Here is a 40,704-nt window from a genome sequence, read left to right as displayed (position 1 = left end):
GCTGCGGCACTGGCAGCCGGCCGCCCGCCACTGCTTGAACACGCACTCAGTGCCAACATCGGCACCACGACGGCAACCACCGCCACCTTCCGCCACGGGATCTTCCTCACTTGCGGTCTCCTTCATTTGGGGTTTCTGCCAAGCGTCCGCGCCCGGCCCGTATATTCCGCTACATAGATCATCGTGATCCCCGTCACTAAAGTCAAGGGTTTGTCCTGACATTAGGATGTTTTTACGTAATCAAAGGACTTTTCGATTCTTGTTGGCGGATGCCAAACTGCTGTTCCGACCGCCCGCCGGCAGGTATGTAGGGGGTCCGGCCGCACTGCAAGGACGACGGCGGGGCACTCTTGAATCGGCAGCGCGCCCTCCGCCTGCATCAAGAACCTGGCGCCGGCCTATGCATGTAAGCCGCAAATTCATCGACAGCCACGCAACACCGAATTAAAATTCATTGCGTATGCAGCAGACGTCACAAGTGCCGAAACAGCCATCACGCCCGCACCGTCAGCAGGGCGCGGCGGCTGGCCGGCACGTCACTACGGAAACGACCCGAAGAGGCGATGCACATGATGCCGTCCACTTACCAGCAGCTGGCCTTCAGCCGGCCTGGCGACGGCATCCTGCTGGTCACCTTGAACCGGCCGGAGAAGCTTAACGCCACCGACGAGCAGATGCACGGCGAACTCGCACGGGTATGGCGGGACGTCGCCAACGACCCCCAAACGCGCGTGGCCGTCATTACCGGCGCCGGCACGGCCTTCAGTGCCGGCGGCGACCTCGACATGGTGGAGCGGCTGGCCGGCAATTCCGACCGCGTGAGGCACATGCTCGCCGAAATGAGCCAGTTGGTCTACGGCATCGTCAATTGCGACAAACCCGTGGTCGCGGCCATCAACGGGGTGGCCGTTGGCGCCGGGCTCGCCGTTGCCCTGCTTGCAGACATCTCCATTTGTGCCGACGACGCCCGTCTCGGCGACGGCCACGTCAAGCTGGGCGTGGCCGCCGGCGACCATGCAGCGATCATCTGGCCGCTTCTGGCGGGCATGGCCAAGGCCCGTTACTACCTGTTGACCGGCGAGATGCTCACCGGGGCGGAGGCCGAGCGGATTGGCCTGGTCAGCCGGGCTGTCCCCCGGGAGCAGGTGTTGGATGAGGCGCTGCGCGTGGCCACAGGCCTTGCACACGGCTCGCAAACGGCGATCCAGTTGACCAAGCGGGCCATGAACGGCTGGCTCCGCGCCGCCGGACCGATTTTCGACCAGTCGGCAGCCTACGAGATGCTCGGGTTCCTGGGACCGGATGTGCTCGAGGGGGTCGCCGCACTCCGCGGAATACGGGCGCCGAATTTTCCATCCGCCACCGCCCCGGAGCCATGACTTTGGCGGCAAGGAAGAAATCCTGCCGGAGTCCCCCATCGTTCCCGGGCAACGGGACCGCCAGCGAAGCCTCCTTGCCGCGGCGCCGTGCCGGGCGATTTCGCGTAAGGGGCATCCGTCCGCTACTCTTGAGAGGTTGCTTTTGCGGATCAGTTGATGGCCGGTCAAGGGCAATGGATCGGGGTGTGGCGCAGCTTGGTAGCGCGCGTCGTTCGGGACGACGAGGCCGCAGGTTCAAATCCTGTCACCCCGACCAAGAACTGAAGGCAGTGTCCGCACGGACGCTGCCTTCAGTGTTTCCGGGACCAGTGTTTCCGGGACCAGTGTTTCCGGCCCCGCCGGCTGCCTCGCGCCCGCGTCGAAACACTCCACCCAGCGCTGCCCCTGCGCGCTTGCGCCTTACATGCGGCAAACATGACGGCTACCCCCACACGCCGCCCAAAGAGCACCGAAACAATTCATGGCAAACCTCCAGCAAACTCTCCAATGCACGCCGAACGCCGGGTGTAGCCTAGGTCACGCAGCACCGGAACCGCCAAAGGAGATGGTTTTCCCATGAGCACAACACAAGAAAGCAAACAGCAGGGAGGGGCTCCCGAACAAGGAACCAAACTCAAGCGGCACCTGGGGCCGATCGGACTACTGTTTACCGCCATCGGCTCCATCATCGGCTCGGGCTGGCTGTTCGGAGCCTACAACGCCTCACAAATTGCCGGGCCCGCGGCAATCTTTTCCTGGCTGATCGCCGGACTCATGGTCCTGATGATCGGCCTTTGCTATGCCGAACTCGGCCCGATGTTCCCGATCTCCGGCGGCGTGGTCAGGTACCCCCACCTGGTGTGGGGATCCTTCGCCAGCTATTCACTGGGCTTCATCACCTGGATCAGCTCCGCCGCCGTCCCGGCCATCGAGGTCATGGGTGCACTGACCTACGCCACCAAATACGCGCCCTTCACCATCGCCCAGCGGGTTGCCAACACCACCGTGCACACGTTGACGCCGGTGGGCATCCTGATTGCCGTGATCCTGATGGCCATCTTTGTTGTCATCAACTACTACGGTGTTCGCCTGTTCGCCCAGATCAACAATGTCCTGGTGTGGTGGAAGCTCGTCATCATCCTGCTGGTCATCGCCACGTTCCTGGTCATGGCCTTCGGCACCACGCAGATGGGCACGCTGAACAACTTCACATCATTGGGCTTTGCGCCCTCCGGCGCACCCGCAATCTTTACCTGCATCGCCACCGCAGGCATCACGTTCTCCTTCCTCGGCTTCCGGCAGGGCATTGAACTGGCCGGTGAGACGTCGAACCCGAAACGCAACATTCCCTTCGCCATCATCGGCTCCGTGGGCATCACGGCCGTCATTTACGCCCTGCTGCAGGTGGCCTTCACCATGGGCATCCCCGAGCACGTGCTGCAAAGCTCAGGCAGCTGGTCGCACTTGACGTTCACCAACGACTTTGGCCCGCTCGCGGCCCTGGCCACGATGGGCGGGCTGACCTGGCTGGCCTACCTGCTGTATGCCGACGCCATCATCTCCCCGACCGACACCGGCCTGATCTACACCACCATTGCCGCCCGCGTCTCCTACGCGCAGGGCCGAAACGGCAATGCCCCGCGCTGGCTGGCCCGCACCAACAGCCACGGCGTGCCTCACTGGAGCCTCTTCCTGACCTTTTTGGTGGGGCTGGTGATGTTCCTGCCGTTCCCGAGCTGGCAACAGCTGGTCGGCTTCATCACCTCCGCCACGGTGCTGTCCTTTGGCTCCGGCCCGCTGGTGGTGGCCACGCTGCGGCGTCAAATGGCCGGCCGGGCCCGCCCCTTCAAGCTCCCGGGCGGCTACACCATCCCGCTGATCGCGTTCTATTGTGCAAACCTGATCGTGTACTGGGGCGGGTGGACCACCAACATGAAGATCTTCATCACCATCCTGCTCGGCTACATCCTGCTGGTCATCTTCGAATTCACCGGCGACCGCAAAACCAAGCCGAAGCTGGACTTCAGGGCCGGCGCCATCTGGCTGATCCCGTGGCTCGTCCTGGTCGGGGTGCAAAGCTGGTTGATGGATCCCGCCGAGCACCCGGTCCTGTTCTGGTGGGCCTTCCTCAGCAACGCAGTCATCACCGTGGTGGTTTTCATCCTCGCCCTGAACTCGCACCTGCCGCTGGCCAAGGTGCAGCAGTACATCGACGACGCCGAGGAGGAGTCGCGCGACGAGGAGGAACTGGCCGTCTAGGCTGCCCGGATACAATGGGGGGCATGACTGAGACACTGGCACCGATGGGCGGCCACGATACTGGCGCCCGGAATGGCAGCCGGGCCGGCACGCCGGCCCGGCCCGGTGCCCCCGCCACGTTCCAGGTGCCCTGACATCGACCTCAACAGTTCAGGGGCACCGGCGTGACCTCATGGCTCGAGGCCGTGCCCGCGTTCGGCATGGCCCTGCTGATCCTTGGCGTGCCCGGCGCCGCCGTCGTCACGGCGCTGCGCATCCGCGGCCTCCCCGCACTGTGCCTGGCACCTGCCGTGTCCGTCTCGGTGGCGGCCGTCAGCGCGGTGGTGGCACCACTCATCCACCTGCCGTGGGGCTGGCCCGTGCTGCTGCTGGGCACGGCCATCGCCACGGCGGCCGCCTGGCTGGCCCGCCGTTTCATTCCGGCCCTGCAGCCGGCGGCCGGGGCGGTCCCGGCCGGCCCCGCCGCCCCGCACCGGCGGAGGGCGTCCCGCGCAACCCTGCAGGCCGCCGTCGCCGGTGTCCTGGTGGCGCTGGCCGTCACCACGGTGTTCCTGGTGGTCGTCTCGCCCAGCCCCGGGCAGTTCACCCAGGGCTACGACTCCGTGTTCCATCTCAACGCCACGGAATATGCCGTGGAGACCCGGAATGCGTCGTCGTTCGCCATCTCCGGGTTCATCCTGCCTGCCGGAGCCTCGGTGTTTTACCCCGGCGCCTGGCACGGGCTGGCGAGCCTGCTGGTGATCTCGACCGGGATCAGCGTCCCGGCGGCCACGAACATCCTCTGGCTGGCGGTGGCCGGGCTCGTCTGGCCGCTGTCTTGCGTGTTCCTGGCCCGGACCGTGTTTGGCGAACGGCGCGTCATGCTGCTGGCGGCAGGCGCCCTCGCCGCCGCGTTTCCCGCGTTCCCCTACCTGCTGCTCCAATACGGCTCCGCCTACCCGAACATGCTCTCCAACGCGCTGGTTCCCGCCGGCGCGGCCCTGGTGCTGCTGATCCTCAGCCCATCCGCTCGCCCGCCGCTGGAACCGGCCCTGGCGCTGGCGGCAATTGTGCTGTTCCTGCCGGGGCTGGCCATGGCCCAACCCAACGGCGTGTTCAGCATCCTGCTGGTGCTCACCCCCCTGCTGGTCCAGCGGGTGTGGCTGTGGCTGCGCAAGGGGTTCGCGGACAGCCGCGGCCAGGGTTGGACACGCGCCGCCGTGCTGGCGGCGTCGGTGGCCGCCGTGGCGGGCGGCCTGCTGTCCCTGCCCCAAGTCAGGGGTCTGTTCAACTACACCAGCCCGGCGTTCCTGCCGTTCCCGCTGGCCTTCCTGCGCAACATCACCCAGGCACCGGCCCCCATCTGGTTCCCGGCCGCAGCCCTGCTCCTGCTGGTGCTGGCCGGTGCGTGGACGGCGGCCAAGGTCCACGGCAGGCGCTGGGTGCCGGCCTCGCTGCTGCTGGTCGCCTTCACCTACCCGCTGTCCTCCGGCACCAACCTGCCCGCGGCCAACGTGGTCATGGCCCCGTGGTGGGACAACCCGGAACGGATCGCGGCCCTGATGCCGTTGGTCGCCGTCCCCCTCGCCGCCCTGGGGGTGGACCGCCTGGCCGGCTGGCTCCCCACCAGGCACCCGCGCGTCCGCCTGGTCTCCCGGCGCGGGGGGACGACGACGGCGGCAGCGGCCCTCGCCGTCGTCCTCGCCTTCTCAAACCCCGGCTTTTGGCAGATGGCCGGCGCCGTGGGGCAGATGTACAACGTCCCGGCGAAGCCGGACAGCCTGGCCCAGGTGGATGCCCAGGAGCTGGCGCTGATCCACCGGCTCGACTCCCTCACCACGCCGAAGGACGTCATCGCCAACAACCCGTACAACGGCTCGGCCCTGGCCATGGCCCTGGCCGGCCGGCACATGCTCTTTCCCTACAGCTCCCAGGGCAGCCTCACGGCAGACCAATACACGCTGCGCTTCTGGCTCAACCGCGTGGGCAGCGACCAGGCGGTGTGCGCCGCCGCCAAGCGCCTGGGCGTGACGTACCTGCTGGACTTTGGCACCGATTACATCCCGGCCTTCAACAACCCCCGCTCTCTGTACCCCGGCGTCACCCTGGCGTCCGGGACCCAGGGTTTCACGCTCGTGGCACGGGACGGACATGCCGCCTTGTACAAGCTGACGCTGTGCGCCGGCGTGCCCGTGTAGGCCCCGTTCCAAACCGCTGCGGCGCACCGGAGGGTCGCTGCCCTGACAAGCCTGGTTGACAACATTTGTAGATGGTTATCACAAACTAGTCATAGCGTTTAGAGTTGTTAATAAGATTCGCACTGATGCCGCAGTTTGTCGGCACGGCGGTTTGCAAGAGGAGACCATAGTGGGCAGCAGTTTTGGCGTTCGACTACGGCAGGAACGCCTGGCAAGGAACCTCACCCAGTCCGAGCTGGGCGGTGCGCTGTACTCGGCCAGTTACATCTCCCTGCTCGAAAACGGGCGCCGGGAACCAACCGTTGAAATCATCAAGCAGCTCTCCCTCCAGCTGCAGCTGGCACCGCACTCCATCGAGGAATGGATGCAGCCCATCTCCGCGGAGGAAAGCGGCTACCTGATTGCCTCCCTATACGCACGCCAGTGCTGGGACACCCGCGACTATGTGGGTGCCGCCCAAAGCGCCGGTGCCGCCGCCGAGAAGGCACTTGCCAGCCACGACGCCGTCACGTGGTGGAACATGGCCTACCTGCAGGCGAACTCGCTGCTGCGCTGCGGGGGCCAGGCCGAGGCCCTCGAGGTCCTCCAGGCGCTGCTGGGCCACGCCCTTACCTCCGACAGCGATGCGCTGACGCTGCGCACCCGCCAGAGCATGTCCTCCGCGCTGCTGAGCCTGGGCCGCCTGCCCGAGGCCATCGAAGAGGCCACGCTCGCCGTCGAAATCGGCTCCGGCGACACCGACGAGGAATATACCGCCTACCTGATTGCCATGCAGACCCTCGTGGGCGCGCTGGCCGAGGCCGGCGACCTCGAAGCTGCCTGGCAGCACTGCCTGACGCTGGCCGAGGCTGTCACGGATGCCACGCCGTCGCAGCTGGCGGGGGAAATCCACTGGGTCATCGGCAACGTCGCGTTCATCCGCCAGGACGTCAACACCGGGCTGTTCCACCACGCCCAGGCCGGCCGGCTGCTCTCGCCCACGCAGGACCTGGCCCGGTGGGCCCAGTTCAACAAGGCCACCGCCTGGGTCCGGCTGGCCGCCGGGATTGTGGAGCCGGCCACGCTCGAGGCGATCGAACGCAGCGAACTGGCGCATTCCGTGGTGGGCGCCACGCGCACCGAGACGCTGGAGGTGGTGCTGTTGCGGGCCCGCTGGCTCTATCTCAACGGCGACATGACGGGGGCTCTGGCGCTGCTGGAAAGCATCGGCTCCGAACGCGAAACCCTGGCCACGCACATCGCCGGGGACACCGCGATGCTGCTGGGCAAGGTGCTCAAGGCGCAGGACCGCACCGAAGAGGCCTTGGCCGCCTTCAACGAGGCCAAGGCCCGGTTCACTGAGGCCGGCGCCACGGACAAGATCTCCCAGGTCACGGAAAGCATTGTGGAGATCGAGTCGCTACGCCGGTCCGGCAGCCGGAGCGGCAGCTAGCTGAACGTCCTGCCGGTCAGGCGCTCATAGGCTTCCACATACCGGGCGCGGGTGCGTTCGACGACGTCGGCGGGCAGCGCCGGCGGCGGCGTGTCCGAGTTCCGGTCCCAGCCGGATGCGGCACTGGTGAGCCAGTCGCGCACGTACTGCTTGTCGAAGCTGGGCTGCGCCCGCCCCGGGGACCACAGTTCGGCGTCCCAGAAGCGCGAGGAATCCGGGGTGAGGACCTCGTCGCCCAGGGTGACGGTGCCGGTGGCCGGGTCGGTGCCGAACTCCACCTTGGTGTCCGCCAGGACGATCCCGCGGCTGCGCGCCACCGCTTCGGCCTTGGCATAGATTTCCAGCGTCAGGCTGCGCAGCGTGCCGGCTGATTCCGCGCCGACCGTGTCCACCATGGCTTCAAAGGTGATGTTTTCATCATGCGTGCCCACCTCGGCCTTCGCCGACGGCGTGAAGATGGCCTGCTCCAGGCGGGAGCCGTCCTCCAGCCCAGCCGGCAGCGGCAGCCCGCACACGGTCTGCTGCCGGCGGTACTCCAGCAGCCCCGATCCCGTCAGGTAGCCGCGAGCGATGCACTCGATGGGGAACATGTCCAGCTTTTTGCAGACCATGGCCCGCCCGGCAACCCCCGCCGGGACGCCGTCGGCCACCGTGGTGGCCACGAGGTGGTTCGGGACGTCGAGCTGGTCAAACCACCACAGGCTCAGCTGGGTCAGGACGCGCCCCTTGTCCGGGATTTCGGTGGCCAGGATGGTGTCAAAGGCGCTGATCCTGTCGCTTGCCACCACCAGTACGACGTCGGTCCGGCCGGCGAACGGCCCTGGGCCGCCGGCCGCGGGCCGGTAGAGGTCCCTGACCTTGCCGGAGTAGATGTGTTCCCAGCCGGGCAGCTGGGTTGCAGTCGTTGGTGCCGAAGTCATCTTTTCTCGTCCTTATGCCTGGGCGGCCGGGCCGGCCACGGTGATTTCGCCTCGCGCGGCCTTGGCTGCGATGTCGGTCCGGTATTGGCCCCCGTCCAGGGAGATTTGCGCGATGCCCGCATAGGCCCGCTCACGGGCATCCTCGAGATCGGTGCCCAGGCCGACCACGGCCAAGACGCGCCCGCCGGCGCTGACGGTGTTGCCGTCGTCGTCCAGGGCCGTGCCGGCATGGAGCACGTGCACACCTTCCAGGCGCCGCGCTTTCTTCAGCCCGCGGAGGCGGTCGCCGGTGCGCGGGGAATCGGGGTAGTTGGCGCTGGCCAGGACCACGGCCACGGCGGTCTCGGGCGACCAGCGGAGTTCGTCCACTTCCCCGAGCTGGCCCTTCGCCGCGGCCAGCAGAAGGCCGCCCAACGGCGTCTTGAGACGCGCCAGGACGGCCTGCGTCTCGGGGTCGCCGAAGCGGGCGTTGAATTCAATGACCCGGGTGCCGCGGCTGGTCAGCGCCAGCCCGCAGTACAGGACGCCCGTAAACGGCGTGCCCCGGCGGGCCATTTCATCGATGGTGGGCTGGGCAACACGGTCGATGACATCCTGGACCAGGTTCTCCGGCACCCACTCCAGCGGCGAGTACGCGCCCATGCCGCCGGTGTTGGGGCCTTCGTCGCCGTCGAAGATGCGCTTGAAGTCCTGGGCAGGTGCCAGCGGCACCACGGTCCGGCCGTCGGCGAGGACAAAGAGTGACACTTCGGGCCCGTCCAGGAATTCCTCGATGACCACGGTGCCTCCGGCGTCAAAGCAGCTTTGTGCGTGCGCCAGTGCCTCGGCACGGTCGGAAGTGACCACCACGCCCTTGCCGGCGGCCAGCCCGTCGTCCTTGACCACGTAGGGCGCCCCGAAGGTGTCGAGGGCGTCTGCCGCCTCGTCGGGGGTGGCGGCGACCTTGGCCATGGCGGTGGGCACCTGGGCCTCGGCCATGACGGCCTTGGCAAAGGCCTTGGAGGCCTCCAGCTGCGCTGCCTCCCGGCTGGGGCCAAACACGGGGATGCCTGCCGCCCGTACGGCGTCGGCCACGCCCGCGGCCAGCGGGGCCTCTGGCCCCACCACCACCAGGTCGCTCTCGAGCTTCACCGCGAGGGCCGTCACGGCAGCCGGATCGTTGGCGTCGATCCTGTGCGTGGGCACAATTTCGGAGATTCCGGCGTTGCCGGGAGCCGCATGGACCTCCGTCACGCTGGGATCACTCAGCAGGGATCGGACAATGGCATGTTCGCGGCCGCCCGGGCCAATCACTAGGACCTTCACGCTACAAGGGTACTGTGCTTCGCGCCCGGGCCCGTAAAGTGCCGCAGGCATGGGACGGCCGCCCCGTCAATGGGCACCGCTGCCCCCGCGGAACCGTTGCGGCCGCACGCAACATGCCACCGCAACGGCACGATGTCATTGCCCTGCACAGGCCGGCTTGATAGCTTACGAGGACCGGGCGCCCGGGCGTTGAATGCCATCCGCCCGACCGAAACTTTCAGGGGGGGCAAGTTCATGCACGCAACCACACGCGCTTTCCTTGGGCGCGGAGGTGCGGCCTGCGCCGCCGTTGCCGTGGTGATCGGCAGCACCTTTGCTGCCGGCGCCGCCTACGCCGAGCCGCAAAGCGGGCCGACGGCGGCCACCCAGTCCAGCACGGACTCCCCCACGACGGCGGCCTCCCCCACGAGTGCCGCCACCGCCAGTGCCTCCCCCACGACCGGCACGCCCGCGGCGGCCGCCACCGAAAGCCCGGCCGCGCAGCAGGAGGGCCTCGCGGAGGCCATCAAGCGCGACCTGGGCAAGACGGTTGCCGAGTTTGACGCCAACGGCGAGCTGGCCGGCAAGGCGGCCGGCGTCGAGGCCGAGCTCAGGAAGAGCGACCCCGCGTCAGTGGTTTCCGTGGTCGGGAACGCCCTGAAAGTGGTGACGTCATCCCCCGCGGCGGCCCGGCAGGCAGCCGGCACCACCAAGGTCACCATCGTGCCGGAAAAGGCGCCGGATGCCGCTGCGGCGAAGGCCGCCGCCCCCGGAATCGACGGATTGTTCGCTGAATATGTCAAGGCCTTCGGCGTCCGGAAGCTGCAGTCCATCATGGTCAACGCCGCCGGCGACTACGTCATCCGCACCGGCGATCCGGCCACGGCCGACGCCGCACCTGCCACGGTGCCGCCCACCGCGGCCCCGATGGCCGCGGCCACGGCACCGACGGATTCCGTGGCTGCCTTTGCCGCCCACTACGGAAACGTGGTGGTCAAGGCGGCCGCCGGACCGGCCACCGCCTACGCAGGCGACGTGGTGAACGGACAGGGTTACGCCACCCAGGTCTCCGGCAATGAGTATGACACCTGCTCCGTCGGCTGGAACGGCTTTGACAGGAACGGCAACCCCGCAATCATCTCCGCAGGGCACTGCACCGAGGACGGGGCGCTGAAGCACCCGCAGCTGACCGATCCCCGGCTGGACCCGGCCGGCAGGTCCGGCAGCCCGACCATCGGCCTGATCGGCGCCCTGGGCACGTTTGGCTTTTCCCAGTTCGGCGGTCCCGGCAACAGCGCCGTCACTGGTTTTGACCCGACCACCGGCCAGAACGACCTGGGCAACATCGGCACCGACGTCTCCGTCATTGACAGCCTGGCCCCGGGCTTGAACCAGCTTCCGTTGGTCACGCACTGGTCCGACCCGGCCAACCTTACGGCCCCGGCCACCAAGGTCACCGGGGTTTCCTCCGCCATCATTGGCTCCGACATCTGCAAGTCCGGCCGCACCACCGGCTGGACCTGCGGCACCGTTGCGGAGGTGGGCGTCTTCCTGGTCGGCGGCGTCCAGGACCCCCAGAGCATCGCTGATGTCCGCGCCGTGCGGGGCTTTGGCTCGACCACGATGGCCAGCGGTCCGGGCGATTCCGGCGGCCCGGTCATCTCCGGCACCACGGCCGTGGGCATGACCAGTGCCGGCGGCACGGACCCATCCGGCACGGCCTGGGCCTACAGCGCCGACCTGGTGACCGCGTTGAATGCAACTGACGGCTACACCGTCAAGATCCATCTCAACACCCCCACGTTGGACACCCCCGCCAACCACGGGACCATCCGCCCCGGCGGCACCATCACCGGCACGGTGGCGGGCGCCCCGGCGGGCACGGTGGCAGTCATCACCCTTGCCGGCAAAAAGACCACGGCCACTGTTGACGCATCAGGCAACTTCACGTTCGCGGCCCCAAGGTCCTACGGTTCCTTTACGTTTTCCGCGCAGGCCAAGAACGGTTTCAGCCTTTCCGCGGCTTCCAGCTTCACGCTGGCCGTCGTCAAGGGCACGCTGCCCGCACCGGCCATCACCGCGCCCGCGCCCAACGGCTCGGCTGCGGCCCCCGTCCGGGCCGTCACGGGCACCGGGACGCCCCACGCAACCATCACGCTGAGCACCTCCGCCGTGCCTGCCGCGGGCACTGCCATGGCGTTGGGCGCCATCACCGGCACCGCCGTGGCGGACGCCAACGGGAAGTGGTCCGTGGCGGTTTCCCCCGCCCTTGCGGCGGGCCGCTACTCCGTCACGGCCAAGCAGTCACTGGCGGACTGGAATGATTCCCAGGCCGCCACCGCCAGGTTCACTGTTGTCCCTGCCGCCCCGGCCGTCACCGCGCCGGCCAACGGCCAGCGCTTTGCGGCGGCCGCCGCGCCGTCGTCCCTCTCCGGCAGCAGCGCCGCCGGCGCTTCCGTGTCCGTCACCGTCGACGGCCAGATGTACAAGGCCCAGGTGTCCGGCTGGACGTGGAAGCTCACCCTCGGTGCCTCTTTCGCACCCGGCACACACAGCATCTCGGCCACCCAGACCATTGACGGGCTCACGTCCGCCGCAGCGGCGTCGTCCTTCACGGTCCTGGCCGCACCAACGGCCGCCGGGCAGCCCACCGCGCCCGCCGCCCCGGCGGCCCAGGGTTCGGTGGACGGCGGCAGCCTGGCCATGACCGGAGCGTCCGGCACCGGCCCCCTCACGGCCGCCGGCGGCGTGCTGCTGCTGGCAGGGGCAGCGCTGCTGCTGTTCCGCCGCCGCAACGCCTCACACTGACAGCAGCACTCCTTCAACAGTACGGAGCAAGACATGAAAGGCAGGAAGATGGCGGCCGTCCTCGTTGCCGCCACCATGACGGGAGCGCTGGCCATGGCCGGATGTGGACAGGAGCAGGCCCCGGCCGGCCCCGGCACGTCCACCACGGGCCCGCAATCGAGTGAAACCACCCCGGCAACCCGGACCTCCACCGAGCTGCTGGCGCTCAAGGACACCTTGAAATCGAAGCTGGGCAGCGCCTACTCCGACTCCTGGATCGAGGGTGGCCGCCTGCATGTGGCGGTCACCACCCCGGAAGCGGAGAAAACCGTCGCCGCTGCCGGCGCCATCCCCAAGCTGGTCACCTTCAATGCCGCCGAGCTGGAATCGGCCCTGAAGTCCGTTGCGGCCTGGCAGGCATCCCTGCCACCCGACCAGGCAGCCGCCATCTACAAAATCATCCCGGACGGGCGCAGCGGCACCGTCACCATCTATGTTGCCGCCGGGCAGCTCGAAGCCATCTCCGCCGCGGCTGCGCAGGCCCGTCCCGCCGGAAAGGTCCCCCTGGCCATCAGGGTTTCCACGGGTCCGGCCACCCCCCTATAGGACATAACGCCAGGGCGCGACGCGCCGCCCGGCACGGGGGCGAAAATAATCGTTAGGATGACACCATGATCCAGACCTTCCGGGCGCACGACGCCGTCGAACTCGCCGTCCTGGAACGCAGTGGATTTGTCGAGTCGAGGCACATTGGTTCCGCCGTGGTCGTGGCGGGCGACGGCTCCGTGGTGACGAAGCTGGGCGCCGTCGGCTCCCCCATCTTCCCGAGGTCCGCCGTCAAGCCCTTCCAGGCCCTGGCCGCCATGCAGTCCGGGGTGCCGCTGCGCGGCGCGCAGGTGGCCATCGCCGCCGGCAGCCACAGCGGCTCGATGGAACACATGGACGTGGTTTCCGGCATGCTCAAGGCCGCCGGGCTGACCGAAAAACACCTGGGCTGCCCGGCCGCCTGGCCCGCCGACCCCGCGGCACGCGCCCGGCTGCTGCGCAGCGACTGCGGCAAATCCAAACTCGCCATGAACTGCTCCGGAAAGCACGCGGCCTTTCTGTGGGCGTGCACCGAAAACGGCTGGGACACGGCCGGCTACCTGGAGCCCAACCACCCCATGCAGCGCGCCGTGCGCACGGTGCTGGAGGAGTACACCGGCCAGCCTGTCCGCCACACGGGCGTTGACGGCTGCGGCGCGCCCGTCATGTCCGTCACGCTCACAGGCCTGGCCCGGGCGTTCACCACGCTGGCCAAGGCACCGTCGGACACGTCGGCCAACGCCCGCGCAGCCACCGTGGCCACCTCCATGCTGGACTACCCCTGGGCCGTGGAAGGCCACGGCCGGCCAAACACCGTGGTCATGGAAGAACTGGGTGTCCTGGCGAAATTGGGGGCCGAAGGCGTGCTGGCGATGGCCACCCCGTCCGGCGCCTCCGTGGCCGTGAAGATGCTCGACGGCAACGGCCGCGCCGGCACCCTCGTGGCACTGACCCTGCTGGCGGCCTGCGGCGCCCTGGACGTGCCGGAAGTGGCCGCCGTATTGGACAAGGTGGTGCCGCCGGTCATGGGCGGCGGCCGGCCTGCCGGCAGCCTTCGCCTGGGCCAGGCCGTCAGTGCCCTCCTGGACTGAAAGGCGCACCGGTGGCTGCCCGACGACGGATTGACCCTGCCGAGGGCAGCGCCGCCCTCGCTGCCTGGACCCTCGGCGGCGCGTCCCGCGCCGTGACCGCCATGGCCGTGCGGTACGCGCTGGAGGAGCTTGCCGCCCGTGCCCCCGGGAACTCCGTGGAGGTGCGGGTGCCTCCCTTTGGGGTCACACAGTGCATTGCCGGCCCCCGCCACACGCGCGGCACCCCGCCCAATGTGGTGGAGTGCGACGCCGGAACCTGGCTTGCGCTGGTGACCGGACAGCTCGCCTGGGGGGACGCCGTCGAACGCGGCCTCCTGGCGGCCTCCGGGCTCCGGGCCGACCTCTCCGGGGAACTGCCGCTGCGCTAGGCGGGTACCCTTGTAGCTATGACTTCCCAGCCAGTTGAGCGCCGCGAACTCACCGTCCGCCGTGCACCCAAGTACGTTCCCTTCATGATCGCCGGTGCCGTGGTCGGCGTGATTGTGGCGGCGATCCTCACACTCACCACCAACGGGGCGCAACAGTTCGACGCCGGCAGCGTCTTCGGCTTTTTCGCCGTGCTGCTGATGCTCCCGGGGGTCGGCCTCGGCGCCGTGGTGGCCCTGGTCATCGACCGCCAGAGCGTCCGCCGCGCCGGCACCGCCATGGTTGAGTCCGTTCCGGAGGACGAATCCGGCGAACTGCCCGCCTGAGTGGCCCGCGTCACGCGGTAGAGGGGCCCGGCATTACGTGAGACAATTTTCTCGTGGCACGCGGAGACGGAAAATTATCACATGACCTTTTGCCCGGCGAAAAGGGCCCCCAGGACGCCTGCGGTGTCCTGGGCATTTGGGCCCCAGGCGAAGAGGTCGCCAAACTAACGTACTACGGGCTGTATTCCCTGCAGCACCGTGGCCAGGAATCAGCCGGAATCGCCACCAGCGACGGCTCCCGGATCAGCGTCTACAAGGACATGGGCCTCGTGTCCCAGGTCTTTGACGAATCGACCCTGAACACCCTGACCGGGCACATGGCAGTGGGGCACTGCCGCTATTCCACCACCGGTGCCGCCAACTGGGCCAACGCCCAGCCCACCCTCGGCGCAACGAGCACCGGCACCGTTGCCTTGGCGCACAACGGCAACCTGACCAACTCCGCCGAACTCCATGAGATGGTGATCGCCGCGTACGGCGTGCCCACCTCCGGCGAAATGGCACAGGGCAACACGACGGACACGGCCCTGGTCACCACCCTGCTCCGGGGCGGGGAGGGCCGTTCGCTCGAAGCCACGGCCATGGAGCTGCTGCCCAAGGTCCACGGCGCGTTTTCCTTTGTCTTCATGGACGAGCACACGCTCTACGCGGCCCGCGACCCCCACGGCGTCCGCCCCCTGGTGCTGGGCCGGCTGGAAAACGGCTGGGTCGTGGCCTCGGAGGGCGCCGCCCTGGCCACCATGGGCGCCAGCTTCATCCGCGACATCGAACCCGGCGAGTTCATTGCCATTGACGAAGATGGCGTGCGCACCCAGCGTTTTGCCGCCGCCACGCCGGCCGGCTGCGTCTTCGAATACGTCTACCTGGCCCGTCCGGACGCCACGATTGCCGGACGCTCCGTCTACGAATCCCGCGTGGAGATGGGCCGCCAGCTGGCACGCGAAAACCGTGCCGAGGCAGACCTCGTCATCCCCGTGCCCGAATCCGGCACCCCGGCAGCCATTGGCTATGCCGAACAGTCCGGCATCCCGTTTGCCCACGGCTTCGTCAAGAACGCCTATGTGGGACGCACCTTCATCCAGCCCAGCGAAACGCTGCGCAAGCTGGGCATCCGGCTCAAGCTCAACGCCCTGGAATCGGTGATCCGCGGCAAGCGCATTGTGGTGGTGGATGACTCCATTGTCCGCGGCAACACCCAGCGTGCGGTGGTGCGCATGCTGCGCGAGGCCGGTGCCGCCGAAGTCCATGTGAAGATCTCCTCGCCGCCCGTGCGCTGGCCATGCTTCTACGGCATCGACTTTGCCTCCCGTGCCGAACTGATCGCCAACGGCGCCGCCGTGGACGAGATCAGCAAGTCGATCGGCGCCGACTCCCTCGCATACATCTCCGAGGACGGCATGATCGACGCCACGCTGCAGCCGCGCGAACAACTGTGCACGGCCTGCTTCACCGGCAACTACCCGATCGAGCTGCCCTCCAGCGACCGCCTGGGCAAGAACCTGCTCGAACGCACCAGGGACGGCGATTCCACCACTTCCACCGGCTGCGACCCGGGACCTGACGCGGAACTGGAATCCATCCTGACCGACCAAGACCGTTCTGCCGCAGACGGTTCCTAAGAATCTTGCAAGGAAGAGACGCCATGACCAACGCCTCCCAGGAATCCAACACCGCCATCACCTACGCCAGTGCGGGGGTGGACACCGAAGCCGGGGACCGCGCCGTCGAACTCATGAAGGAAGCCGTCAAGGCCACGCACGGCCCGTCCGTGGTGGGCGGGTTCGGCGGGTTTGCCGGGCTCTACGACGTCTCCAGGCTGCTCAGCTACAAGAAGCCCTTCCTGGCCACGTCCACGGACGGTGTGGGCACCAAGGTGGCCATCGCCCAGGCCATGGACATCCACGACACCATCGGCTTTGACCTGGTCGGCATGGTGGTGGACGACATCGTGGTGGTGGGCGCAGAACCCCTGTTCATGACCGACTACATTGCCACCGGTAAGGTGGTCCCGGAGCGGATCGCGGACATTGTCCGCGGCATCGCGTCCGCGTGCACCGTGGCCGGCACCGCCCTGGTGGGCGGGGAGACGGCCGAACACCCCGGCCTGCTGGCCCCCGACGAATACGACGTCGCGGGTGCCTGCACGGGCGTTGTCGAGGCGGACCTTCTGCTGGGGCCCGAGCGTGTGCGCGCCGGCGACGTCATCATCGGCATGGCCTCCTCCGGCCTGCACTCCAACGGCTACTCCCTGGTGCGCCGCGTCATCAACCACGCCGGCTGGGCGCTGGACCGCCAGGTCTCCGAGTTTGGCCGCACCCTGGGCGAGGAGCTGCTGGAACCGACGCGGGTGTACGCTGCGGACTGCCTGGACCTGGCCCGCTTGCTGCCCGTCACCGCGGAAAAGGCCGTGCACGGCTTCAGCCACGTCACCGGCGGTGGCCTGGCCGCCAACCTGGCCCGCGTGCTGCCACAGGGCCTTGTGGCCACGGTGGACCGCTCCACGTGGAGCCTGCCAGCCATCTTCAGCCTGGTTTCGCAGCTGGGCAATGTGCCGCTGGCCGACCTGGAGCGCACGCTGAACCTGGGCGTGGGCATGGTGGCCGTTGTCTCCGCCGACGCCGCCGACGCCGCCGTGGAGCGCCTGAACGCCCGCGGCCTGCCGTCCTGGGTCATGGGCACCGTGGCCGCTGAGGACTCCGACGCGGACCGCTCCGGTTCCGACTACACGCAGGGCGCCAAGGGCGTCGACGGCGGCGCCGTCCGCCTCGTGGGCGACTACGCGGCCTAGTTTCACTGGATTCACCGGCCGCCTCCGCACAAAGGACGGCGCTTGCGGGATGGACAGCGTCAAGGCACCGTCGTATTCCGCAAGCGCCGTCCTTCTTGATTAGGGAGCATTGGGTGGGCCCACAAATGCGAGGGCCCCTGGCCGAGGTACGAGGTTAGGGAGGATTGGGTGGGCCCACAAATGCGAGGGCCCCTGGCCGAGGTACGAGGTTAGGGAGCATTTGGGGAACAACAAAATCCCCGCACCAGGCATGGTGCAGGGTTTGTTGCGTTTGTCGGGCTAAGCGCCCCTAGCCGATACGGCGGGAGTCTGCCTCGTCGTCGTCCTCAAACTGATCCGCATATTTGTCTTCATATGCCGAGTAGTCAGGCTCTGCAGGAACCTCAATGTGACGGCTCGGGGCTCGCCGAGTAGTTCCACCGAGCTCTTTTTGCAGAGCTGAATAGTCAGTGTTCGGGGAGTAGTACTTGATGTCCCGAGCCTGCTTGGTTGCCTTCGCCTTTTGACGGCCGCGCCCCATGGCGTGACCCCCTTTTTACACTTGGACCGGAGGTGGTCGCTCGGGCTGAGAGCGAGGCTCCGGAATATTCGGTCAATTTGTCGTACTCCTAGATTACATGACATCCGCAGCGGCTGCTCCCGCCGCCGGATCGTTCTGCCCACGGGCGGTCCCTTATTTTTCCGTGACGGCCGGGAAATATTCGATAGAGTCGAATAAGACGGGGAATTATCCCCTGCAGGGGGACCATAATTTGTGCCCTGGGCGAAGCACATTTCCTTGTGTCCAGGCAAAGCAGTGCGCCGGCAGCCGGCGCACCAGGGAAGGCCAGTTCTTCATGAGCGAACACGACAAGGCAAACGGGACCCCTGCCGGGGAACCACCCGTGGAGGGCCGGTCGCCGGACGGCGGGTCCGCCGGGACCGCTGCGCCCGACGCGGCGCCGGTGCAGCCGGAGGTGGCCGGGGACGAGTTTGAGTTTTCCGAACCGCAACTGGGGGATGCCAAGATCAGCGCGGAGGCTGCCGACAGCGCCGACCTGGACCAGGTGGAGGCGGAGGCTGCCGCGGTTGAACGCGAGGCCGAACGCTCCACGCAGCTGGGAGCCGCCGAGGTCATCTCCTCGGTGCCTGCCGCCGACGTGGACTTTACCGTGCCCCCGCCCGAGCACCACTGGGACGCGGATGACGGGACTGCGCAGGCCCCGAAGGCAACACAGCAGGCCCCGAAGGCAACTGAAGCTCCGAAGGCGGCGGAGGCGGCACCGGAAGGGGGCCCGCGCCGGGTGGGCAGCGGGGTAGATGACGGGTCCGGCTGGCGCCGCCCCGAGACCCGGTGGGAGCAGCCCACCACGCAGTGGCAGCAGTCGGCCACCCCGTGGCAGCCCAGGGCGAATGCGTGGCAGTCGCCGGGCCAGCAGGCCCAGGGCGACGCCGCACCGCCGCCGGACACGCCCCAGCCGGCCGTTCAGCCGAGCCAACCGGACCAGCCGGCCGGAGCACCCCGCACGGCCCAGTCGCGCCCGCCTGCTCCCCTGCCCGAGCCGGGCAGGCAGCAGGGAAACGCAGGAAAGCTGTTGATCGTGCTCGCCATCGTTGTTGCGGGGCTCATCCTCGTCGGCCTGCTGATCTGGCTGGTGGTGGGCCTGGTCCAGGGCGGCACCCAGGCCGCGGCCCCGGCGTCCGGTGCCGCCAGTTCCGAGGCTGTCGCCCCGGCGGATGCCGGTGGCTCGGGCGGGATCATCGTTCCGCAGGCGCAGCCGGGGAACTGGCTCGACGGCGACTGCCTCCGCAGCTTCAACGCAACCCAAATCACGCCGACCGACGTCGTGCTGTGCAGTTCACCGCACTCCGCCCAGGTGGTTGCCTCCTCCGAGTACGGACAGGCCGGGTCCTTCCCCGGAGACGCCGCCGTAAGGGCCAAGGCCAGCCAGCTGTGCAAGGACGCCCCCATCACGGACGCGGCCAGGAAATACAGCGGGCTCCAGGTGTTCCAGTACTTCCCCACGGGCAATTCGTGGAGCACCGGCGACCGCCTGGTCCAGTGCATCGCCGTCGACCCTGCGGGCAACAACATCACGGCGAGCCTGGTCCAGTAGGCCGGGGCCGGCTACTTGCGGCGCACGGTCAGCCCCGATTCGCCGGCGGGAACGTCGCCGGTGGTCAGCTCGTCGAAGTCCGCGGCCGTGTCCACCAGCACCGTGTCGCCGTCCACGATCTCCCCGGCCAGCAGTTCGCGGGCCAGGCGGTCGCCGATCTGCCGCTGGACCAGCCGGCGCAGCGGCCGTGCCCCGTAGGCAGGGTCGTAGCCGGTCAGCGCCAGCCAGGCCTTGGCCGAGTCGGTCACTTCCAGCGTCAGGCGGCGCCCGGCCAGCCGTGAGGCCATCGACTGGACCTGCAGCTCCACAATCCGGGACAGCTCGTCCACGCTCAGGGCGTCAAACATGACAATTTCATCGAGCCGGTTCAGGAACTCGGGCTTGAATGACGCCTCCACAATGGACATCACGGCCTTGTGCTTCTCGTCGTCGTTCAGTGCCGGATCCACCAGGAACTGGGAGCCCAGGTTGGAGGTGAGCACCACAATGACGTTGCGGAAGTCGACGGTGCGGCCCTGCCCGTCGGTGAGTCGTCCGTCGTCGAACACCTGGAGCAGGATGTCGAAGACTTCGGGGTGGGCCTTTTCCACCTCGTCCAGCAGCACCACGGAGTAGGGGCGGCGCCGGACGGCTTCGGTCAACTGCCCGCCCTCGTCGTAGCCGACGTATCCGGGAGGGGCACCGACCAGCCGGGAGACGGAGTGCTTCTCCGAATATTCGCTCATGTCGATGCGGATCATGGCGCGTTCGTCGTCGAAGAGGAAGTCCGCTAGTGCCTTCGCCAGCTCGGTCTTGCCCACGCCGGTGGGCCCCAGGAAGAGGAAGGAACCGGTGGGACGGTCGGGGTCGCTGATGCCGGCCCGGGCGCGGCGGACGGCGTCCGAAACGGCCGTGACCGCCTTCGACTGGCCGATCAGCCGGGCCCCGAGCACCTGCTCCATGTTCAGCAGCTTCTGGCTTTCGCCCTGCAGCATGCGCCCGGCGGGGATGCCCGTCCAGGCGGAAATGACCTCGGCGATGTCGTCGGCCGTGACTTCCTCGGCCACCATCAGGTCTTTCTTCTCCGTCGCCTCCTCGGCCGCCGCGGCATCCAGCTCGTGCTGCAATGCCGGCAGTTCGCCGTAGAGAATCCGGGAGGCCAGCTCCAGGTCGCCGTCACGCTGGGCCTTCTCCGCCACGGAACGGCGCTCGTCCAGCTGTGCCTTCAGCTCGCCGACCCTGTTCAGGCCGGCCTTCTCCGCTTCCCAGCGTGCATTGAGCCCGGCAAGTTCTTCCTTTTTGTCCGCCATGTCGGCGCGCAGCGCCTCCAGCCGCTCCACGGAGGCTTCATCCGTCTCGCCGCTGAGGGCGAGCTCCTCCATGGTCAGGCGGTCGACGGCGCGGCGGAGCTGGTCGATCTCCTCCGGCGCCGAGTCGATCTCCATGCGCAGGCGGGACGCGGCCTCGTCCACCAGGTCGATCGCCTTGTCCGGCAGCTGCCGGCCGGAAATGTAGCGGTTGGACAGAGTGGCGGCGGCAACCAGCGCGGAGTCGGCGATGGCCACCTTGTGGTGGGCCTCATAGCGTTCCTTGAGGCCGCGCAGGATGCCGATCGTGTCATCGACGCTGGGCTCACCCACGAACACCTGCTGGAAGCGGCGCTCCAGGGCGGGGTCCTTTTCAATGTTCTCCCGGTATTCATCCAGCGTGGTGGCGCCGATCAGGCGCAATTCGCCGCGCGCCAGCATGGGCTTGAGCATGTTCCCGGCATCCATGGACCCTTCGGAGGCACCGGCCCCCACCACGGTGTGGATTTCGTCAATGAAGGTCACGATCTGCCCGTCGGAGGACTTGATTTCCTCCAGCACGGCCTTGAGGCGTTCCTCGAATTCACCGCGGTACTTCGCGCCGGCCACCATGGACGCCAGGTCCAGGCTGACCAGGGTTTTCCCGCGCAGGGACTCGGGCACGTCGCCGGCCACCATGCGCTGGGCCAGACCCTCGACGACGGCGGTCTTGCCCACGCCGGGCTCGCCGATGAGCACGGGGTTGTTCTTGGTGCGGCGGCTGAGCACCTGGATGACGCGGCGGATCTCGGAGTCGCGGCCAATCACCGGGTCCAGCTTGCCGGACCGGGCAATGGCGGTCATGTCGGTGCCAAACTGCTCCAGCGCCTTGAAGGTGTTTTCCGGATCGGGGCTGGTGACCTTGCCGTCGCCGCGGACGGTGGGCAGCGCGGCGTCGAGCGCCTGCCGGGTGGCACCCGCCTCACGGAGCGCCTTGCCCGTGGCGCCGGCGTCGTCCGCCAGGCCCAGCAGGAGGTGCTCGGTGGAGACATAGCTGTCCCCCATGCGCTCGGAAGCCTGCTGCGCCGCCTGCACCGCAAGCAGCGTGTTGCGGCCCAGCTGGGCCTGGGCCACGGAGGTGCCGGACGACGCCGGCAGGTTGTGGATGGCGGTGCTGGCGGCGACGCTGACCACGTCAGGGTCGACGCCGGCGCCCCTCAGGAGTGCCACGGCGACGCCCTGGCGCTGGTCCATGAGGGCCTTGAGCAAATGGGCCGGCTCCACGGTGGGATTTCCGGCGGTGGAGGCGTTCATGGCTGCTGCGGAAAGAGCCTCCTGGCTCTTAGTGGTGAATTTGGCGTCCAAGAGAGGTCCTTTCACAAGCGGTTTTGGTTCAATGCTGCCAAAGTTGAGTCTAGTACGCTCAACTTCATTTTTGTGCGTTTCCCCAAGTATTTCTTCCTTGGCGAAATTGGCCCTTGACCTTGACGTTGCGTCAACCTTTAGAGTCGGTTCCATGGAAGTCAACGACTGGCCGATCCACGAGATAGCGGCTTTGGCCGGCGTCACCAGCCGGACGTTGCGGCACTACGATTCCGTGGGGCTGCTGGCACCGAGCAGGACCGCAGCCAACGGCTACCGGCACTATGACCGGGCCGCGCTGGTGCGGCTGCAGCGGATCCTGCTGCTGCGCGAACTCGGGCTGGGCCTGCCGGCGATTGCCGCCATCCTGGACCACCAGGAATCGGCCGCGGCCGCCCTGGCCACGCATGTCAGCTGGCTGCGGGCCGAGCAGGCCAGGCTGGCCGGGCAGATTGCGTCCGTGGAGAAGACCATTGCAGCATTGAACGAAGGAGGGGCCATCATGGCCGAGACCATGTTTGACGGCTTTGACCACACGCACTACAAGGACGAGGTGGAGCAGCGCTGGGGCAAGGATGCCTATGCCCGCAGCGACTCGTGGTGGCGGGGGTTGGACGCCGCCGGCCAGGCCGCCTGGAAGGGGCGGGCGGCTGCACTGAACCGCGACTGGATTGCGGCATTTGACTCCGGTGCACCGGCGGATTCGGCGGCGGCCCAGGAGCTGGCACGGCGCCACGTCGAGTGGCTGCGCGCCGTTCCGGGCACCCCGGCCTCCGCACCCGGCGCGGACGTGCGCGGCTACGTGGCCGGCTTGGGCGAAATGTACGTGGACGACCCGAGATTCGGCGCCAACTACGGCGGGGCGGCCGGCGCCGCATTCGTCCGCGATGCCCTGGCCCTCTACGCGGAGCACCACCTCTAGCCCCACCCATCAACGCTCGGTTGCAACCGGGGCGATTTCCCGCGACCCTCGGTTGCAACCGGGGCGTTTCCCCGAAGCCTTCGGTTGCAAGCTGCCGCGGCACCCAAAGGGCCTAAACTGATTCCATGATCTTGATCGATCCACCATGCCGGTGTGGCTAGACGGCACCAATCTCACTGGACGCACCACCATGGCTCGGACAGAACCAGCAGCCGAACGGTTCGCGATCCGTGCGCGCCGCATTTTTGATGGCGCGGCATTGTTGCCCGCCAGCCGGACGACGGTGGTGGTGGACAAGGGCCTCATCAGCGCCATCGAAACCAGCGGGACCCGGGTGGAAGGTCACATGCCGGTCCACGAGTTGGGCGATGCCACACTGCTGCCCGGCCTGATCGACGCCCACACCCACCTGGTCTTCGATGCCAGCGACACGGCAGCCGTCAACGTCCAATCCGCTGTGCACCGGGACCTCGCGGCCGCCATGCGCCTCAGGGCCCGGGCCATGATGGACCACGGCATAACGTCTGTCCGCGACCTTGGCGACCGGGACTACCTCTCCCTCATGCTGCGTGAGGAAACCGCCAAGCAGCCGGCAGCCGGCCCTCGTATTGTTGCGGCAGGCCCTCCCATCACTTCCACTGGCGGGCATTGCTGGTTCCTGGGTTGCGAGGCCGACGACGCTGAAGCCATCACTGCCGCTGTCGACGACCACGCACTTCGGGGCGTCGACGTCATCAAGGTCATGGCCACGGGCGGGCGAATGACTCCCACTACAGTCCCCCATGAGTCACAGTATTCATTGAAGGAACTCCGCGTCGCGGCGGACCGGGCACACTTTCACGGACTTCCGGCGGCGGCCCACGTCCATGGCCGGCGGGGCATCGGCGACGCCTTGGCAGCCGGGTTCGACACCTTGGAACATGTCAGCTTCATGACGGCCACCGGCATCGACCCGGACCCGGGCATCATCGACGCCATAGCCGCTTCGAGGGTGATCGTTTCCATCACCCTAGGCTTGCTGCCCGGCGTGCACGCCAGCCCCCTCATGGAGAGCCTGACGCCCCGAATACTCGCCCACGTGAAGGACATGGCGGACCGGGGCGTCAGGATCACGCTCGGGCCGGACAGCGGACTTAACCCGGCCAAACCCCACACTGTGCTGCCGTACGCCGTCGAGCAGTTTGCGGGGGCCGGCGTTGGGGCGGCAGCCGCGTTGGCTGCGGCCACCCAGACGGCGGCGGCGGCCTGCGGACTGTCCGGAGTGGCTGGTCGGATCGCCCCCGGCCGGGAAGCGGACCTGCTGGCCGTCACGGGCAATCCGCTGGCGAACATCGCCGACATTCACAATGTCGCGGCCGTCTACCATGCCGGCGTTCGCGTGGTGTAGTGGCGCGCAAGGCCTAAGCTGGGGCCATGATCGCGCAAGGCCTAAGCTGGGGCCATGATCTTGATCGATCCGCCGTTTTGGCCGGCCCACGGGACCGAATTCTCCCACCTGGTCTCCGACACCTCCCTGGCCGAGCTCCACGAGTTCGCTGCCGCGGCAGGCATCACCGAGAGGGCCTTCGACCTGGACCACTACGACGTCCCTGAGCGCCTCTACCACGACCTCATCCGGGCCGGGGCAACGCCGGTCTCCGGCAAGGACCTGGTCCGGGCCCTTGCCGCATCGGGCCTGCGGGTCAAGGCCCGGCACCGCAGCAGGTCGGTCGCCACCGCCCTTCAATACCGCTGGGACGCCCTCCTGCCGGGGCAGCCGGGGCTGGGCGCCGAACTGTTCGGCCGCTGGAACGAACCCCACCGGCACTACCACTCCTCCACCCACCTCCTGGCCGTGCTGGAGGCCCTGGACCAGCTCACCGAAGGCGCCCCACAGCGCACGGTGGCGCTGGCGGCCTGGTTCCACGACGCCGTGTACAACGGGGTGGCCGGGCGGGACGAGGAGGACTCGGCGGTATTGGCACAAGCGAGCTTAAACGGGCTGCTTCCGGCAGCGGAGGTCCGGGAGGTGTCGCGCCTGGTCCGCCTGACCGCCTCACACTCCCCCGCCCTGGAGGACCACGCCGGCGCCCTCCTGTGCGACGCCGACCTCGCCGTCCTTGGCGGACTTCCGGAAGCATACGCCCGCTATGTTGCCGCCGTCCGGGCGGACTACGCCCACGTGCCCGACGCCGACTTCACGAAGGGGCGGGCCGCCGTCGTACGCCGGCTTATGGCGCTGGAACCGCTCTTCCACACGTCCAGGGGCCGGGAACTATGGGCCGAACGGGCACGGTCCAACCTCCGCCTGGAAATAGTGCAATTGAGTTAAGTAAACAGGCAGTAGGCTGGCTGGATGCCGGACGCCAACGAACTGCCCCATGCCGAATTTGCCTTCCCAGGCCCCTTGCGGGACCAGCTGGTCGCCGCCATTCTCGACGGTTCCAAGACTTCCACCACGGGCACGGTCCGTGAGTATGGGGCAGCGGGGGAAGCGCTGCCACGGGTCGGCGACCGGTCGGCCGTGGTCGATTCCGCCGGAAAACCGGTGGCCGTCATTGAAGTGACGGGTGTGCGGCTGGCGCGGCTGGCGGAGGTGGACCTGCAGCATGCCCTGGACGAAGGCGAGGGGTACAGCACGGTGGCCGAGTGGCGCGCGGGCCATGAGGCATTCTGGCACTCTGCGAACATGCGGCAGGCCCTCAACGAACCCGGATTCACCGTCACGGACACCACGCTGCTGGTGCTGCAGCGCTTCCGCGTCATCACCCGGCTGCCGTAGCGCCGCGCCGGCCCCCGCTCGCTAGTGTTGTGCCATGGCATCAAAACCCCTTCCCCGCCCGCCCCGGCTTGATCCCGTCCGGCTGAACAACCTGGTGGAGAATGCCGACGCCTTCTTTGGCCCGGGCAGCACCTACGACGGGAGGCACTTCAGCCGGCCCTCCTTCGACGGGGCCGACCTCAGCTCCACGGACTTCCTCGAGTGCGAGCTTGCCGCCCCCACGTTCGACGGCGCCGAACTGCGCGGCACCAGGTTCCGGGACACCATCCTCACGGACTGCTTCGCGCCGGTCCTGAAGGCATCGCGCACCAGCTGGCGCGACGTGGAGATCACCACGCCTCGCTGGGGATCGGCCGAACTTTACGACAGCACCTGGGCCAATGTGCGCATCGACGGCGGCAAGCTGGACTTCCTGAACCTGCGCGCCGCCAAGATCACCGACCTCCAAATCAGCGACTGCATCATCGGCGAACTGGACCTGGGCGGCGCCTCCGCCACCCGCCTGGCCCTGAAAAACTGCCGCATCGGCACGCTGGACATCCAGCAGGCCACGCTGAAGGACGTGGACCTGCGCAGCACCGACTTCCGCACCCTGAACGGCATTGCATCCCTGGCCGGCGCCGCGATCGACGAGTACCAGCTCGGCCTGCTGGCCCCGATCCTGGCCGCGCACCTCGGGATCACCGTCGCCTGAACCGGGCCATGCCCCGCAACCCGGACTGCCAGCGGACTGCCAGCCGGACACCCCTTGCCCCACAGTCCCAACTGCAGGAACATTCTCATGAAACCACCCGCCCGGAACACATCCGTCCGGGGCAGCCACACCGAAGGCAGGAACACCGTGAAAACGATGAAATTGGGAAGCCAGGGCCTGGAAGTCTCCGTCGAAGGGCTGGGCGCCATGGGCATGAGCGCGTTTTACGGAGGCAGGGACGACGCCGAATCCTCGGCCACGCTGAACCGCGCCCTTGACCTTGGGGTCTCCTTGATCGACACCGCCGAGCTTTACGGGCCGTTCCTCAACGAGCAGCTCATCGCCAAGTCCATCGGGGCCCGGCGGGCCGAGTTCACGCTCGCCACCAAGTTCGGCAGCGAAATCACCGACGACGGCGGCCGAGGGCCGGTGAACGGCAGCCCCGCCTACGCGCGCAAGGCCCTGGAGCGGTCCCTGCGAAACCTCCACACCGATGCGGTGGACCTGTACTACCTGCACCGGGTGGATCCCAACACGCCCATCGAGGAGACCGTGGGCGCCATGGCCGAGTTCGTCGAGGAAGGCAAGGTGCGCTTCCTGGGCCTGTCCGAGGCGGCCCCGGACACCATCCGCCGTGCCCACGCCGTCCACCCCATCACGGCCCTGCAGACCGAATATTCCATCTTTGAACGCGACCCGGAGGGCAACGGCGTGCTGGAGACGGTGCGCGAACTGGGCATCGGCTACGTGGCCTACTCGCCGCTGGGCCGGGGATTTTTGACCGGCAAGATCAGCACCCCGGACGACCTCCCCGCCGGCGACTGGCGCCGAGCCATGCCCCGCTTCACGCCGGAAAACCTCACGGCAAACCTGAAATTGGTGGACCGCATCAAGGCCCTCGCTGCGGACAAGGGCGTCACGGCAGGCCAGCTTGCCTTGGCCTGGGTGCTGGCCCAGGGCGTGTGCGCCATCCCCGGGACCAAGCGCCGCACGTACCTGGAGGAGAACGTCGCGGCCGCTGACATCGAACTTTCCGCAGCGGACCTGGCGGCCCTGGACGCCGCCGCACCGGCTGGGGGCACGGCCGGCACCCGCTACGACGAGGCAGGCCTGAAAACGTTGTACAAATAGCGGCGCCGGCCCCGGGCCGCCTAGAATCGGCATATGAGCCTACGTCCTACCTCCAGCGAATGCGTCCTGGCCCGCCGCGGCACGGGTGGCCACCGCCAGTACCGCATCCCGGCGCTGGCCGTCTCGACACGCGGCACGCTGCTGGCTGCCTACGACGGCCGTCCCAACCTCGACGACCTCCCCAACCCGATCGACCTGCTGCTGCGCCGCAGCACCGACAACGGCCGCACCTGGGGCCCGCAGCAGAAGGTCCGCACCGGCACCGGCCTGGCCGGCTTCGGCGATCCGAGCCTGCTCGTGGACACCCACACCGGCCGCATCTTCCTCTTCCATGCCGCCGGGACGCACGCCGGCTTTTTCGAGGCCGCAGAGGGGCTGGAACCCGAGGATGCCATCCAGCATGCGGACTTGAGCTTCTCCGACGACGACGGCGCCACCTGGGAACACCGCCGCCTCACCGCCATGCTCAAACGCGAGGGCATCACCGGCCTGTTTGCCGCCGCCGGTGCCGGCATCCAGATCCACACCGGCTCCTTACGGGGCCGCCTGGTGCAGCAGTTCGTGGTGCTCCACCACGGCGACATCAAGGCCGCGAGCGCCTACTCCGATGACCACGGGGACACGTGGACGCTGGGGGATTTCGTCCCCACCACCGGCGCCTCACGCGCCAATGAAAACAAGGTGGCCTGCCTTGCCGACGGCTCGCTGCTGCTGCATTCGCGCGCCACCCCGCACCGGCTCACGGCCACCTCCACCGACGGCGGGCACAGCTACACGCCCGCCCGGCCGCACCCGGAGCTGCCGGACCCCGGCGACAACGGCTCGCTGGCCCGCTTCGACGGCCTGCCCAACGTCCCCGGCCTCGCCACGCCCGCAACGGACCACTGGCTCATCGCCACCCACAACCACGATTCCCGGCTCCGCCGCAACACCGTCCTGACGCTCTCGCAGGACAACGGTGCCAGCTGGCCGCACGCCGTCGTGCTCTGCCCGGGCAGCTCGGAATACTCCACGGCCGCCCGTCTCCCGGACGGCCGGATCGGCGTGCTTTATGAACGCCAGGGCTACCAGGAAATCGTGTTCACCACCGTTGACCCGAAGGAGCTGACGGCCTCCCCGGCCGCAGCGCTGACGCACGACGGCGGCACCTCCTTCGCCGGCCGGCTCGCCTTGGACGTGGTGCTGCGTTCGGTCACGCCCGCACGGCCGGAGGTGTGGCGCAGCCTGGGCGAAAGCCACGCGCTGGACCAGGGCGACGGCAGCTGGGACCCCTCCGCCTGGAAGGAGGTGGGGCAGGGCTACACGGAGCAGGCACCGCAGGTCCTCTCCAACCGTGAATCACAGGACCTCAATTACGGCCCCGCCATCCCCGGCTACAAGGCAGGGGACGTCCTGGCGTTCAGCGGCAGGGTGGAAAACCGCGGCACGGTGCCGGCCGGCGTCGAGGTCCGGATCAACGGCAGCCACGTGGCGGCGGACGCACTGAAACCAGGTGCCGCCCTGGGGTTCACGGCGAACCACACGGTGACGGAGGCGGAGCTCGCCGGCGGGCAGGCAGCGGTGGCGTTCACGCTTGAATCCGGCACCGAAACGGCTGCCAAGTCGTTCACGTTCAATGCGACCACCGGGGACGTCACCGAAACCCCTCCCCCGCACCTCAACTAGGTCGCACTTATGACCGGTTTTGCCCCGAAAAATGGTGCAAAACCGGTAACTACTGCGACCTGGATGGTGGGGGGCCGGGGTGGTGCAGGTCCTTGAGCGACCGCGCGATGCTGTGCCGGGCCTCGGCCGCCGCCTGGGCCGCCTTGAGGGTCTCCGCCGTGACGTTGAACCCGGAAACACGCGCCTGCAGCTGGACCAGCTGTGCGGTGAGCATCTCCTCCTGCGCGGCCAGGGCGTCGCGCTGTGAGAGCAGGTCGCCGTGCTGTTCGGCCATGATGGCCATCCGGCTGCGGGCAGTCTGCGCGGCCCCGGGGTCGGCACCGGCGGCCTGCGGCGCCAGGGCATCCATGGCCTTTTTCAGGTCTGCGGCCTGCAGGTCCAGGCGCTGCCGGCTGACGGACACATCCGCCACGCCCCGGCGCATCCGGGCCAGGGCGGCCAGCTGCTTAAGCTGCGCGTCACCCACGGTGAGCTGGCCGTCGCCGGAGGGGACGGCGTCGTGCTTCCCGGCAGGCGGCGTGCGCCGAAACACGGAGCCAAGGCGCCCAAAAACAGCCATCACCGGTCAGGATTCGCCGAGGTCCGTGTAGGTGGCGGACCATTTCTTGAGCATGGTGGCTTCAATTTCCAGGGTGCGGGTGAGGTCCTTGAAGTCGACGTCGGTCATGGGCGCGGCCGCTGCGGCGAGGGCGCTGCGGATGCCGGTGGACGTCTGGACCACCTGATCCACGTGGCCGCCGAGCGTCTTGGCGTAGGCGGCCTGCACGGCCGGGTCCGGCTCGCTTTGCGCCACGAGCAGCTGGTTCTCAAGCACGGTGCCTGCCTGCCGGAGCGTGCCGAAGATGGAATTGAGGTTGCCCGTGTACTGGCGTGCGCCCTGGGCCACCGCCAAGCTGCGCTGCGTGGCCTCGAGCGATTCCTGGAGCCGGATCCGCTGCTTCATGACGTCGCCCAGGGGTCCGCCTGTGGCCTGCGCCCGCACCTTCAGGGCGTTGCGCCTGGCCTGCTCGTACCGGGGGCGGGACCGGTTCACCAGGCCCAGCACGCCGCGGGAAATGAGCACCGCCAGCGTGATGCCCACCCCGAGGACGACGGCGATCACCACCAGGGCGATGATCAGGACGGCAGTGCCAAAATCCATGGTTTTTGTGTTCCTTACCTGTGCAGCGGGCCCACCTTCGGTGCCAATCAGCGTAGCACCGGAGGCTGGGCCAAAGATCAGGGGCCGGCTCAGGGTGGTCCCTGATGCGGCCGCGGACGGAACAGGGAAGAATGAAACGGTGAAGACAATCCTCAACGTCATCTGGCTGGTGTTCGGCGGCCTGTGGCTGGCCCTCGCCTACTTTAGTGCCGGCCTCATCTGCTGCGCCCTCATCATCACCATCCCGTGGGGGATCGCCTCCTTCCGGATCGCCGGCTACGCCCTGTGGCCGTTCGGGCGGACAGTCGTGGACAAGCCCGGCGGCACCGGCCTGGCCAGCACCCTGGGCAATGTCATCTGGATCCTGCTGGCGGGCATCTGGATCGCCATCGGCCACGTCACCACCGCCGTTGCCATGGCGCTGACCATCATCGGGATTCCGCTGGCCATGGCCAACCTCAAGCTGATCCGCGTCTCGCTCATGCCGCTGGGCAAGCAAATTGTGCCCACCGGCAGCGCCACTCGTCTAGGCTGGGGCGCATGAACACGATCCTGCTCGGAGACAACCTCCACGTGAGCCCCCTGGGCTTCGGCGGCATGGCCCTCACCCCCGTGTACGGCGAGGTGGACCCCGCAGAGGCCCTGCGGACCCTGCACCATGCCGTGGACGCCGGCGTGTCCTTCATCGACACCGCGAACATCTACGGGGCGGGCTCGAATGAGGAGCTGATCGCCCAACTGCTCAAGACCCGGCGCGGCGAGGTCCAGCTGGCCACCAAGTTCTCCCTGGTGGGCAGCCCGGCGGCGGGGTACTCCGACATCCGGGGCGACGCCGCCCATGTCCGGCAGTCCATCGACGAATCCCTGCGCCGCCTCGGCACGGACACCATTGACCTTTACTACATGCACCGCCGGGACGTCCGGGTGCCCATCGAGGAAACCGTGGGCGCCATGGCTGAACTCGTCACGGCCGGCAAGGTCCGCCACCTGGGACTGTCCGAGGTCACCGCCCCCGAACTCCGTGCCGCCCACGCGGTCCACCCCATTGCGGCCGTGCAAAGCGAATGGTCCATCTGGAGCCGCGACGTCGAAGCGCAGGTGGTCCCGGCCGCCGCCGAGCTGGGTGTGGGAATGGTTCCCTACTCTCCCCTGGGCCGCGGATTCCTCACCGGCACCGTCCATGCGCAGGACCTGGGTCCCGGCGACTTCCGGCACAAAATCCCCCGCTTCGCCGTCGACGCCATGGACGCCAACCAGTCCGTGGTCGACGCCGTCCGCCAGGTCGCGGAACAGCTCGCCGCGGCATCGGGCCGGGCAGTGACGCCGGCCCAGGTGGCCCTGGCCTGGCTGTACGCCCAGGGACGGAGCCTCAATGCCACAGTTGTGCCAATTCCCGGCACGCGGCGGGCGGCCCGCATCGACGAGAACCTCGGCGCCCTGGCCCTTGAGCTGGCCCCGGCACAGCTGGAGGTCCTGGGCCGGGCCGCGGCACGGGTCGTGGGCTTCCGTGCCAGGGACCGCTCCTGGGTGTCCGTGGGGCGGGAACAGCAGGACGGGGACGCGTAAACTTGGCCTATGCGTAAAAAAGCCGATTGGCTGGACCTGACGGTCCAGTTCGCCAGTTTCGCGGCCATGTGCCTGGTGCTGTCGCTGACCCGCTTCGCCCTGCCGCTGAAGATCGTGCTGGCCTTTGGCATATCAATCGCCATTTCCGGCGCCTGGGCCTACTACAAGCGGCAGGCGCGCCGGCGGCAGACCGAACCCAAGCGCATGCATGTGTACAGCATCAAGGATGTGGACGAAAACTAGTGGAAATCATTCGCTACGCCTCACTCAAGCCCGCGCCCTGGGCCAACGGCGGCGGCGTCACCCGCCAGCTCGCGGCCGGCACCCCGGGCTCAACCACGCTCGGCGCGGGCGCCAAGGGCGACGCCTGGGACTGGCGCATCAGCATTGCCGAGGTGGGGAAGGCGGGCCCGTTTTCGGCGCTCCCCGGCATTGACCGGATCCTGACCATCATCGACGGCGAGCTCATCGCGCTGAGCATCGACGGCACCGAACAGGCCCTGGAAAAGTTCCGCCCGTTCCGTTTCTCCGGCGACTCGGACACCTCCGCCAGCCTGCCCACGGGCCCGCTCACGGACCTGAACCTGATGACCCGCCGAGGCGTGTTCAAGGGTTACGCCACCATCCTGGAACTGTCCAAGAAGCGCCCGCACCCCGTGTTTGACGGCCAGTTTGCCGTGCTCCTGCAGGGCAGCGCCGACGTGGTCCAGGAATCGCTGGACGACGCCGGCAACCCCTCGGGCACGCTGGTCGCCGACACCTTGGGCAGGTTCGACGCCGTGGCGGGAGCCAAGAACATGCCGCACCTCTCCGGCCGCGGCTTCCTGGCCGTGTTGAGCATCGACCCCGCCGCGGGCTGAACGCCCAAAAACTGAACGCCCAAACCTGAGGGCCCAAACCTGAGGGCCAGGCCCCGCAGCCTACCCGGCGGCCGCGCCCTTCTCCCACACGACCCGGATCTTCACGCCGCCAAGGTCGGTGTGCTCAATGTTCGTCTTGATTTCGGCGGGCAGCGCACCCATCTCGGCAATCCTGCGCTCGTAGCCCTGCACCAGGACGGCCAGGGACTCCTGCGTCCACTCGCCTTCGGGAACAAGTGTTGAAATCTCGACATCGCCTGCAGCCATGGTCCTAGCTCCCGTCCATCGGTGCGCCGGCACCCCTCGCGGCAGGCCGGCTGTGGTTCCCACGCTAAATCCTCCGGGGCCCGGGTTCAAGCCCCCCGGCGGATATCGCCTCCCTGGCCGGGCCGGTCGTTAACGGACGACGCCGGCACCCAAGTTGGGTGCCGGCGTCGTCATTTGCACGAAGCGTGGGCACTAGCGCCCGCGGCGGCGGCTGGGCCCACGCGCCCGAGGGACCCGGAGCGAGGCACGAGCTCCGGGAGGGCGTGGGGATTAGCGCCCGCGGCGCTGGTTTGACGCCGGTGCCGAGGCGCGGCGCGAACCGCCGGAGCGTGCACCGCCGGAGCGGGATCCGCCGGTTCCGCCGCCGTTGGCGTTGTAGCTGCCGCCGGACGTCCCGCCGGTGGTGGAGGACCAGACGGCGGAGGAGCCGGTGCCGCGCGAAGCGCTGCGCGGGGCGTCGTTGCGGTGCGAGGAACCCTGGGGTGCGCGCTTTCCGCGGGCCACGTCGCCGTCGCGTGCCGGGCGGCCTTCACCCGAACGTGCCGGGCGGGCGGCGCCGCCGAAGCGGGCAGCCTGCGGCTGGCCTTCGCGGCGCTCGGAACGGTTTCCGGCTGCCGGAGCGTCGGCGGATACACGCCCGCGGCCGCCACGGCCGCCACGTCCGCCGGCGGTGGGGGCTGCGCCGCGGCGGGCACGCTTGCGCTCGGCGTTGGCGCCGGTCGACGAGCCGCCGCCCTGGGCGGGCTGCTTGGCTGCCAGGAGGGCTGCGCGGGTGCGGGGGTCGACCTTCTCGGCAACCTCGCCCACCAAGGCAGCGACGGACGGCGAGGAGGCCGTAACCCGCTCAAAGGTGACGTTCACGCCGGCAGCGCGCATCAGCTTCTTCACGTCGTTCTGCTGCTCGGGGAGCGTCAAGGTGACCACCACGCCGTCGTGCCCGGCACGGGCGGTGCGGCCGGAGCGGTGCAGGTAGGCCTTGTGCTCGGTCGGCGGGTCGACGTGGATAACGAGCTCGATGTCGTCCACGTGCACGCCGCGGGCGGCAACGTCGGTGGCGACCAGGACGCGGACGTCGCCGGAGGCGAACTCGGCCAGGTTCCGGTCACGGGCGTTCTGCGAGAGGTTCCCATGCAGGTCCACGGCGGGGATCCCGGCGTCGGTCAGGGTCTTGGCCAGCTTGCGGGCGTGGTGCTTGGTGCGCATGAACAGGATCCGGCGGCCCGCGCCGGAGGCCAGCTCCACGATGACCTGCTTCTTCACGGTGGCATCGTTGAGGACCAGCACGTGGTGCTCCATGGTGGAGACGGCTGCCTTGGGCTCGTCCACCGAGTGGGTGAGCTGGTTGGAGAGGTAGCGCTGGACAATTTTGTCCACGCCGTTGTCCAGTGTGGCGGAGAACAGCATGCGCTGGCCCTGCGTGGGCGTGGTGTCCAGCAGGCGTTTGACCACGGGCAGGAAGCCGAGGTCGGCCATGTGGTCGGCCTCGTCCAGGACGGTGACCTCCACGCTTTCCAGCGACACGATGCGCTGCTTCATCAGGTCTTCGAGGCGGCCGGGGCAGGCGATCACAATGTCAACGCCGGCGCGCAGCGCCTTTTCCTGGCGGGCCTGCGAGACGCCGCCGTAGATGACGGTGGAGTTCAGCCCCATGGCCTTGGCCAGCGGCTCGATGGTGTTGTTCAGCTGGGTGGCCAGCTCGCGGGTGGGGGCCAGCACCAGGCCCATGGGGCGTCCGGGCTTGCGGAAGTACGGCGCCTCGCGCCCGGCCAGGCGGGCGACGAGCGGGATCGCGAAGGCGATGGTCTTGCCGGAGCCGGTGCGGCCGCGGCCCAGGACGTCGCGCCCGGCGAGCGTGTCCGGGAGGGTCTTGACCTGGATGGGGAATGCTTCCTCAATGCCGTTGGAGGCAAGCGAAGCAACGATTTCCTTGGGCGCGCCAAGGGCAGCAAAAGTTGTCATGTAAAGAGGGAATCCTTCTTAAGGCGGTTCAACGGCCCACGGCCGGTTTTGACCACGGGTTCGCCGATTCAATGCCAGAGCGTGTCAACCGCGGGCGCTTCGCAGCACATCCGATGCGGGACAAGTTGAATGCGTTCATCGACGCAGAATGCGCCGTAAACGCATTAAGTATTCACATTCTATCAGGCGGACGACGCCGGGCCGTCACCTTGGTGGGGCATCTCACCTTGGCGGCAGCGCCGTGCCGTCCAGCCGCAGCCTCCTGCCGACCCGCTTGAGGCAGGCCAGCATCACCACGGTTTCCTGCAGTTCAATGTCCGGAATGTTCTGCTGCAGGGTCAGCTCCACGTCCATGATGTCCGCCACCGACCGCAGCCACATGATGATGGTGAAGTTGCTTCGTCCCGTGGTGGAGGCCAGGAACCTGACAAAGGGCAGCTGCCGCAGGGCGGCGGCGGCCGCCTCGTGCCGCCCGGCGGGCACCTTGGCAAACCACTGGCACGTCACCGGATAGCCAGAGAGCGACTGTGCCATGTCGCAGCGCAGGGACAAGGTGCCCGAGCCCAGGACCCGATTCAGCTGCCGCTGCACCGTGGCCGGCGTCCGTCCCAGCCCCCGTGCCATTGAGGCGGCGGTGGCGCGGCCGTCACGTGCCAGGAGCGGCAGCAGGTCCAGGTGGCTCGGGGGAAGGCGGCCGGGCTGGCGTTCCGGCCGGGGAGGCGGGCGCAATTGCTGCTGCTGGGCGCGTGAGAGTGCATTCAGCCGCCAGGAGCTGCCGTTGAAATGCTGGCGCGTGCACAGCGACACGTCATAGCCAAGCACGCCGTCGATCGCCCGGATGCGGGGTATGACTTCCGTGCTGAGCTGGGCCATTGAGTCCGTAATCACCGTCAGCATCAGGGCGCGGCTGCTGGCGGTCTGTTCCACCGTGATGACCTCGGCAATGGCACACAGCGCGTCCACCACCCCTGACTGGCCCTCCGTGACGGCATCCACGCCAATGAAGGACAACGACACTTCCTGGGGGTCACCCAGCGCGTGTGCCGTAACCCAGGCGGCACCCGACGCGGCCAGGCGGTCCCAGCGGGCCGCCGCGCTGGTCGGGTGCACTCCCAGCGCGGCGCCCACGTCAACCCACCCGGCCCGCGGATCAATCTGCAGGGCATGGATGAGCGACAGGTCCTCTTCGCTCAACGGTGCATGAAACTTTGCCATTTGATGAAATTTTTGCATAATTTCATGGATTTGGGCAGCTGTGATTCAACTCACCCCAAACTTTTAACCACAGCCCATCCCTTCAGGAGTTCCCATGTCATTATCCGCCGCAGACCTCACCGAGGATCTTGTGCGCTTCCGCCACGAGATGCACCGGCATCCCGAAATCGGCCTGGACCTGCCCCGCACGCAGGAGCGTGTCCTGACGGCCCTGGACGGGCTGGGGTACGAAATTTCCCTGGGCACGGACACCACCTCCGTCACCGCCGTGCTGCGCGGCGGTGCCCCCGGCCACGCATCGGTGGACGGCGGCAAGCCGGTGGTGCTGCTCCGGGCGGACATGGACGCCCTGCCCGTCCAGGAACGCAGCGGCGTCAGCTACACCTCCCGCATTGACGGCGCCATGCACGCCTGCGGCCACGACCTCCACACCGCCATGCTCACCGGCGCCGCCACCCTGCTGGCGGACCGTCGCGAACAGCTGGCCGGCGATGTGGTCCTGATGTTCCAGCCCGGCGAGGAAGGCCTCGACGGCGCGTCAGTCATGATCCGTGAGGGCGTCCTGGACGCCGCCGGCCGCCGGGCCGATGCCGCGTTCGGCATGCACGTCTTCTCCGGACTCGCCCCACACGGGCAGTTCGTCACCAAGCCCGGCGTCATGATGAGCGCCTCCGACGGCCTGGTGGTCACGGTGCTGGGCGCCGGCGGCCACGGTTCCGCCCCGCACATGGCCAAGGACCCGGTGCCCGCCGTCACCGAAATCGTCACCGCCCTGCAGGTCATGGTCACCCGCCAGTTCGACATGTTCGACCCCGTGGTGCTCAGTGTGGGCCTGCTGCAGGCCGGCACCAAGCGCAATGTCATCCCGGAATCCGCCCACTTTGAAGCCACCATCCGCACCTTCTCGGAAGCATCCCGCGAGCGGATGCGCCTGGCCGTGCCGCGGCTGGTGAAAAACATTGCCGCCGCCCACGGACTGGACGTGGATGTTGACTACCAGACGGAATACCCCGTCAGCATCACTGACACCACCGAAACCGGGCACGCGGAGCGCATCATCTCCGGCATGTTCGACTCCGAACGCCTGACCCGCCTGGCCACCCCCATCAGCGGTTCCGAGGACTTCTCCCACGTCATGGCCGCCGTGCCCGGCACGTTCATCGGCCTCAGCGCCGTTGCACCGGGCGCGGACCACACCGCCACGGCCTTCAACCACTCCCCCCACGCCACGTTCGACGACGCCGTCCTCACCGACGGTGCCGCCCTCTACGCCGAGCTGGCCACCAGCCGCCTGGCTTCCCTCTCCACCGCTTCCCCGGCACTCGCCGCACTCTAACTTTTCGAAGGCATCCCCATGAAATCAACAATCCACCCCACCACCGGGACGGGCACCGTGTCCGGCACGCCAACGAAGCGCCGCGGACTGGCCAAGACGCTCGTCGGCACCGGCATCGGCAACGCCGTCGAATGGTACGACTGGGCCGTCTACGCCACCTTCACCCCCTTCCTGGCCGGGGCCCTGTTCAGCAAGGCGGACAAGACGTCGGCCGTGCTGGCGACCCTCGCCATCTTCGCCGTGGGCTTCATCGCCCGGCCCTTCGGCGGCTTTGTGTTCGGCTGGATCGGCGACCGGATCGGGCGCAAGTCCTCCATGACCCTGGCCGTCGGCCTGGCGTCGGCCGGCAGCCTGTTGATCGCCGTCGCCCCCGGCTACGCCCAGGTTGGCGCGCTGGCCTCGGCCACCCTGCTGGTGGCCCGCCTCCTGCAGGGGCTGGCGCACGGCGGCGAGCTGCCGTCGTCGCAAACGTACCTGTCCGAGATGGCGCCGAAGGAGAAGCGCGGCCTGTGGGCCACCCTGATCTACACCTCCGGCACCGCCGGCATCCTGTTCGGCACGCTGCTCGGCGCCACCATGACGCTGGTCCTGCCCAAGGTGGACATGCAGGCGTGGGGCTGGCGCGTGCCGTTTGCCGTGGGTGCGGCCCTGGGCCTGTACGCCCTGTACATGCGCTCACGCCTCCATGAGTCCGAGGTCTTCACCGATGAGGACACCAAGGCCAAGCGTGCCCCGATCTGGCCCCAAATTGTCCGTTACCGCAAGCAGGCCCTGCAGGTCATCGGCCTGACCGTCGGCTTGACCGTTGTCTACTACATCTGGGGAGTCGTGGCCCCCAGCCACGCGGCCACGGACCTGGGCATGGACCGCGGTGCCGCGTTGTGGGCAAGTGTCATCGGAAACCTCGTCTTCATCGCCGCCCTGCCGTTCTGGGGCATGCTGTCGGACCGGATCGGACGCAAGAAGGTGCTGTGGATCAGCGCCCTTGGCGCCGCAGTCATGCACTTCCCGATGACCTGGCTGCTCAAGGACCAGCCGTGGGAGCTGGCCGTGAGCATGTCCGTCATGCTCATCTTCATCGCCGGCAGCGCCGCGATTGTGCCGGCGGTCTACGCCGAACTGTTCCCCACCAGCATCCGCACCGTTGGCGTGGGCGTCCCCTACTCCATCTGCGTGGCGGTCTTTGGCGGCACGGCACCGTACCTGCAGTCGTGGCTGGGGACCATGCACCTGGGCGTCATGTTCAGCGTCTACGCCGTGGTCCTGCTGCTGATCAGCTCTGTGTTCATCTTCACCATCCCGGAGACCCGCGGCAAGGACCTGTCCGAGGACCCCGCGGTGGCAGCGGCCGCATGAGGCACTGAAGCCGAGCTGCCCGGGCCGCCGGCAATGCACCACTCGTGAAGTGGCGCATTGCCGGCGGCCCCTTTCGCGCGGGATCGAACCTCGCGCGGGATCAAAGTCCGGCTGCCCCGGTAGGCTTGACTGCGATGAGTGAAACCCCAGCCTCCGCACACCGTTGCCCGGAAAACCCGCCGAAGGCGCCACGCAGCCAGGACGGCAGCGCCCGCCCCATCACGCCGGGCAGCCAGGCGGCGGAAGGCACCTACCGCACCCAGCCGGTGTCCTTTGTGCGCCGTGGAACCCGCTTGCAGGGGCGCCGCCAAAAGGCCTGGGACGACCACTCCGCACGGCTCGCGGTGGACATCCCCCGCCACATTGCCGACACCTCCGTGCACCCCGACTACGTCTTTGCCGCAGCGGCGGAATTTGGCCGGACGGCACCGCTGGTGGTGGAGATCGGCTCCGGACTGGGCGAGGCCGTGGTGCACGCCGCGGCGGAAAACCCGGACAAGGACTTCCTGGCTGTGGAGGTCTACACGCCGGGGCTGGCCCAGACCATCCAAAAGATTGTTGCCGCGGACCTGGGCAACGTCCGCGTCGTGCAGGCCAACGCACCCGAGGTCCTGGGCACCATGCTCCCGGCCGGCTCCGTCAGCGAGGTGTGGGTGTTTTTCCCGGACCCGTGGCACAAGACGAAGCACAACAAGCGCCGCATGGTGAAGGATTCCTTCGCCCCGCTCGTGGCCCGCGTGCTGGCCCCCGGCGGGCTCTGGCGCCTGGCCACCGACTGGTCCGCCTATGCCGGGCAGATGCGTGCCGTGGGCGCCGGCTCCCCGGACTTTGTGAACGTGCACGACGGCGAACGCACCGGCCCCGCCAGCCCCCTCACCCGGGCGCGGCTCACCGGCGTCGACTGTGAACAAAGCGACGAGCCGGACGCCGAGGGCGGGTGGGCGCCGCGCTTTGACGGGCGCATCCTGACCAGCTTTGAAAACAAGGCGCACAAGGCCGGGCGCGTCATCTTCGACCTCACCTTCCGGCGGAAGTAGGCGCCGTGGCACAGGCCCCGCAGCCCGGGATCCGCAGCTGGCAGGAAATGCTGGACTGGATGGCGGGGCTGCTGCTGCGCCGGACCGGACACGATGTGCCGTGGTGGCTGGCCGCCGTCCGCGGTGCAGGGCCTGCCTCGGAAGCCGCCGCCCGGGCGTGGCTGGCGGAAAACGGGGTCACCGGCTACGCGCAAAACCCCGTCATGTGGGAACTGTTCGGCTATCCGGACTTCTTTCTCAAGGACGCCGCCGAACTGCTTGAGGGCCAGTACGCGGACCGGCCGCAGCTGCGGCCCATTGCCGACGCCGTCATTGCCCTGGCCCTGGGCTGGGCCGGGGACGGCACCGGCCAAGCCACCGTCCAGCTGCGCAAGACGTACGTTTCGCTCAACACGCCGCGGCGGAAATTTGCCCAGGTCACGCCCACCAGCAAGTCGGCTGTGGACATTTTCCTGCGCCTGGACGAACCGGCCGGGGGCTTGCTGGAGGCCGTCAAAACCCGTCCCGACGACGCCTTCCGCCTCAGGGTCCGCCTGCGCACGACGGCCGACGTCACGGCGGAAGTTGCCGCAATCCCGCTCCGGGCCTACCGCGCCAACGCCTGACCGGGCCGGTACTGCAGGAGCCCGGGCCGGGCGCGGGATGAAACCGAGGGGCATTGCCACGTAAGATTGGTTAGATGTGGTTCCCCGATTGGG

Annotated in this window: 36 protein-coding genes and 1 tRNA gene; 28 read left to right on the top strand and 9 right to left on the bottom strand. The window is 68.3% G+C overall.

Features of this window, described 5'->3' with window-relative positions:
• Nucleotides 1–569 precede the first annotated feature (569 nt).
• The 5 genes from MMF96_RS12350 (at nucleotide 570) to MMF96_RS12330 (ending at nucleotide 7,226) form a co-directional block, all read left to right on the top strand.
• A complete protein-coding gene (locus MMF96_RS12350) occupies nucleotides 570–1,379 on the top strand; it encodes an enoyl-CoA hydratase/isomerase family protein (RefSeq protein ID WP_176616675.1) in 810 nt (269 codons plus the stop codon).
• Between the two features lie 179 nt (nucleotides 1,380–1,558).
• Nucleotides 1,559–1,635: transfer RNA gene (locus MMF96_RS12345), tRNA-Pro, on the top strand.
• Nucleotides 1,636–1,934: 299 nt separating this feature from the next.
• On the top strand, nucleotides 1,935–3,617 hold the full coding sequence (locus MMF96_RS12340; RefSeq protein WP_176616676.1) for an APC family permease: 1,683 nt from the start codon (nucleotides 1,935–1,937) through the stop codon (nucleotides 3,615–3,617).
• 164 nt (nucleotides 3,618–3,781) lie between these two features.
• A complete protein-coding gene (locus MMF96_RS12335; protein WP_176616677.1) occupies nucleotides 3,782–5,794 on the top strand; it encodes a DUF6541 family protein in 2,013 nt (670 codons plus the stop codon).
• A gap of 169 nt (nucleotides 5,795–5,963) precedes the next feature.
• Entirely contained in the window at nucleotides 5,964–7,226 is a 1,263-nt protein-coding gene (locus tag MMF96_RS12330; protein WP_176616678.1) for a helix-turn-helix transcriptional regulator, read from the top strand.
• Here the strand turns inward: MMF96_RS12330 and MMF96_RS12325 are convergent.
• Together MMF96_RS12325 and purD are read right to left on the bottom strand one after the other, a co-directional pair.
• Nucleotides 7,223–8,146, bottom strand: coding sequence for a phosphoribosylaminoimidazolesuccinocarboxamide synthase (locus MMF96_RS12325; RefSeq protein WP_176616679.1), 924 nt, complete (start codon nucleotides 8,144–8,146; stop codon nucleotides 7,223–7,225). The genes MMF96_RS12330 and MMF96_RS12325 overlap by 4 nt on opposite strands.
• A 12-nt stretch (nucleotides 8,147–8,158) precedes the next feature.
• Nucleotides 8,159–9,451: a phosphoribosylamine--glycine ligase gene (gene purD / locus MMF96_RS12320; protein ID WP_256883699.1), complete on the bottom strand. Its 1,293-nt coding sequence runs from the start codon at nucleotides 9,449–9,451 to the stop codon at nucleotides 8,159–8,161.
• Between the two features lie 234 nt (nucleotides 9,452–9,685).
• On the opposite strand from purD, the gene MMF96_RS12315 reads away from it, so the two are divergent.
• The 7 genes from MMF96_RS12315 (at nucleotide 9,686) to purM (ending at nucleotide 17,373) form a co-directional block, all read left to right on the top strand.
• On the top strand, nucleotides 9,686–12,238 hold the full coding sequence (locus MMF96_RS12315) for a S1 family peptidase (protein WP_256883698.1): 2,553 nt from the start codon (nucleotides 9,686–9,688) through the stop codon (nucleotides 12,236–12,238).
• Between the two features lie 33 nt (nucleotides 12,239–12,271).
• A complete protein-coding gene (locus MMF96_RS12310) occupies nucleotides 12,272–12,823 on the top strand; it encodes a hypothetical protein (RefSeq protein WP_176616682.1) in 552 nt (183 codons plus the stop codon).
• A 65-nt stretch (nucleotides 12,824–12,888) separates the two neighbouring features.
• Complete coding sequence (locus MMF96_RS12305) at nucleotides 12,889–13,893, top strand: asparaginase (RefSeq protein ID WP_176616683.1); 1,005 nt, start codon at nucleotides 12,889–12,891, stop codon at nucleotides 13,891–13,893.
• A gap of 11 nt (nucleotides 13,894–13,904) precedes the next feature.
• Nucleotides 13,905–14,261, top strand: a complete 357-nt coding sequence (locus MMF96_RS12300; protein ID WP_176616684.1) for a sterol carrier family protein — start codon at nucleotides 13,905–13,907, stop codon at nucleotides 14,259–14,261.
• An 18-nt stretch (nucleotides 14,262–14,279) separates the two neighbouring features.
• The gene (locus tag MMF96_RS12295) at nucleotides 14,280–14,585 is read left to right on the top strand and encodes a hypothetical protein (RefSeq protein WP_176616685.1); all 306 of its coding nucleotides are present in this window, start codon (nucleotides 14,280–14,282) and stop codon (nucleotides 14,583–14,585) included.
• A 53-nt stretch (nucleotides 14,586–14,638) separates the two neighbouring features.
• Nucleotides 14,639–16,204: an amidophosphoribosyltransferase gene (gene purF / locus MMF96_RS12290; RefSeq protein ID WP_176616686.1), complete on the top strand. Its 1,566-nt coding sequence runs from the start codon at nucleotides 14,639–14,641 to the stop codon at nucleotides 16,202–16,204.
• Nucleotides 16,205–16,227: 23 nt separating this feature from the next.
• Nucleotides 16,228–17,373 carry a phosphoribosylformylglycinamidine cyclo-ligase gene (purM, locus tag MMF96_RS12285; RefSeq protein WP_176616687.1) on the top strand — a complete coding sequence of 382 codons (1,146 nt, stop codon included), beginning with the start codon at nucleotides 16,228–16,230 and terminating at the stop codon, nucleotides 17,371–17,373.
• A 289-nt stretch (nucleotides 17,374–17,662) separates the two neighbouring features.
• On the opposite strand, the gene MMF96_RS12280 is transcribed toward purM, so the two are convergent.
• Nucleotides 17,663–17,893, bottom strand: a complete 231-nt coding sequence (locus MMF96_RS12280) for a DUF3073 domain-containing protein (protein WP_176616688.1) — start codon at nucleotides 17,891–17,893, stop codon at nucleotides 17,663–17,665.
• Nucleotides 17,894–18,209: 316 nt separating this feature from the next.
• On the opposite strand from MMF96_RS12280, the gene MMF96_RS12275 reads away from it, so the two are divergent.
• Nucleotides 18,210–19,469, top strand: a complete 1,260-nt coding sequence (locus tag MMF96_RS12275) for a septum formation family protein (RefSeq protein ID WP_256883697.1) — start codon at nucleotides 18,210–18,212, stop codon at nucleotides 19,467–19,469.
• 11 nt (nucleotides 19,470–19,480) lie between these two features.
• Here the strand turns inward: MMF96_RS12275 and clpB are convergent, their stop codons facing one another.
• Nucleotides 19,481–22,099 (bottom strand): ATP-dependent chaperone ClpB, encoded by a 2,619-nt coding sequence (clpB, locus tag MMF96_RS12270; protein ID WP_176616690.1) that lies wholly within the window; start codon nucleotides 22,097–22,099, stop codon nucleotides 19,481–19,483.
• 151 nt (nucleotides 22,100–22,250) lie between these two features.
• Here clpB and MMF96_RS12265 point away from each other — a divergent pair, with 151 nt between their 5' ends.
• The 7 genes from MMF96_RS12265 to MMF96_RS12235 all read left to right on the top strand — a co-directional run bounded on the left by MMF96_RS12265 (nucleotide 22,251) and on the right by MMF96_RS12235 (nucleotide 29,269).
• A complete protein-coding gene (locus MMF96_RS12265) occupies nucleotides 22,251–23,018 on the top strand; it encodes a MerR family transcriptional regulator (protein WP_256883696.1) in 768 nt (255 codons plus the stop codon).
• 190 nt (nucleotides 23,019–23,208) lie between these two features.
• On the top strand, nucleotides 23,209–24,405 hold the full coding sequence (locus tag MMF96_RS12260; RefSeq protein ID WP_256883695.1) for an amidohydrolase family protein: 1,197 nt from the start codon (nucleotides 23,209–23,211) through the stop codon (nucleotides 24,403–24,405).
• Between the two features lie 54 nt (nucleotides 24,406–24,459).
• A complete protein-coding gene (locus tag MMF96_RS12255) occupies nucleotides 24,460–25,329 on the top strand; it encodes a DUF4031 domain-containing protein (RefSeq protein ID WP_176616693.1) in 870 nt (289 codons plus the stop codon).
• A gap of 24 nt (nucleotides 25,330–25,353) precedes the next feature.
• Nucleotides 25,354–25,779 (top strand): ASCH domain-containing protein, encoded by a 426-nt coding sequence (locus MMF96_RS12250; protein ID WP_256883694.1) that lies wholly within the window; start codon nucleotides 25,354–25,356, stop codon nucleotides 25,777–25,779.
• 34 nt (nucleotides 25,780–25,813) lie between these two features.
• Nucleotides 25,814–26,473 (top strand): pentapeptide repeat-containing protein, encoded by a 660-nt coding sequence (locus MMF96_RS12245; protein WP_256883693.1) that lies wholly within the window; start codon nucleotides 25,814–25,816, stop codon nucleotides 26,471–26,473.
• 147 nt (nucleotides 26,474–26,620) lie between these two features.
• Nucleotides 26,621–27,604: an aldo/keto reductase gene (locus tag MMF96_RS12240; protein ID WP_256883692.1), complete on the top strand. Its 984-nt coding sequence runs from the start codon at nucleotides 26,621–26,623 to the stop codon at nucleotides 27,602–27,604.
• A gap of 33 nt (nucleotides 27,605–27,637) precedes the next feature.
• Nucleotides 27,638–29,269: an exo-alpha-sialidase gene (locus tag MMF96_RS12235; RefSeq protein ID WP_256883691.1), complete on the top strand. Its 1,632-nt coding sequence runs from the start codon at nucleotides 27,638–27,640 to the stop codon at nucleotides 29,267–29,269.
• 49 nt (nucleotides 29,270–29,318) lie between these two features.
• Here the strand turns inward: MMF96_RS12235 and MMF96_RS12230 are convergent, their stop codons facing one another.
• Together MMF96_RS12230 and MMF96_RS12225 are read right to left on the bottom strand one after the other, a co-directional pair.
• On the bottom strand, nucleotides 29,319–29,828 hold the full coding sequence (locus MMF96_RS12230) for a PspA/IM30 family protein (protein ID WP_176616698.1): 510 nt from the start codon (nucleotides 29,826–29,828) through the stop codon (nucleotides 29,319–29,321).
• Nucleotides 29,829–29,834: 6 nt separating this feature from the next.
• Nucleotides 29,835–30,410, bottom strand: coding sequence for a hypothetical protein (locus tag MMF96_RS12225; RefSeq protein ID WP_256883690.1), 576 nt, complete (start codon nucleotides 30,408–30,410; stop codon nucleotides 29,835–29,837).
• A gap of 139 nt (nucleotides 30,411–30,549) precedes the next feature.
• On the opposite strand from MMF96_RS12225, the gene MMF96_RS12220 reads away from it, so the two are divergent.
• Genes MMF96_RS12220 through MMF96_RS12205 form a run of 4 tightly spaced genes read left to right on the top strand, consistent with a single transcriptional unit; the run spans nucleotide 30,550 to nucleotide 32,836 of the window.
• A complete protein-coding gene (locus MMF96_RS12220; RefSeq protein ID WP_256883689.1) occupies nucleotides 30,550–30,954 on the top strand; it encodes a YccF domain-containing protein in 405 nt (134 codons plus the stop codon).
• Nucleotides 30,951–31,976, top strand: coding sequence for an aldo/keto reductase (locus tag MMF96_RS12215; protein ID WP_256883688.1), 1,026 nt, complete (start codon nucleotides 30,951–30,953; stop codon nucleotides 31,974–31,976). Before MMF96_RS12220 ends, MMF96_RS12215 begins: the two co-directional genes overlap by 4 nt.
• Before the next feature lie 9 nt (nucleotides 31,977–31,985).
• Nucleotides 31,986–32,219: a hypothetical protein gene (locus MMF96_RS12210; protein WP_176616702.1), complete on the top strand. Its 234-nt coding sequence runs from the start codon at nucleotides 31,986–31,988 to the stop codon at nucleotides 32,217–32,219.
• Nucleotides 32,219–32,836 carry a HutD family protein gene (locus MMF96_RS12205; RefSeq protein WP_256883687.1) on the top strand — a complete coding sequence of 206 codons (618 nt, stop codon included), beginning with the start codon at nucleotides 32,219–32,221 and terminating at the stop codon, nucleotides 32,834–32,836. The genes MMF96_RS12210 and MMF96_RS12205 overlap by 1 nt, the downstream gene beginning before the upstream one ends.
• 60 nt (nucleotides 32,837–32,896) lie before the next feature.
• On the opposite strand, the gene MMF96_RS12200 is transcribed toward MMF96_RS12205, so the two are convergent.
• The 3 genes from MMF96_RS12200 to MMF96_RS12190 all read right to left on the bottom strand — a co-directional run bounded on the left by MMF96_RS12200 (nucleotide 32,897) and on the right by MMF96_RS12190 (nucleotide 36,277).
• On the bottom strand, nucleotides 32,897–33,103 hold the full coding sequence (locus tag MMF96_RS12200; protein ID WP_176616704.1) for a hypothetical protein: 207 nt from the start codon (nucleotides 33,101–33,103) through the stop codon (nucleotides 32,897–32,899).
• Between the two features lie 270 nt (nucleotides 33,104–33,373).
• Nucleotides 33,374–35,062: a DEAD/DEAH box helicase gene (locus MMF96_RS12195; RefSeq protein WP_256883686.1), complete on the bottom strand. Its 1,689-nt coding sequence runs from the start codon at nucleotides 35,060–35,062 to the stop codon at nucleotides 33,374–33,376.
• A 222-nt stretch (nucleotides 35,063–35,284) separates the two neighbouring features.
• Nucleotides 35,285–36,277 (bottom strand): Lrp/AsnC family transcriptional regulator, encoded by a 993-nt coding sequence (locus MMF96_RS12190; protein WP_256883685.1) that lies wholly within the window; start codon nucleotides 36,275–36,277, stop codon nucleotides 35,285–35,287.
• Nucleotides 36,278–36,371: 94 nt separating this feature from the next.
• Between MMF96_RS12190 and MMF96_RS12185 the strand changes: the two genes are divergently transcribed.
• The 4 genes from MMF96_RS12185 (at nucleotide 36,372) to MMF96_RS12170 (ending at nucleotide 40,611) form a co-directional block, all read left to right on the top strand.
• Nucleotides 36,372–37,613 (top strand): M20 family metallopeptidase, encoded by a 1,242-nt coding sequence (locus MMF96_RS12185; RefSeq protein WP_176616707.1) that lies wholly within the window; start codon nucleotides 36,372–36,374, stop codon nucleotides 37,611–37,613.
• Nucleotides 37,614–37,631: 18 nt separating this feature from the next.
• Nucleotides 37,632–38,969 carry an MFS transporter gene (locus tag MMF96_RS12180; protein ID WP_176616708.1) on the top strand — a complete coding sequence of 446 codons (1,338 nt, stop codon included), beginning with the start codon at nucleotides 37,632–37,634 and terminating at the stop codon, nucleotides 38,967–38,969.
• Between the two features lie 134 nt (nucleotides 38,970–39,103).
• Nucleotides 39,104–40,006 (top strand): tRNA (guanosine(46)-N7)-methyltransferase TrmB, encoded by a 903-nt coding sequence (trmB, locus tag MMF96_RS12175; protein WP_256883684.1) that lies wholly within the window; start codon nucleotides 39,104–39,106, stop codon nucleotides 40,004–40,006.
• 5 nt (nucleotides 40,007–40,011) lie between these two features.
• Nucleotides 40,012–40,611, top strand: coding sequence for a hypothetical protein (locus tag MMF96_RS12170; protein WP_256883683.1), 600 nt, complete (start codon nucleotides 40,012–40,014; stop codon nucleotides 40,609–40,611).
• Nucleotides 40,612–40,704: the final 93 nt, after the last annotated feature.

Origin of the sequence: Arthrobacter sp. STN4 (genome assembly GCF_024539665.1) — a bacterium.
Classification (GTDB): Bacteria; Actinomycetota; Actinomycetes; order Actinomycetales; family Micrococcaceae; genus Specibacter.
Note: the sequence above shows the minus strand (reverse complement) of the source record. Positions and strands in the feature narration are given on the sequence as shown.

Coding starts and splice junctions, on each gene's coding strand:
- MMF96_RS12350 (WP_176616675.1), top strand. CDS start 570: ATGATGCCGTCCACTTACCAGCAGCTGGCCTTCAGCCGGCCTGGCGAC.
- MMF96_RS12340 (WP_176616676.1), top strand. CDS start 1,935: ATGAGCACAACACAAGAAAGCAAACAGCAGGGAGGGGCTCCCGAACAA.
- MMF96_RS12325 (WP_176616679.1), bottom strand. CDS start 8,146: ATGACTTCGGCACCAACGACTGCAACCCAGCTGCCCGGCTGGGAACAC.
- MMF96_RS12315 (WP_256883698.1), top strand. CDS start 9,686: ATGCACGCAACCACACGCGCTTTCCTTGGGCGCGGAGGTGCGGCCTGC.
- MMF96_RS12310 (WP_176616682.1), top strand. CDS start 12,272: ATGAAAGGCAGGAAGATGGCGGCCGTCCTCGTTGCCGCCACCATGACG.
- MMF96_RS12305 (WP_176616683.1), top strand. CDS start 12,889: ATGATCCAGACCTTCCGGGCGCACGACGCCGTCGAACTCGCCGTCCTG.
- MMF96_RS12295 (WP_176616685.1), top strand. CDS start 14,280: ATGACTTCCCAGCCAGTTGAGCGCCGCGAACTCACCGTCCGCCGTGCA.
- purM (WP_176616687.1), top strand. CDS start 16,228: ATGACCAACGCCTCCCAGGAATCCAACACCGCCATCACCTACGCCAGT.
- MMF96_RS12280 (WP_176616688.1), bottom strand. CDS start 17,893: ATGGGGCGCGGCCGTCAAAAGGCGAAGGCAACCAAGCAGGCTCGGGAC.
- MMF96_RS12275 (WP_256883697.1), top strand. CDS start 18,210: ATGAGCGAACACGACAAGGCAAACGGGACCCCTGCCGGGGAACCACCC.
- MMF96_RS12265 (WP_256883696.1), top strand. CDS start 22,251: ATGGAAGTCAACGACTGGCCGATCCACGAGATAGCGGCTTTGGCCGGC.
- MMF96_RS12260 (WP_256883695.1), top strand. CDS start 23,209: ATGGCTCGGACAGAACCAGCAGCCGAACGGTTCGCGATCCGTGCGCGC.
- MMF96_RS12255 (WP_176616693.1), top strand. CDS start 24,460: ATGATCTTGATCGATCCGCCGTTTTGGCCGGCCCACGGGACCGAATTC.
- MMF96_RS12250 (WP_256883694.1), top strand. CDS start 25,354: ATGCCGGACGCCAACGAACTGCCCCATGCCGAATTTGCCTTCCCAGGC.
- MMF96_RS12245 (WP_256883693.1), top strand. CDS start 25,814: ATGGCATCAAAACCCCTTCCCCGCCCGCCCCGGCTTGATCCCGTCCGG.
- MMF96_RS12235 (WP_256883691.1), top strand. CDS start 27,638: ATGAGCCTACGTCCTACCTCCAGCGAATGCGTCCTGGCCCGCCGCGGC.
- MMF96_RS12230 (WP_176616698.1), bottom strand. CDS start 29,828: ATGGCTGTTTTTGGGCGCCTTGGCTCCGTGTTTCGGCGCACGCCGCCT.
- MMF96_RS12225 (WP_256883690.1), bottom strand. CDS start 30,410: ATGGATTTTGGCACTGCCGTCCTGATCATCGCCCTGGTGGTGATCGCC.
- MMF96_RS12215 (WP_256883688.1), top strand. CDS start 30,951: ATGAACACGATCCTGCTCGGAGACAACCTCCACGTGAGCCCCCTGGGC.
- MMF96_RS12210 (WP_176616702.1), top strand. CDS start 31,986: ATGCGTAAAAAAGCCGATTGGCTGGACCTGACGGTCCAGTTCGCCAGT.
- MMF96_RS12200 (WP_176616704.1), bottom strand. CDS start 33,103: ATGGCTGCAGGCGATGTCGAGATTTCAACACTTGTTCCCGAAGGCGAG.
- MMF96_RS12195 (WP_256883686.1), bottom strand. CDS start 35,062: ATGACAACTTTTGCTGCCCTTGGCGCGCCCAAGGAAATCGTTGCTTCG.
- MMF96_RS12190 (WP_256883685.1), bottom strand. CDS start 36,277: ATGGCAAAGTTTCATGCACCGTTGAGCGAAGAGGACCTGTCGCTCATC.
- MMF96_RS12185 (WP_176616707.1), top strand. CDS start 36,372: ATGTCATTATCCGCCGCAGACCTCACCGAGGATCTTGTGCGCTTCCGC.
- MMF96_RS12180 (WP_176616708.1), top strand. CDS start 37,632: ATGAAATCAACAATCCACCCCACCACCGGGACGGGCACCGTGTCCGGC.
- trmB (WP_256883684.1), top strand. CDS start 39,104: ATGAGTGAAACCCCAGCCTCCGCACACCGTTGCCCGGAAAACCCGCCG.